This window comes from Psychrobacter sp. CX21 (assembly GCF_057396255.1).
The window spans coordinates 1-42,297 of sequence record NZ_JBXYJG010000020.1 but is presented as its reverse complement, the minus strand read 5'-3'; the positions used below and the strand labels follow the sequence as shown (position 1 = coordinate 42,297).

Here is a 42,297-nt window from a genome sequence, read left to right as displayed (position 1 = left end):
CCATACCTATTAATAGATACAAACAATCCCAACTTCATTTTTAGCATTCTTAATCAGCAAAAATCCACACAAGTTGTTCTTTAGTTCTAGCTTTTAAATAATGACTAGCTTGTCGTCCAAGACTAGTTGTGCTATAAAGTTATTAGCCTCTTCAATTTGAAGTGCTGTAAGCTTTAGTAGCGAGCCGTCTAGTATATAAATTATTATATATTCTGTCAAGCTTTATTTTATTCTTTATCAAAACATTTTTCTCTATGTCTATCTGACTTAGTTCATGTTGTCCTGATGAGGTGCGTATTATACGCGGTTTGTATCTGCTGTCAAGGGTATGAATTGATTTATTTTTGGTTTGTTGTATCTAACCTTGCTTAAAATACCTCGCACCCACTCTCAGCTAAACCTTTGTTTTAATACAAATTTTAGATGTACCAATTAGGTTTTTCTCTTAACAGGTGGCTAGTATATAGGGTTTATTTCTCTGGTCAATAGGTTAGGGTCAATAGGTTGATTGATGCTTAATTTTATTAGGCTTTTATTCATTGTGCATTATCCTATCGCCCTATACTTCTTACCTCTCACTTCTTCCTATTTGGCTTAGCTATTAAGCATCATGTAGTATTTAATGTGCTATTTCACATGCTATATATATTATAAGTATTAAATAGGATCTATATCAAAGGAGATATTAGCTAAGACTCGATAGTTGGCCTGTGATGGTTAACTACGATGACACTATATAAAAAACTCTGATGCCACCGCTAGCCCTGATTGCAGCGGATATACTACATGAGTGAACGAGGTACGATGGCTTAGTTTGGCTAGGCTCGCGAAGCAAGAGACTTGCCAAATGTTAGCCATCGCGTTATTCACTTATGTAGATAGTAGCGAAAAGCAGGAATAGCTATAAAAACGGACAAAAAATCGTTTATAATAGGATGAATGACGACTTATAAACTGGCTTTAAGGTCGGTTTTTTTGTTTAAATGGTTGTCTTTATTGTTTTCATCACAATTATATGTGTTTTATGATCATTTCTTTATTTGCATTATAGATTATTTGGATTCGAGATTATGGTTGCAATTACTTTACCTGATGGCAGTGTAAAAGAGTTCGACGGTGCGACAACAGTGATGCAGGTCGCTGAAAGTATTGGCCCAGGCCTTGCAAAAGCGACAATTGCAGGACGTGTGGATGGCAAACTCGTGGATGCCTGTGATCCTATCACGACTGACGCTAGGGTTGAGATTGTAACCGCACGTGAGCAAGATGGCTTGGATATTATCCGCCATTCGACTGCGCATTTATTAGGTCATGCGGTTAAACAGTTGTATCCAAACGTGAAAATGGTCATCGGTCCAGTTATTGATGATGGTTTTTATTACGATATATATAGTGAAAAGCCATTTACACCAGATGATATGGCCGCCATTGAAAAGCGTATGGCTGAGCTGATTAAACAAAATTATGATGTCATCAAAAAAATGACCCCACGTGATGAAGCGATTAAAATCTTTGAAGAACGTGGTGAAGATTATAAGTTAAAGCTTATTGAAGATATGCCTGAGGAAAAAGAGCTGGGCTTATATCACCATCAAGAATATGTTGATATGTGCCGTGGCCCACACGTACCCAATACCCGCTTTTTGAAAGTATTTAAATTGATGAAAATGAGCGGTGCTTACTGGCGCGGTGATGCTAAAAATGAGCAGCTTCAGCGTATCTATGGCACGGCGTGGGCAGATAAGAAAGAGCTTAAAGCCTATATCCAGCGTATTGAAGAAGCTGAAAAACGTGACCATCGTAAGATTGGTCGTGCTTTAGATTTGTTCCATTTACAAGAGCAAGCACCGGGCATGGTGTTCTGGCATCCAAATGGCTGGACTATGTATCAAGTGCTTGAGCAGTATATGCGTAAAATTCAGCAAGATAATGGTTATCTTGAGATTAAGACGCCACAAGTTGTTGATAGAGCACTTTGGGAGAAATCAGGTCACTGGGATAACTATGCTGAAAATATGTTTACTACCCACAGTGAAAACCGTGATTACGCCATTAAGCCTATGAACTGCCCTTGTCACGTGCAAGTGTTTAATCAGGGCCTAAAGTCTTACCGCGACTTGCCATTACGTTTGGCTGAGTTTGGCTCATGCCACCGTAATGAGCCTTCTGGCGCTTTACACGGCATCATGCGTGTTCGCGGCTTTACTCAAGATGATGCGCATATCTTTTGTACCAATGAACAAATTGGTAAAGAGGCATCTGACTTTATCAAACTAACACTTGATGTTTATAAAGACTTTGGTTTCGATAACATCGAGATGAAGCTATCTACTCGTCCTGAAAAGCGTGTTGGTGCCGATGAGCTTTGGGATGCCGCTGAAAAATCACTTGCTGAAGCCCTTGATGATGCAGGTCTTGAGTGGGAGCTTCAAGAGGGAGAAGGCGCTTTTTATGGTCCTAAAATTGAATTTAGTCTTCGTGACTCTATTGGCCGTGTTTGGCAGTGCGGTACGTTACAGCTTGACTTTAACTTACCAACGCGCCTAAAAGCTGAGTTCATTAACGAGCAAGGCGAGCGTGACACACCTGTCATGTTGCACCGCGCTATCTTAGGCTCGTTTGAGCGCTTCCTTGGTATGCTCATTGAGCATTATGCAGGTTGGATGCCTGTGTGGTTATCACCGCAGCAAGTTGTGGTCATGAACATCACTGATAAACAAGCGCCTACTTGCGAAAATGTGGTCAGTGAGCTAAAAAATGCAGGCATACGTGCTATTAGTGACTTGCGTAATGAAAAAATTGGATTTAAGATACGAGAAAGAACATTAGAACGTATCCCTTATATGCTAGTATTAGGGGATAAAGAAGTTGAGTCAGGACAAGTAAACGTACGTACTCGTGAAGGCGAGAACCTTGGCGTGATGTCTGTGACCGATTTTATTGATTTAGTCAAAAAAGCAGTTGACCAAAAGGGTCGACTAACAACAAAAACTGATGAGGAGTAATACCTATTAAACAGTCAAACCGTTTGAACATCAACGAAGAGATCCAGCAAAAAGAAGTTCGTCTAGTCAAAGAAGACGGCGAACAGATGGGTGTTGTTGATATTGAAACTGCCCGTAAAGCGGCTCGTGATGACAATCTAGATTTGGTTGAATTAGTACCAGACGCTAAACCGCCTGTTTGTAAAATCATGGACTACAAGCGTTACTTGTATGACCAGAAACAAAAGGCGAAAGAGGCTAAGAAAAACCAGAAGCAAACTCAGCTTAAAGAAATGAAGCTACGTCCAAGTACTGATGAAGCAGATTACCAAGTAAAACTGCGTAAAATTATCAGCTTCTTGGAAGATCAAGATAAGGTTAAGGTAACGATTCGTTTCCGTGGGCGTGAGATGGCTCACCAAGACCTTGGTCGTCAGCAGCTTGAGCGTATCATTGAAGATACCGCTGAGATATCAAATGTCGAACAGCATCCTAAAATGGAAGGCCGTCAGATGGGTATGCTACTTGGCCCAACACGTAAAAAGTAAACGTATTTGATTACTCAGCAATAGGCTTTGTCATAAGGTCTGCGCCACTGCTAAGGTATAACCGTTTGGTAGGCCCTACTGGTATGATAGTTAACAAAATAGCACCACCAATTTGCAGTAGCAGATTGGTGGTTTTTTGTTTAAGCAAAATATTGTGTGATATTTACAGTATTGCACGCTGTCTTAACCCTGTTAACAAGATAACTTAAATCTAAACTTAGGTTGCTTACGCTACCGTTAAGTCTGTTTACTTTTAATTAATACCATATATGCGCAGTTTCTTGTACCATCTAATTTACTAAGAAAACAAATCCCAATACCTATTAAGAGGTTTATCTCGATTATTAAAATACGACAGCTTCCATAGAAGAGGCTATTAATCCTATAATTTAGCAACAACTTTACTTTAATCATTGATAAGGATATTTTATGCAAGAACTGACACCACCAGAGAATGCCAGCAGCCCATCTATCAGCTTAACACCGCCTGAACCCGTTAAAGAAGTTCCTACTAGTGAAGCGGACCAGATGGTTAAGCTTGATACCAATCAGATACCTGAGCTTGACGCTAAGGTAGATGCCTTTGTTAATCATGTTCTCACTAACCCCGTTCAAAGTAGCGAGTTTAAAGAGAACGTACAGTCTATTCACAACTTGGGTAATAAAGAGATTCGTGAATCAGCTCAAGTATCGAATCGCATGCTGGAGTTACCTGCTAAAAGCTTGGATAAAGGTCTATTTGATAACTCCCCTATCGCAAAGTCATTAACTGAGCTTCGCGGTATCGTTGAGGACTTAGACCCAAGCAAAAAACAGTTGACCAGCTCGCGTAAACTGTTTGGACTGATTCCTATGGGCAACAAAGTACAAGACTACTTCCGCCAGTATGAGTCGTCACAGTCGCATATTAACGCTGTTGTAACCAGTCTTTATAATGGTAAAGATGAATTGCTCAAAGACAATGCGATGATTGAGCAAGAGAAGGTTAATATGTGGAACCTGATGCAGTCGTTGCGCCAATACATTTATGTAGGCAAAAATATTGATGAACAATTAGAGCAAAAGGTCTATGAGATTGAAGCGACTGACCCGGAAAAAGCCCGTATTATTAAAGAAGAAATGCTGTTTTATGTGCGTCAAAAAAATACTGACTTCTTAACCCAACTGGCGGTTAACGTACAAGGTTACCTGGCTTTAGATACCATTCGCAAAAACAATCTGGAGCTTATTAAAGGTGTCGATCGTGCCACCACCACCACAGTTTCTGCATTACGTACAGCTGTCGTCGTTGCTCAAGCCATGACCAATCAAAAACTGGTACTAGATCAAATCAGCGCGCTTAACAAAACGACCAGCAGCCTGATTGAATCAACCTCTGCGATGATGAAGCGTCAATCGACTGAAATTCATGAACAGGCTTCCAATAGCACTATCGAACTTGATAAGCTACAAAGCGCTTTTAACAATGTGTATGAAACCATGGATATGATAAGCGACTATAAGGTTAAAGCGCTAGATAGTATGAAAACCACTGTTGACTCACTCACTCATGAGGTTGATAAAGCTCAAAAATACTTAGATAAAACCAATCAGACTACAGTGCTTGAGGTATCTAAAGAAATCGATACTAAGAAGATCACTCATCAAAGCAGCACCAACTCTAATACCGTTGATGTTGATCTATAGCGGATATAAATCCAAAAAAAGTATAAGTTTAAACTCTTATGCTCTACTTCAAGTTAAAAAATGAGAAACAAAAAAAGCCCCGCTAACTTAATAGCGGGGCTTTTCAATCTAAAACGATTTATCTATTAAATTAGATAAAGCTCAATTAGATTTTACCTACTAGATCTAAGCTTGGCTTAAGAGTATCTTGACCTTGTTCCCAAGCAGCTGGACATACTTCACCGTCGTTTTCACGAACGTACTGAGCAGCTTTCACTTTACGAACTAAGTCTTTTGCACTACGGCCGATACCGCCAGCATGGATTTCAGCAACTTGGATCTTACCATCTGGATCTATAACAAACGTACCACGCTCTGCAAGACCAGATTCTTCGATCATGACGTTGAAGCCACGAGTGATACGGCCCGTTGGATCACCAATCATTGGGAACTGAACTTTACCGATCGCTTCTGAAGAATCATGCCATGCTTTGTGAGTGAAGTGAGTATCAGTTGATACTGAGTATACTTCTACACCTAGACCTTTAAGCTCTTCATACTGAGCTGCCATGTCTTCAAGTTCAGTTGGGCAAACAAACGTGAAGTCTGCTGGATAGAACATGAATATAGCCCAGTTACCTTTTACATCGTCAGAAGTAACAGTTTTGAACTCACCATTAACGTAAGCTTCAGCTGAAAACTCAGGGATTTCTTGATCAATAATAGATGCCATCTTTTCGGCTCCTTTTTAAGTGGGTTTAAGTGAATTTTATTATTACTTATTAAATCTAGTTTAACCTAATACGCCAATATGATAACTAATTAACATTAAACCTATCATAATTTTATAGTCAATAAATGCTACATATTTATTTTTCATAACCTGAACACTACCGACTATATTAAACATCTTAGTATTTATCTATTACCCGCTTGTAATCATCATTGATATCAGATTAAAACGTGCGTACTGGCTAACTACATTTATGATTGTAGCAAATGCAGATGTTTAGTATAGTTTAAACCTTTTAACTTGATGTTTTGTTTTATAAAACATAAAATCTAATGGGTACATACCGAATACAATACTAAAAATCACATAACCAACAAGCTGCTCTATAATTATAGATGGACACTACTATCTTGCTTTTCAAGACTTAGCCATTATATGTGCCGTGCTATGATTATGAACTACGGCTATAATCTGCTTAGCGTATTGAGATTTATATCCTTTAAGCAATTTCAGCTCTTTGAACAATAATAATAAACCAATAAGAGATTTTAAATGATTACACTAAGACAATTAGAGTTTGCACTCGCCGTTGCCAAGCACCGCCACTTTAAACGTGCCGCTGAAGAGTGCAATATTTCACAGTCAGCACTCAGCTTAGGTATCGCTGAGCTTGAAAAACAGCTTGATACACAAATATTTGAACGTAATAATAAGCAGGTATTGATTACCCCTATTGGTGAAGAGATTTTGACCCGTGCACAGCGTGTGTTCTCAGAAATACATGACTTAACAACGCGCGCGCACAGCCACCAAACGCCCTTAGCATACCCTATGAAAGTCGGTATGATTCCAACCATTGCCCCTTATATACTACCCAAAATACTGCCTGAATTAAAAGCGCAATATCCCAATTTTCGCTTAACTGTTATTGAGCAGCAAACTGAGCGTCTTTTGGAGCAGGTTCGCTATGGTCATATTGATACGGCTATTATTGCTCTTCCTTATGCTGTCGATGGGCTGCATACTTTTGAATTTTGGCAAGAGGATTTCTTTGCGATATTTCCAAAAGATAATCCTCTTGCTAAGCTTAAAAATATTAGTGCCGATCAGCTAGGCGATGCCAACCTGATGCTACTAGGAGAAGGACACTGTTTGACAGATCAAGCCTTGTCTGTCTGCTCATTCGACCGCGATGAATTCAAATCAAACTTCTCAGATGCAAGCTTAAACACATTGATTCAAATGGCATTGGCTGGTATGGGAACAACGTTAATCCCTGAAATGGCATTAAAACAAGTACATCGCCAAAATAATGAAGTAATCTCTGTTCCTTTGTCTGAGGCAGGCCCACATCGCCGTATCGCATTTGTGACTCGTTTAAATTATGCTCGTGTCGATGATGTGAACTTGTTAGGCCAGATATTCAAAAGTGCGCTAGAGGCAGATTATAAGCAGAATCATTAGTGCCAGCTTACTCTCCTTTCTTGTGCGCTTATAGCTTTAAAACACGACTATAGATATAAATATAAGGTGGCAAAAGCGATGATCAATTCAAGCGATATGACTCGTAATAAACTTGAGCATCGTTTTGCCACTTTAATATCACAAGTAGCTCAACTCAAGATGCTCGAAATACCGCTGTCGAGTGACCGCACCTTAATCTACGATAAGTCAAACACTTGGATACAAGCTCTGTGGCAAGAGATATCAAACCACTATACAGAGCAGCACCGTTATTATCATACGCTGACCCATATTGAGTCACTGCTAAATCACTTAAATATTCATAAAAGTAATATTAATAACATTGATGCGGTAGAACTGGCTATTTGGTATCACGACATCATCTACGACCCTACTCGTTCTGATAATGAACAAAAAAGTGCAGACTATTTCAAGCAGTCCTTACAATCTCGATTACCAATCAGCTTGATAGACCAAGTAGCATCGCTGATTATCATGACGGCTAAACATCGAGTGGGCACTCAGTTAGATAAAGATAATCATAAAGAGGTTTCTAAAAGAGACGCTAAGTATTTCTTAGATATGGACTTAGCAATTTTGGGCATAGATTGGTCTAACTACCATACTTACACAGAGTATGTTCGGCTTGAATATGCCCATGTGAATGATAATGATTTTAGTAAGGGTAGAAAGACAGTTCTTGAAAGCTTCTTAGAGAGAAAGCGGTTGTATTTTACTGATGATTTTTATTATAAGTATGAGCAACAAGCACGTGATAATATAAAGCACGAAATCGAAATGCTGTCTCATTAAGATGTAAGAGCAAAGCTAAGAAAGCTAATCAACATCTCCCGACTTACCCGCTAGCATATCATGCCAGCGTTTATATTCTGGCATAGACCGCTTCACATGCGCCCAAAAAGCAGGACTGTGATTGGCTTGATGCAGATGACACAGCTCATGCACAATCACATACTCAGTGCATTCAATAGGATAGGCAGGCAAATAGACAGACAACCAAACTCGCTTTGCTCGAGTATTACAGCTCCCCCAGCGTGTTTTCATCTTCTTAATGCGCATCTCATTGGCATAAGCACCGACGATAGGTTGCCACTTGTTAAACAAAGCGGGCATGACATTATCAAGCTCATGTCGATACCAGCGCAGCCGCTCCTCCTCACCCATAATCAGACCTTGAGTCTCGCCCCACAGTTTCACTGGCATTATCGGATTTGCATTATTGTTTGCTGGTGCCAATCCTTTTTCCTGCTTCATTTTCTGACGCTTGAGTAGCTTCGCATGCTGATTAATAGCCCAGTCCACACGCTGCGCTAATGAGTGAATAATGTCAACATTTTTGACATAGTGCGGTGCAGATACCGAAAGCTGATGCGGCTTTAACCTAAAGTTAATATTTTTAACTCGCTTTCTTGTGATAGTCAGCTCAATACCTGCTTCAGCAAATAGCTCAAGCAAAGAGCTGTATACAGCTTCTTCATGACTTGAAAGAGGACTTGTATGCTTCGGCTTTTGATTAAATATCATGACTTTCCGTTTTTTTTCGGCTAATAGCGCTCAAGCTTAGTACAGTATTGAGATGATTATCAAAAGCGTAAGGTTGATGAACTTTATCTGCTTGGATACTAGGGGCTTTTGCCGACATATCACAGCTTAACTGCGTTAAATACCCCTGCCCATCACTAACTAAAAAGCAAGGTGTATTTTTATCCACCGTCTCATCTTTATTCATATCAAAAACAGCAACCCCTGCACAATCTGCTAAGTCTGTTTCATCAACCAACTGTCGAGTGCTCAAGTCAAAAATAGCCGCACAGCCACCTATCGGACTGGTTACGCAAACAAGATTAGCAGTCGATTCTACTGCGACACTGGCGATATAGTGATGGAATCGATGCCAACCTTTGTTATCCGTAGTAGGTATCTGCAATGGATTTAGCTCAGCCTCGCCGCGTCGATGAGTCAATACCATAGGCACACTAAGATAGCGTTCACCTTGAAACTGTATGGCCACTATCACAGTGCCATCTTCATGCATTGCTAAATGACGCACACTCATCTGATTATGTTCTGGGTATATTTGTTCTAGCAACTCACCGTTATGGCGATTTAGATAAACCAGCGATGGCTGCATACTGTCCAAGTTTAGCTCTTCACGAGAAGCTCTTTCTGTTTTGATACCGCCATTAGCAATAACCAGAGTTTCGCCGTCTGTATGCATCAAAAGCTCATGTGACCCGATACCATGCGCTGCAAACTCATCAACCTTGCGGTAATATTCTTGCACATCATAGACACCAATAACACCACTAAAATCGGTGGTATTATTCTCAGTGACGTACAACAAGTCCCCTGCCATGGTATAACAGGCATGACCATAAAAATGTCGGTCTTTTTGTGCCAAGATACGATGAATAATATCTCCTGTTTGAACATCTAATATCCAAAAACACTCACTCGGTCGACGCCCCATCACTGCGACATGACGATTTTGATTCAATACGGATCCAGTCAGCTGTGGCTTTGACTTAGGTTTTGGCTGGATCAATATATCATGAACACGCTCGGGCATCGTGGTTTGCCAAATAATTTGACGTGCATCATTAATTGCAACCACAGCAAAGTCATTGGTCTCTATATCAGCAACCCCACTTATCCAGTCAGGTAATTTAATAGAAGGTGGATTAGAGGAGACTGACTGGTGGTATGGATGTTTATTAGCGTGATCAAACACCTGAAACTCAGACGCTTCATTCATACCCAGCTTATGCTTAACGCCCTGTAGGTAATCAAGTAGACTGACATCGGGATTATACTGCTTTCGTCCCAAGTGATGCGCACCCACTAAAGCAATTGTGCCTAGACTAGATAGCACCAATGTTTTAGCGCTGGCTTTAATCACATTAGTATCAATACGCATCATTAATCGCCATCCGTACTGTTGAACCCTACTTGTACCCCAAGCGCTGGCATTAATTGGTGTTTTATAACTTGAGTAAGCTTAGTTAGCTTATCATATAAAGTTTTTTGATTATCTGGTGTGTCAGTAGCAATATCTTCTGGCATTTGCGCTAATAAAGCAGACGTTTCTGCTAAGACGGTAGATAACTCATCAGCCACGGTGTCTTGTCCGCCTTCATTTAAAATAGTAACAAGCTTAACGTCAGTCAGTGCTTTATTCAACGCCGCTACCTTAGCGGTAATAATCTCTCGACTTTGACCTGCAGCTTGGGCGGGAAGATGTCCTTTTTTATTACCTGTTAAGCCAAGCGGTTGATCCAGCGATCTACTTTTGGTGGTTTCTACCAATGATAAGATAGAATTAATCCAATAATTCATCCCCTTTTTATGACTACCTTCTTGTATGCCTAATAACAGTTCAGGTTGCTCTTCCCAAGCTTGTAATACGCTTTCTAAACGGATGGTAAGTGCTTCACTAGCGCTCTGCACGTACTGACACTGTGCTTCATTTAATGTATCATTACTATAAAGCACCTCTTCTAACCCTGGAATACCTTGTACAATAGCACTTTCAGATGCCAACTGCTTAGCTGTTAGACCTGGGTTAGCCTCTATTAAATCGATCACCCCTTGATGGACAAGCCCACGCTCATCAGGGTAATAATTAATATAAAGATTGCTCATGCTATCCATTGCAGGGCCAAAGTTTACAATCTCAGCACGCGCCCAAGCTTTTGCAAGATATAGCCATTGCTCTCTAAGCTGTTGCAACGACTGTTGCTCCACTGTACTGCTAGTTGCACACTGTTTGATAGCCAGCTCATTAAGCTTACGGCTTTGAGCGACCACATCTTTATAAACGTTTACTATTTGAGTATCTGTAACATGTTTGGCGTACTGCTCGGCAGTATCTGGCGCTATATCAATCGCCTGAACCTGATTACTCTTGTCTGACGCTTCAGATACAAGCTTCTCCTTAGACTCAGAATCAGTCGCTGTATTTTGTACGTCATCGTTTGGTTTGCTACAGCTGATTAGCACGCCTGCACTTACAGCAGATAGAAGCATCGCAGCCAGTTGATGTTTTTTCATAATATTTCCAAAGTTATCGATATTGTTTAGTCATTAAGCTCAATAAGTTGTCTGATATTTGAATGTTCAACAGACCCTAATATTAAAGTCAGCACATATTTTTTGATTAGCGAATAATGATATTAGCAGCGATTACTGTTCTTAATTTATATGGATTTAAAAACTATAATGACTGTAAGAACGCTTCTAATTCACTGCGGCCTTGTTCATCTAGGCTTAATACTTGTTGCTTATGAGGCTCAGCCTCACCGCCATGCCATAATACCGCTTCCATAAGCGTCCGTGCACGTCCATCGTGCAAAAAAGTTGCTTGAGAGTCGACGGTTTTAGCCAAACCAATGCCCCACAAAGCAGGCGTGCGCCACTCATGAGACGTTGCCAAAAACTCCACTTGCATATCTTTTGGTGCAACTTTTCCTGAAATAGTACGATCCGCTAAGTCCTCACCCATATCATGTAGCAGTAAATCGGTATAAGGATAAATGACCTGACCATGCTGCTCTAAATTATCATCTTGACCTGTAGGTAACTGATAACGCGGTGTATGACACTCCTGACACCCCATGTCATAAAAGTGTTTTTTACCCGCTAAAACGGTTTTATCATCTGCATTGCGCCGGTTCGGGACTGCTAAATTTTTGGTATAAAATTCGACAAATCTTGCGACTTCATCACTAACTTCAACCGGTGACTTTCCATCACCTTGATCATCTGCACCGGTAGGCGCAGCTAAGCATTCAGGTTGGTTTTTGGTGCAAGACTCTATGGGCCGGATACGTGATGTCAGCCCCATATCCTCATTAAAAGCACTCATATTCTGGGTCAGCAGACGGGTTTGACCCGCTTTCCAGCCAAATCGTCCCAATGCTTTTTGACCTGTCTGAGGGTCAATAACCACATTATATTTACCACTTATGCCGTCTTTATTTCCGTCAATTTCATCCGCCTGACCTTTAATTGCCTCACCAGGTATGTACTCAAGTAGTCCTAGGCCAATCATAGGCAGTGCAACTCTTGGCGACACCATAAGCGCATCATCAAAGGCGCCATAGCCAGAATTTTTTAATTGAAGATCTGGTCGACGTAGCGTCACCACATGACCATCGTCGAATGTAACTGATTCATCATGCCAGGTTACAGCTATTTTAGCTTCAGCTGGCACGCCTTGGATACCTCGATCTTGTAGTTGTCCACCATATACGGGGTGGGGTACTTTTTCAATTTCAGAGTTTTGCAGCGCTTGTTGAAGCTCAGAGGTGGTAGCTGGCATAGCTAAGCGTATCAGCAAACTGTCTGCGCTATCTTCTGCATTGATAGGCGCATGCCCGCGACCGTCTTTAATATGACACGATTGACAAGCGGCTACATTAAATAAAGCACCAAGGCCATCGCGACTATCTGTGCTTGAAGGTGCGACTACCCAAGGCTGTTTAAAAAATGCATTCCCAATGAAGAAGTCACCTTTACGTGACGGAGTAATATTTGAAGATGGCTTGGAGTAGCTTTCAGTTGAGGTTATATTGATTCCGGTATCGCCGCCTTGTTTGATCTCTTGTGGATCAAAATCCACAAGCTGATCATAAGGGACACCTGCAAGTGACTCAATCTGCTGCTGCATATCGCTCATGCTATTTTCAGTCTTATTAATTTCTTGCTTAGCAATATTTGTGTCTTCACTGGGCTGACAGCCAATTAAGACCATCACTGACAATGCTAATAACGTTTTGTTTGAACATCGCTTTACAGACACTTTTGATGCGTCACTATCACTTGCTTGGTGCTCATTTCGATGATGCTCGCTATGAGGATATGTCATTTTGTTGCCCTTTATACAGCGTAACTAATTAGTGGGTTATGAGCATTAGTCAGTTATGCACAGTTTACTAAACAAAAAAACGTTACCAGCTATACACTGGTAACGTGTCTTATATTCACTTAAACTCAATGTGTATCCTAGAACCATTACTCCTAGGATAACTATAAAATCTATCCATTCTTTTCTTCAAACTTTAGTTAATAAACGATTATCAACGCTGTTGTTTCATTTATTATCTATTTATAAATACTTAAATTTTAAAATACTATTAAAACTATACGATTAAAACTGTGACCCTGTATCAGCATCTAGATTATCAATACCAATTGATTTAGCAGCTTCCTCGAGCGCTCCTGTTAATGATTTGAGATCATTAATAGCGGATTCAATCCATGCACGGCGAGTGGCTTGCTCATCTGCTGAGACATTCATTGTCGCTGCTTGACTACCTGTCGCAATCATTTGATCCACTTTAATGCCATTGTTTTCTGCTTGATCAACAATAGTACTAAAGCTTGACTCTACTTTATCAAACTCAGCTTCTAGGTTCTGTGCAGACTCAGATTCACCTGCATCTATCAAGAATTGTTTAATGCCATAGCCGCCAACATTATCACCAGAAACAGTTTGGTATTGACCATGGAATATATTATCAATACCACGAGCATTATTGGCATAGCTTAAATGCGTTAAATCACTAAAGCATTCGTGCTCATCTTCTGTTGACCCTGTGACAAAAGCTACCTGCATACGCTCTGACGCAAGTTCACCTAAAGCGAGGCTACCCATTTGATAAAATAGTTGACGAACTGCATTATCGCCGCCACGTGCCATTAAATCACTACGTAAGGTATTTTCAGAATTTGGCTGCCATTCAGCCACCATGTCTTCTAAGTCATTTACTAAAAGCTGTGCGGCGGCTTGTAAATACGCGCCACGCTTTTGACAAATAGCAGGATCAACAGAATTGCCTTCGCCACTTGTACAGTTCTCATCTGTCATATAGTCAGTAACTGGTCTATTACCTGCCCCTTCACCAACACCATTTGTATCTTGGCCCCAAAGCAGAAACTCTATAGCATGATAACCAGTGGTGACATTAGCTTCACTACCGCCAATCTCATTCATTTCAGCTAACATTTCAGGGGTTAAATTGGTGGTGTCTTGCTCAATACTACCGACAGTGAGAACATCTGAATTAATGATATTATCTTTGCTATTATACTCGCCAGCATAGTCATCAGACACATAATCAATTAGCGCTTCATCGAGTGGCCAGGCATTAACTTGACCTTCCCAGCCATCAACGCTACCTATAACACGGTTATCGTTTTCACTAACAAACCCTTCATCAAAACGAAAAACTTCGGTCTGAGAATATGGCTGACGAGCAGCTTTGTATGCAGCTTTAGCAGCAGACAAATTAGCTTCTGTCGGTGCTGCTACAAAGGCATCAATCGCAGCTTGTAACTCTTTGGCTTCACTCAATGAATCTTCATAACCTGCTTGAGCCATATCAGCATAACTGATCAACAACTTTTCTACTGAGGCTTTATCATAATCATTAGCAGTAGTCGCTGTAGTTTCGGTATAAGAGGTGACATCAGCCGTTTCAGTGACTGTCGTGGCTTCTTTCTCATCCGATTTAGTACAGCTTGATAAAGCGAATGGTCCAAGCAATGCTAATAGTATTGCTGTTGCTAATTTTGATCTGATCATAGGTTTTGAAATTGTTGATGCCATATACTATTCTCTTTTGTGTACTATTCTCGGTTGTAGGAAAAAGCTATTTATAAGCCCATAATGTTTTAATGGTTATGAGAAGTATAATCTTATTGATAACCATTATCAATAAAAATTTAACATAAAAAAAGACCAGCAGAAAGCTGGTCTTTTTATTGACTCATATTTACTATAACAATTTTGTTTAAAACCAGTACATTTCAAAATATAACTAAAATATATCTGTTAACTATGGCTCAACAGCTCAATATGAACTAAGCCTAATCTTAAGCTAAACTAAACATAGCTTTTAGAATGGGTATTGAAATATACTGAAATTATAAGTATTAACCAATGTTAAAATTATCTTAAGTTTTGTGGCGCATTTAATTTAATTTCAACACGGCGATTCTGCATTCTACCGTCCGCAGTACTGTTAGAAGCGATTGGTTGATTTTGACCAAAGCCCATAGTTTGGATGCGGCTACGTGACACACCTTGATTCATCAAGTAGTTAGCCACAGATTGTGCACGGCGCTGTGATAAATCTTGGTTATAAGATGGGTTACCAGTACTATCTGTATGACCCATTACGGTAACGGTAGTTTGGTTATACTCGTTTAATGTATTAGAAAGTTTGTTAAGGGTATTATAAAATGAACCGTTAATATTCGTGCTATCGTGAGCAAAGGTAATATTACCTGGCATAATTAAGTCAATATTACCTTGACCATCATGCTCTACTTCGACACCAGTACCCGCCATATCCTGCTCAAGTTGTCTTTGCTGTCTTTCCATGTATGTACCAACAGCGCCACCAAGTACAGCGCCAATAGCAGCATCACGACCTGTTTTTTCGCCACCAGTTGCTTTAGAAATACCTGCACCAGCAGCTGCGCCGCCCAATGCACCCAATACACCTTTATTTATACGTTGTTCGCCTGTATTTGGATCAGTTGTACAACCTGCTAGTGCAAGACCAGAAGCTAAAGTAGCAATCATTAATTTATTTTTCATAATTATGAGTCCTTAATAATAGTTAATTTACTTAACTTTCTAAATCTAACTAAATCTAACTTTATAAAAAGTTATGCAAGCTCGTTTATTGTAAATCATCACTTATTTCTAAATTTGACAAATCAAACTAAACGTAGTGTTGTTCAATGTTGTTGTCTAAAATAATGATGTTATTGTAAAAGTCTTGATAACTAGATCGTATATACTTAATCATAGATATAGAAAGTATTTATATAAAATCTTACAAATAATTCATTAATTATTATGCCTATTGATATTTGTCTATGTGTAATAATTTGTGGGTTTGCTGTATTAGCTATATTTAGACTGGGTCAACCTAAATTTAAGAATAAAGAGTTATCAATAGTGTTTATCGCAATGTTTTTAATGAGTTAAAAACAGTTTAAAAGAAATTATAATTAAAAGATGACTAATATAAATGATTGTTATTTTATCAACCCTTGGTTTACAATTGTAAACTAATAACAATCGTTATTTATATCATTTAATAGCTTATAACTTATTTGCTAAACTTAACCCCACGTGAATTGATAGTTTTAACAATAAGAATCAAACCTTAAAAATAGTAATTTATAATAACTTTTAATCATTATTCAACCCTCTATCCCATTTATTCTCCATCTTCAAACTGACTACTGCGGTGACCTATGAAAATTAAAAAAATCTATCAACGTCTACATAACAAAGCACCCTTATTAGGTAAAGCGACATCTTTTGCTACGGCAGCAGGTGTGATTGGTGCTAACACCCTAGTTGTTGGTTTACCGTTATGGCTAATGGGAATGACCAAAGTTGCGACGGGGGTTAGCGTTGCTGACAAAACGGTCATAAAAATAGCTAAGCATTGGATCCAAACTAACAACAAGCTCATCGATAACGTTTTGCCTGAAAAAGATTGGCGTATTGAGATGCCTGATGATTTATCCGAAGACAAACAATATTTGTTAATCAGTAATCATTTAACGTGGGTAGATACCAGTATTATTCAGTACATTAGTCAAGACCGTCTGCCTCTAACCCGCTTTTTTACCAAATATAATCTGATTTATATTCCATTTATTGGACAAGCATTTTATTTTTTAGACTTTCCCATGATGAAGCGGCATACTAAAAAAGAAATCGCTGAAAATCCAAGCTTAAAAGATCGGGACATCTTAGAAGCAAAACGTGCTTGCGAGTTGTTAAAAGACAAACCCTTTGCTCTATTAAACTACCTCGAAGGAACTCGCTATACGCCTGCTAAAAGCAAAGCGCAAAACTCCCCTTTTAAGCACTTATTAAAACCAAGAGCAGGTGGCATATCTCTTGCTATCCAAGCCCTAGGTCCTCAGATAGATGGTATTTTAGACATGACCATTGTCTATCCAGATGGCAATCCTTCTTACACCGATTTGTGGAAAGGTAATATAAAACGGCTAGGCATTAATTTAAGACGCATTGAAATCCCACAAGAGCTATTTAAAGCGATTGAGGATGGTGATTATAATAACGATGACTCTATTAAACAAATGATGTATAGCTGGCTTGATGAGCTATGGACAGAAAAAGATAAGTTAATTGCACAAATGAAAGCAGATTTTGAGAATTCGGCAATATTGTAAGCCAGCTAGTATCGTAATCTTGCTAGTACCATAAGTCTGCTAGTATTCACACTGAGCTTGCTAAGGGTCAATGGGCATTCTAAAATAGATTTCGTTTTATCATTAGACTGTTATTAAATTAAGAATGAACTTTAAATTACAAGGTTAAGTAACCGTATGGGCGATCCGAACACCCCTATTAATGACCCACACCTAACAACTAGCTTATCTGAGGGCAATCATAATGAGCAACCGCCTTTAAGAAGTAAAACAGCGGTTAAGCTGTCACTACTGTATGACATCATCATGCTCATCGTGATTGTCATTGATTTATTTATCATAAGTCTTGATTTGCTCTTGATGAGTAAGTTTATGGCGCAGGTTGCTGAGTGGCTCAACCTGACCTCTTATTTAACTTATTATGTTGATCATTTGCATAATCCGCTACGGGTGTTAGGCGGCTTTTTTACTATATTTTTGATTGTCGAGCTGACATTGCGCTGGCTACTGTCTATCATTCGTAAAGATTATTCCCGTTGGTTCTTCTTTCCATTCGCACACTGGTATGAAGTGCTAGGCTGCTTTCCACAGCTTAGAGCTTTACGGCTATTGCGTGCCTTTTTTATCGGCCGAAAACTCTATCAGCTAGGCTATAAGGTATTGCCGCAGAAATGGATTGAAAAAGGCATGTTTTATTATGATGTTGTTTTTGAAGAATTATCTGATCGGGTGATTTTGACTGCAACAGGTAACCTTCGTCAGCAATTTGCGGATGAACAGGCCAATCAGCGTTTTATTGAGGAGACATTTAATAAAAATCGTCCCAAGATTCAAGCCATGATTTCCTCCATGTTAAAGCAAGAAGTGTCCCAGCATATTCAGCAATTAGGCAATGGCAAAGCTGCAGATGAATTGTCGTCAAAAATGGGTGAAGCGATTGAAGAGGCACTCGATAATACTCCAGAATTAAGACGTTATTTGCGCCTTATTCCAATCGCTGGCAGCATGATAGAAAATCAATTGCATACCATCAGTCATAATATTGCTGAGCAAACCACCAAGGCGGCATTAGGTCACTTGACTCAACCTGAGATAACTGAGCTCATCATGGATGAAATAGCGAGTACTATTGCTAATATCAATCTTGAAAATCCAGAGCTAGACTCACTGGTATCGAGCATTATTGACGATGGTCTGACTGCGTTTGAAGAACAAGTTAAGGTTCAGCAGTGGAAACATCATGAACATCTGAGGTTTTGAGTGGTTGTAAGTTTTTGAAAAAATAGTAATTTTGTGACTAGACCTATGATACGTATATTGATACTCTTGTCTTTATAAACCAAAGCGAACCGTAGTTTGATATCAAATTTAAAGGATTATTAATGACAGCTGTCAATGATGCTACCCCTGCAATCAAAATGTTTGGCAAGATGCTGACTTTTTCGCGTATATTCCTTCAGACTAATGACTTAGACGATATTGAAAACAGTCTACAATCCATGCTGAGTAATAAAAACAGTCAGATACCTGTCATTATCGAAAGTGATATCGAACAAAACCTACCCGAGCTGGTTGAGCTATTCTGGTCATGGGGTTTACAGCCAATTGGGGTAGTTACAGGCATATTAGATGATGACGCAAAAGCAATACGTTTGGCCATCTTCCCTGGTGATGGCAAACGTATTGAACGTATCCGCCCCACCAAAAAGATTACACAAAACGATCAAACCTCACAAACCCAAAGCGAGTCTCAGGATACTTCAACTAAGCAGCCAAAGAATTTAGAGCCTGACAACACTGATAACATTGCTACTGAAGTTGTTGATTTATCCCACTGCGATGAGCTGGTTAGCATGATCTATGATCAGATGCTGCGCTCAGGACAAAGCATCAATCATGTTGGCGGTGATTTAATCCTAACCAATAGTGTGAATAGCGGTGCTGAAGTTATCACTGACAACAACCTGCATATTTATGGCCGTGCCAGTGGTCGTTTAGTAGCGGGTGCAACAGGCGATAAAGATGCGCGAATTTTTTGTCAACGCTTTAATCCCTCTTTAGTCTCTGTTGCAGGTACTTACTGTTTACGCGACAGCATTCCTGAAGAAATGCTAGATAAGTCCGTTCAGGTCAAATATGTCGAAGGCCAAGGTCTCGTTTTTCAAATTATGAATGACGCCTAGGCGACCTTACTCATCACAAACAGTGGTTTGGAACATAATTACATTATCTCTTATAGACTCAGATTTGACTATAATAGTGTCGCAATTGTGAGGCGTTGGTTGAGAGTTATTCCGATACTGTTACTTTAAAATCATATGTGATACCCTTACAACATATAATTTTGGTTACTATATGTATGGGCAAGGTGTATACACGTTTAGTAAATAAGTACTAATAGTTATATTTAAGCTTAAATCTATGCCGTGTACTTTAACGAAGATAGTAGTGAAGTAATAGTAATTAATCGGTTTAATTTTGCTTAATACATATTGTATGTCATCTGTTGGCCGTTATATATTATTGGCATCGCCGAGAATTATTAATTGATAATGAAGGGTGTCATTATATATCATCGTTAAAATTTTAAACAATATAATTTAGACTTATAGGAGTATGCCGTAGTGGCAAAGATCGTTGTAATTACCTCTGGTAAAGGTGGTGTTGGTAAAACAACAACCAGTGCATCATTTGCTGCAGGACTGGCTTTACGTGGTTATAAAACAGTTGTCATTGATTTTGATGTGGGCTTACGTAACCTTGATCTATTGATGGGTTGTGAAAACCGCATTGTTTATGACTTCGTTGATGTTATTTCTGGTAACGCGCGTCTTTCTCAAGCACTGGTTAAAGATAAACGACTGGATAACTTATTTATTTTACCTGCGAGCCAAACTCGAGATAAAGATGCTTTGACAGACGAAGGTGTCGCAGAAGTTATGGAGGAGTTATCCAAGCAATTTGATTATATTATTTGCGACTCACCTGCTGGTATTGAACGTGGTGCGCAGCTTGCAATGTATCATGCGGATGAAGCGCTCATTGTTACCAACCCAGAAATCTCATCAGTACGTGACTCTGATCGTATCATTGGTGTCTTACAAAGTCGCACTAAAAAGGTCGAAGAAGGTACAGGAACCGTGCGTGAGCATCTAGTTATCAATCGCTATAATCCTGAACGTGCTGCTGCTAACGAGATGATGGACATTGATACTATATCAAACGATATTTTGAAAGTGCCCTTATTAGGCGTTATTCCTGAGAGTAATAGTGTGCTTGAAGCATCAAACCATGGTGAACCCGTTATTCATTTAAGCGACTCCCCTGCTGGACAATGTTATGATGATATCGTGGCACGTTTTTTAGGGGAAGATAGACCTTTACGTCACATAGATGTTAAGAAGAAAAGCTTCTTACAACGCTGGTTCGGAGGTTAGACATGTCTAGAAAAAAAGGATTTTGGAGTAACTGGTTTAATGGTGATACCAAACAGACTGGCAGTGCTAACATGGCCACGGAACGTCTTAAAGTTATTGTCGCCAGTGAGAATCGGCTAAATTCGCGTTTAACTAACGATCGAATTGAAACGATGAAACGTGAGATTTTAGAAGTGGTTAATAAATATGTGAATGGTGTACAGATTGATGATGTAAATATTAATCATCGTCATGAAGATCATTTGGATGTATTAGAGATGAATATTAACCTGCCTGACAAAAAATAAACGTTTGACTCTATCGTTATAATAAGATGTCAAATATAGTCAATAAAATCTAAAATGGTTATAAGGCAACTGAGTGCAAGTACTACTATAGTAGGCTTAACGAGGTTAACACCGTAACCGTTCAGTATTTCGCTGACTATACTTTATTTATTAAAAAAAGGAGCATTATGCTCCTTTTTTGTGTATTAAAAAAACAATTTTAAGGGCTGTTGTGTATCGCTATCTTCCTACTCTACTTCATCCTAGAAAGAATATTGTCTTTTTTAATGAACTGATGCTGTAGTGCGGCTAATATGTGAAGTACAGTAAACGCAACGATAGCCGGCCAAATAACATCTGTATGAATGTCATTGAAAAAACGTGCTTGTGTTCTATCAGTAGCAAGCATTGAGGGTAAATCAAACAGACCAAACATATCGATGCTACGACCGCCATACCAAGTCATTAATATGCCAGTAATAGGCATTGCAAACAATAATGCATAGAGTATTAGGTGCGATATTTGTGCTATGAGTCTTTGCCATCCCGGCATGGGTACGGGGGTTGGAGACTGGCTAATTACTCTAACGATGACACGCGCTATCATCCATAATAACAAACTCACCCCAAACGCTTTGTGCAGCGCTATAAAAGTGGAGCCATCGGAGTTTTTATGTATCATTATCATCGCCCAAACGATGACTAACAATATGGCGCTCCCCCAGTGGAATACACGTACTGCAGCTGACCATCTATCAGGTCTAAATAGAAGTGATTCACGGGTTATGTTGTTGCGAGAGAAATTGGACATAATCTACTCATTATTATTAATAATTTACTAAGCATCTAATAAATAACTGGTTATTGACTCTATATCAGGCACGGCATAGATGGTACTGTCTATTTGTACGGCCTGTGACACATAAGGATAATCAATATTATAGCTATCTTCTTCAATATCGTTAATGTCAGCGATTCTCAATTGGCGTTGTTCAGGCTCACCATATATTAATAGCCCAAATGGCGTTTGATCTTTTGTACTTGAAATGACGACCAATGTGTTGGTTTCACCGTGATCAGGTACTAGCGAATAGATGGGTAATGTATGATTGTTCCATTTTACATAGCGCTTTATTTCAGAACCTTTTTGATCAACTTCTTTACCGGTCTGATTGTTAGATACTTGGTTTTTAGATACCTGATTGTTAGATATAAGGTCTTTAGCTATAGATTTATCAGTCACATAGCTTTGTGTGACAGTACTGCGCTGTATCCCATTTTCTTTTATAGGGTCCGACTGTACATCAACGATCATACTTGAGGGAAGTACCCAGTCCGGCGAATCTATCGCAGGTAGGATAGTGATGTTTAATGCACCTGCATGGACAGTTAATAAGCGCTTAGACTCATTTTTGGTTTGGTCATTTGTACTCACGACAGCCTCGCTTAATTAGCCTGATAATAAGGTATTAAAGTATTGCAGCTGACTTATTATGAAACTACTATGAATAGAGCTTCTTAATAAATATAGCTACTAAATATAGCTACTAAATATAGCTACTAACTAAATATAACTACCTATATTAATCTCATTTAATTTTGAATAAACGTTTGTAGATGATGCGCTAAATCAGCAGGTGCTTCAAACCACCTCACCCTGTTCAACGCCGTTATGTTCGACTTAGTATCTTGATAATTAAAGATATCGTATTCATGCTTCGTGTTATCAGCATTGCTATGGCTATTTTGCACCCACAACTGACTATTATTTTCTTCAATCTTAGCTTTATTTAAGTCTACTGTGCTAACAACGTTTTGGAAAACTACGCTTATAAACTGCTCACCAAAAGCGTCGCTACAGTTATCAATCAGTTGTGCCATATTTAAAAGTTGCAAGGTGTCTTCGTTGGCGTCATCTTCTATAGGTAGCGTTGTTTCAGATGTCTCTGCTTCAACGGTAAAGATCTCAGTGATACTTTCCTCTTTAGCCTTTGCAGGTGTGTTTACAATAGCACGTCCTGTTGAATCAAAAACTACTTTTTGATTGGGCGGCAAGACATAGCAATAGCCAGCCTGAATATTCAGTGATAATGATATAACTTGGCTCTGCCACTCATTATTTTGGCTAATATGCTGAGGCAAGCTATATACCTCATGACTCTGTATATCTTGTACCAAAAGCACTGCTATGGGTAATGTGCTTGGTAAGGCATCCATAAACGCTTTAATGGCACCACTATCATCTTGTGTGCCACTAAGTAATATGACATATTCCCAGGGTCTAAACTTTTTAGATGCTATGGACTTTTGTTCAGTCGCCGGTAGATCGATCATACTACCTATTTTACGTTTGAGCTTGCGTTGCCATTTTGCATACAAATTAATTTCATTTAACTTAGGCGCCTGATCAAATCCAACCAGCATTAGTGACTGTGGTATGCCTTCTAATACTTGATAGAGGGTGTCATCGTAATGGCTATCGACCAACCATATATCTGCCGCAATATAGGTAAATTGTTCCTGATTAGCGATCAAATTTTCTGGTTCAAGACATGCTATCAACTGTAAACCAAGCTTTTCAATAGTATCGCTAAAGGCTTGCCTTTGATGCTCACTTTCAGCAATTACCATGACTCGTAGCCCGATCTTATCTTGAGCAGCTGGGTTTTGAACCGTCTGTATGCGTGCCATTTGTTTGTATGCCACTTGATTATGAACAGCATTAGCGTCCTCAAAGGGCGTAGCATTAGACGACTCATCATGCGAATGATTGGGTTGCTTAACCACTCTACACCCCGGATCTCTGCTTTATTAAGCCTTGAATGGCATTGATCAGCTGCGCTTCTTGGAAAGGTTTACCCATATATTGATTCACTCCAATATCAAGTGCTCTTTGGCGATGTTTATCTCCAGTACGTGACGTTATCATAATAATAGGCAAATTTTTCAAAGCGTCATTGTCATTACTTCTAATTTGACAGGCTACCTCAAATCCATCCATGCGAGGCATCTCTATATCTAATAACATCAGATCAGGCATTAACCCTTGTAATAGCTCTAGCGCTTCTACGCCATCTCGAGCCGTAATGGTTTTGTATCCTTGACGTTCTAATAATCGAGACGTCACTTTGCGTACCGTGACCGAATCATCCACAATCATAATCTGCGGTACAATCCGTTTGCCACTATGCTGCTGTCGAATATTTTGCTGGTTTTTTATGTTGTTTTGTACTGTCTTTTTACTCGGCACATGACGCATCAAATCTAACACGTCAAGAATCAACATAACTGTACCATCTGCCGTTATCGTCGCAGCTGAAAACCCTTTAACGTTCAGAAGTGGACGATCTAATGGCTTCACCACAAGCTCAATATTAGAGCCAATAATTTCATCAACTTGTATTGCTATATTTTGTCCCGTCTGGTTCTTAATAATGACGACAGGTACGCTGGTATTTTTATGGTTAGACAGCTCATTGGGAAGCACACCAGACAACATCTCATTTAGATAACGCAAACGGTATTCGGTACCTAAAATCGCAAACATTTTTTGGTTTGACTGATAAAAACGTAGCAAACTCTTAACACTGACACGTTCAACACGGGATACTTGAATAAGCGGTATTGCATAATTCTCATTTCCAACACGAACCACAAGGGCATCTGTTACCGCCATGGTCAATGGCAATCTAATAACAAAACGTGATCCCTCCCCTGATATAGATTGAGCTGAAACTGTACCTCCTAACTGACGGACTTCGCTTAAAACAACATCCATCCCTACACCGCGTCCAGATATTTGCGTCAAGCTATCTGCAGTACTCAGTCCTGCATGGAAGATGTATTGAATAATTTCTGAATCACTATTTATACTCTCGTCACTACCTATTAGACCTTGGCTAACGGCTTTACGGCGCACCGATTCAACATCAATTCCTTGTCCGTCATCATCCAAGGTTATGATGATTTCATTGCCCTCTCGCTCGACAACCAGTTCAATCCTACCCTTACTAGGCTTGCCCAGTTGTTCGCGTACCTCTGGTGTTTCGATACCATGATCGACTGAGTTACGTAACATATGCTCAATAGGTGCCGTAATACGATCTAAAAGGGTTCTATCAATCTCATCATGTTCATTGATGAACACCAGTTCTACCGATTTATTAAGCTCATTTGCAGTTTGACGTACGGTACGCTGTAAACGTGGAGCGATATGAGTAAAGGGCATCATTCGCGAGGTCATTAGCTCTTCTTGCAACGCCGTTTGCGATTGCGAGAGTTGTAAAAGCAGGTTTACGGTGTCTCGTGTTTTATCACTGAGGGTGGTTTTAATATCCAATAAATCAGAAGCTGACTCAGACAAAGATTTAGAGAGCTGATTGAATATAGAATACTGGTCCATCTCAAGCGGATCAAAGCCATCTGGCGCTTGTAAGTATTTATCATTGATTTGTGAGCGCACCTGAGACTCAAGCTCCACCTCCATATGGCGTAACTGATCTGATAAACGCTGTACGGTTGATTCCATTTCATCAATAGTTTTAGTTACGCTGCCCATACCCAGTTCGATACGTGAACGATGCACAACAGACTCGCCCGACAAACTGATCATATTCTCCATGACATCTGACGGAACTCTGATGACTTCATTGCTAACCATGGCCGACTTATCAGCTTTGGATGCCGCAATAATATGGGGTGGCATCTCATTGATGTCACGCAGACCTAAACGGGCTTCACGCCACTGCTCATGACGCTCAATAGCATCAATATAGGCTCTCAACGAATAGTCAGTAGTTGTTTGAGCATCTACTGTTAGAGCGTCTACGTGGTAATCTTTGGTTAATGCAGATAATTCGTTATCTAATGTATCTGCTACTGGTGGATTGATACCATGTTTGATTAGGTACAATGCTTGGATTAACCAGTGATGCGCTTGATCTAAAGTAGGAAGCGCTTGCGATAAACCTTCCGGCTGTTTGATAAAATGCTTATAGGCCGCTTCTAAGGCAGTGATAATATCAGCGGTTGCATCAGCAAATATCATGCGTGCTCCGCCTTTGAAATTATGCAGCTCTCGGGTTAGCTGTATAAGCGGTTCGCTCGCTTCTAATGAGTCATCTTCCTCAATGTCTATATTGAGTACCGTATTTTGAAGCGCATCAAACTGGGTTTTGATACGTTCAAGAATTTCATCCGCCTCTTCAATAAATATTGCAACAATATCTGGATCAGGCATCACACCTTTCCAAGATTCTGTTTTTAATCTATCAAACTCTAGCTCAGAGGAGTCCATTAAGTCAGTATTTTCACTGTCACTGCTATAACTGTTATAGCTACTGTCAGTATGTCGGTCGTTACCATTTGGGACTTTGACAAGCTCATTAACTGACTGTGGCTCAGTACTTTCAACAGTAGGCTTTAAGCGTTCGTTGTCATTATCTACACAAGCATTTGTGTCATCAACCGTGGCATTAGTGTCAACAGGAGAGCTAACACTTGTATGGGTTGGTTTAACATTTGCATCCGATACATCCGACTGGACTGGCGCCGATTTAGCCATCTGAGTAAAGTGTTTGACTTGCTTAGCAGAGAGCGTTCTTGTCGTTGAAAGCTTATGCAGCTCGGTCATCAAATCTGGTACGAAGAAGGACTGACCATCATTTATTAAGGTTTCAATTTGAGCGGCCACCGTGTCTTGTACTGTTTGCAATACTTGTACCCAATTGGTATCGGGTTTTATGGCATCTTTTTGAATGAGCTCATAAATAGTTTCGGCTTCATGAGTAAGCTCAGCCATACTATCGATACCCGCCATACGGGCGCCGCCTTTAATAGTATGTAGATTACGTTGTAAGCTATTGATAAGCGTTGTGTCTGTAGGGTCCGTTTGCCAAGTTGCCAGCTGCTGACTAACTTCGTTATCGATTTCTTGAGCTTCTTCCAAAAATATTTGTAAAAGCTCCGGGTCTGCCTCTATAAGCTCAATATTAACTGGGTTTGAAAAGTCTAAATTCTCATCTTTGTCAATTGAATCTACATCCTGTGATGGATCGTTTTTGGCTTCTTGGTCTTTTTTGGCAATCAGTTCAGTTTCGACGAGTTGTTCAGATTCTTCAGTAGGCCTTGTCTTATTAATTGAGTCGGCTTCGTCTATCTTGTTTGTTTCGTCTGTATTGTCAGTATTGTCAGTACTGTCAGCATTTGACACATTGGCATCATTGTCACTATCTGGCTCTAATTCTGACATCAAGTTTGCATCTATGGCATTGACTTTTTCTTCAACCTTTGTTGTCGGAGTTATCGCACTACCGCTTATAGTGTTTGATGTTTCTGTTTCTGTTTCTGTTTCTGTTTCTGCAATAAGAATATCATCACTATCTATCGCATTCAGACGCTCAATAACATTATCATTAACTCTAAGAGTCATGCTGCCAGCTAGTGCATCAAGCAGTCCAGTTAACTGATCATGTCCTTCAATAAGTGCATCAAGCACGACAGGGTTTTGTGATAGTTTAGGTGTATCAGTAATGAGCTTATAAATACGATCAAGCGCCTCTAAGACAGTAACAAATTTTTGTCCACCTTCAACACGGGATAGCAAAATCTGGCATTGATCATGTAATTTAGCTGCATAATGAATAACTTCATCGTCGTCGTTACCCAAAAATGCAGCTTGTAGATTCCATTGGGCATCAAGAAGTTCATCGACTTCGTTGTCAATCAAGTCGTTAGCATTAAAGGGAACTTCTTGCAATGCGCCCCTATCATCGGTGGTGTCGAATGCCTGACTCAATTCATCCACATCTTCTTTGATTTGAAGTGAAGAATCAGACTCAAGATGATGATTGATATAATGCTTAATAAGCTCTACAGAATGGTGTACAGCTTGAATATGGCCCGCCTGCATAGGCGCATCGTTTCTCTGTAACTTATCTAGCGCATTTTCGACAGTTGCGCTGATTTCACTAATAGCTGTTAGGGATTGGCTACTTGCTGCACCGCGTAATGTATGAAAAGCACGTACCATAGTATCATCTATAAATGCCGTATCTTGCGATGATATCTTCGACAAACTCTTGTCGATATCTTCAAGTAGCTCATGCGCTTCTTCAATAAATAGCTGTTTTAGCTCCTCTTCTATATCGTGGTGAGCGCTTTCAGTATAAATATGTGTGGCTGCTTTTAGACGCTCATTGGCATCTGTCATATCTATAAGAACGCTTTCATACTCATCATCATAGTCTACAAGCGTATAACTCTCGTTTACATCGCTTTCACTGGCAGCGCTTTCAATAGCAGCATTTTCAATAATATCATTGTTATAGCCGCGTTTACGTTCATTGTATTCATCGCTATAGTCAATGTTATCGTCAATCTTTTCGTCAATGCTATCGCTATCAAATATATTATGTTCATAATTTATATTATTCTGAGAGTCAGCAGGTGTTTGATAATCTGACGGCTCATAAATACTAGCCTCGTTATCTATTTGATCTATTTGTTGTGCGTTATTGCCGGCCTGATCGCTCACCTCGTAATCAGTGCGCTTATCTGTGCCTAAAGTCGAATCTAAGGTAGGTCTTGATACAGTCGCAGTTTCTGATTCTATAGACGCTTGATCTGAAATGTCTTCTTCAACGATTAAGCTATGTTCATCCGAGGTCTCAACGTCGGCTAACGCCTCACCTTCGATGTTAATTTCGTTAATGCCTTCTGCATCAGCGATCATATCTGCGATAACATTGTAATCAAAATCAGCGCCATTATTCTCATCATAATAAGGATGCTTTTTGGCATAAATATTGGCACAAGCTATCCATATGGCGACTTCTGGTGGATATTGGTTCTGAAGCTCGTAGATTTCAATAAGTGTAGGATAGGCGGCAATGACATCGTCTAAGAGCTGTTCAATACCAGAGGTCAAACCAATACTTTGATCTAAAACGCGATTCAACATATTCTCAACTGCCCAAGCCAGCTCACCTGAACTATTGGCACCCACCATACGCCCAGAGCCTTTGAGAGTATGGAAATTACGTCGTATCTCTTTTAAATAATGAAGCGTATCCTCTGAGTCCGTATTAGCGTCTTCTCGGTATTGATCGTACAGCGAGTTAATGGCTTCTAAGACCTCTTGCGCCTCTTCAGTAAAGATCTCTTTAATTTCGTCATCCGTATCATGATTGTCCTCTGGTACGATCACCTCATTTAACGAATTTTTAAAAAGCTCATACTGAGTTTTAACCCATTGTGTTGGCTTAGAGGTGAGCGTCATATCTTCATCTAAACGAGCACTTATAAGTTTGTCATCACTTGCACTGTCACTATCTGTATAAGCCGTATCATGGGATGAACTCGATAGTGATTTATTCTTATGCTCATTGTTTATAAAATTATTATCTATAAAATTATTGTTTATCAAACTAGGGTCTATAAAACTAGTGTCGCTGGCATCGTCTTGATTATCATTAGAAGCAACGTTATTAACAGTATGATCATAGGTATCAGTATCAGTATCGAATATATAAGTGATATTCTCTGATTTTAAAATATGTTGCAGATTAACTGTATGCTGCTCAATGTCTTCGACTTGATAGTTGCCTTCTTCATAATACTGAGTAAGCTGGTATAGAAGATGCTCGCTCGACTCTTGGATAGTCTTTGTATAAGACAACGCCAACGTACCACTTGCCATATTCTGTGCCATCACTTCAAGTAATTTGGCAAAGCGTGCAAGATCGTCTTCTTTGGCACTAAATAATAGCCCAGAGATATGCTCATACTCTTCTGTAACATCAGTAAATTCAATGCTAGCAGGTGAGTCTTGCAGCACTGGTCGCAGCTCTAATAGCTGCTCTTGTATCATTGGGAACATCCAATCGGATGTCAGCAATAAACTTGAAGAGGGGCTCATTATTGATCCTTTAACGACGGCGTAGCATCCTGACCTATTTTAAAACCAGCAACTGACTGTTGGAGTGAAGCTGCCATATCATTCAACTGACCCACCGAGCGCGCTGTTTCCATTGTACCAGCCGTAGTTTTTGAGGTGATGCTTTGAATGATGTCCATAGCATTAGAGATTTGATTTGCTGAACTGGCTTGATGTTTAGACTCACTTGAAATATCTTGAACAAGTTCGGCTAAGTTATTAGAGACCAGTTGAACCTCTTTTAGAGCCTCGCCTGCATCTTTTGCTAATTTTGCACCCTGTACTACCTCAGAAGTGGTGGCTTCCATAGACATGACAGCTTCATTGGTGTCTGCTTGAATGGTTTTGACCAAAGTTTCTATTTGTTTGGTGGCACTGGCAGAACGTTCGGCCAAGCGCTGTACTTCATCTGCAACAACAGCAAACCCTCTACCAGCATCGCCTGCCGTGGATGCCTGAATCGCGGCATTCAACGCCAATACGTTGGTTTGGTCCGCCAGATCATTAATAAGGCCAACAATATCTCCAATCTCTTGTGATGACTCGCCTAAGCGTTTAATGCGTTTAGAAGTTTCTTGAATTTGATTGCGTATGCTGTGCATGCCCTGAATAGAGCGCTGGACCACGTCAGCCCCATTATGTGCAATCTTTACAGAACGCTGCGCTACTGATTCTGATTTTTCGGCATTTGAAGATACTTGTTGAATGGAGGATGCCATATTACTAATAGCTGTAGATACTTCTGTAATCTCTTGCGACTGCTGTTTGGAGGAATCTGCTAAATTGGTGGCCGTTAATTGAGTCTTTTGAGAAGAGTCAGCAACATTTGACGCCGTATGATTAATCGCTGAGACCAGAGTACGTAATTGATCAATAGCATAGTTCACTGAGTCTGCTATCGCACCCGTGATATCTTCTGTAACCGTAGCATTTACAGTCAGATCACCATCTGCCAAATGCTCAAGCTCATCAAGCAGTTTTAAAATCGCTTTTTGGTTACGCTCATTTTCTGCCTGAACCGTACGTGCTCTTTGAAACTCAATTTCCATCTCATCACGCTGGCGTAGCGTGTCTTTTTCTATTAACAACCGCTGTGCAACACGGCTCGCTTTGTACAGACGGTATAACACATAGCCTGCGGCTATTAAACTTAGCAAAAATAGTATTGAGGGGATGATAATACCAGGGCGCAGCAAGATATTTCGGTTTACAGGGCGCAGGCTGTCTTGAGTGGTCTTGGAGAAGTTACTGATGGTATTTGCCCTTTGACGTAACCCCAAGGCAGGGATACTGGACTCTTCCATTTGCACTATGGCAGGCTTTATTTCATTCTCAAATAAGCTTTCAATGCTGGTAAGTGCTGGCAGGCGATCACGATAGACTGTGCGCTGATCGGCTAATGAACGCTCAAAAGCGGACACATTGCGCAATAGCTCAGCGGTCGATGTTTTTGCGCCTGAATTTAACAAACTGACTTCGTTGCCAATTTTTTCTGAGCGCACCAGCTGTTTTTGTAAGGTGGCAATTTGGCTAGCTGACAAGTTGGCTGCTACTGCTTGACGGGTCGCCGTACCATATAGCTCTTGTACAGAATCAATCGCAGAGATTACCTGCTGATTCATGGTGTTTAACGCCTCGATTTTGGAGCCGTTTTCGACTATATAATCTAAGTCTGCTTTGACATCTACCCACTGTCCACTTAATTCCTTATAAGCCGTTTTGTTGTCCAGGGCGTTGTTTTGAACTGATTTTAGCGCTTCATCGTAGTTGCGAATATCATCTTGTAACAGCTGCTGTGCTCGTTTGGTTTTCTCATTGTCCGTTGAAAATACAGCTTCATTAGCATGCCGAACAAAGTTATTGGAATACACTTCCAACTGATTGACGTTACTTACGTACCCTGTGACCTTAGTTAAGGTATAAACCAAATAGAGGAAGCTAAGAAAACTTAATAAGCCCAAACCAATGAGTATATAAATCCATTTTTTTTGCTCTCTATCAGTAGCCGCCAGCTGATTTCTATTTGAAGCTTGGTTAGCATTTTCTACCGGTAGCATGGTTCCATCTTTCATCCAGTCAATCCTTAAGTTTGGTTCGGTTCTACAAGGCCTTGAACAACAGTTTGATAATATTTTTATTTATAATGCAAAACATAAATTGTTTAATATAAATTTAATAAAATACGTTTAGCTAATGAGCAATTACTACTGGTCTATGTTCTATCGTTTAGATATAGGCAACAATGAGATAAAGGTACCAATTAGATAGAAGCATCAATAAAACGGGGGTCTTGCGTCAGTAAACTTGGCATAAATACAGGCCACACCTCACCATCTTGAACAAACTGACCATGATTGTAAGGCAATGCCGGGGAATCCTTCGGTACACTTTTGGCAACGTAATCATCTTTTGAGAAGTTTTTTATACTCATGACGTTATCAACGACCAGACCAAAAGCGCTTTCATCACGCTTTATAACCAAAAGCTTTCGATTTGATAACTGAGCAGTATGACTATTTAAATTCAAATATTTTGCCAAATCGGTTAGGGGAACTAACTCTCCACGAATATTAGCCACCCCCGTGAGCCAAGACTTGGTTAACGGGACTTTGGTAAATGTTGTTGGTATTTGCCTAACTTCTGTTATCTCACCGATGGGCGCCACAAAATTCTCACCGCCGACCTCAAAAGCAACGCCTTTCCAATCTGGCTCTTCTGTCTGCTGATGGTTACTGGTGCGCGATTTAGCGATACTATCTAAACGCAGCAGCTCCATAAATCCTTTTAAAGCCACGGCCAATTATCCTATAACTGAGTAAATGGTAGTTAATAATTCATTTTTTTGAACCGGTTTAGTTAGATAAGCGCGTGCGCCTTGTCTTTTACCCCACACCTTATCAGTTTCTTGACTTTTAGTACTGATCATAACAATGGGGATATGGCTGGTTTCGTCGGTTCGTGTTAATTTACGCGTCGCTTGAAAGCCATTCATTTCGGGCATGACAATATCCATCAAAATAATATCTGGCTGAATCTCTAACGCTTTTTCAATGCCAAGCTGGCCATTAACCGCCTCAAACACCTCAAAGTTATGTGCTTTTAGTAGCTCACGAACTCTTGCCATCTCAGATTGTGAGTCTTCAACTACTAAAACCTTAAACATTTTATCTCTCTCAAATTTAAGTGCCCACTATTTAAGTGCTTATTCTTTTAAGTGTCTATTTTTTTAAGTGCTTATTTTTAAAGTGTCTATTTATTTAAGTGCTTATTTTTAAGTGCTTAAAATTTTAAATGCCTACTATAATTTTTATCTCATCATTCCTCTAATAAATAATTATGCGTCATGCCTGCTTATGATATTGCCTAATAGCACCATACAGCTCATCTTTACTAAATGGTTTGGTCAGGTACTCATCTGCACCAACTATACGGCCACGCGCCTTATCAAATAGCCCATCTTTTGAAGACAACATAATCACAGGTGTATCGACAAAATCTGGATTGTTTTTGACGATTGCACAGGTTTGGTAACCATCAAGACGTGGCATCATAATGTCGATAAAAATGATATCTGGGTTGTGATCTGCAATTCTCGCCAAAGCTTCAAAACCGTCTACGGCGGTGATAACATCACATCCCACACGTTGTAACAACATTTCAGCTGTTCGGCGTATGGTTTTTGAGTCATCAATCACCATGACTTTTAAGCCATCAAAACTTATATCCATTACGGTTATCCTGTATTATAAATCTTTCAAATTATGCAAATTAAATTATATCCTGCTTAGATGCGTATCGCCTATTACTTAATAAACGTATCACTAAATTAACGCTTCACTTAATCAACTTTTCACTTAACTCATTTTTCACTTAAACTCATTTTTCACTTAATTAACTTTTCCCTAAACTTACTTATAATTTTAATAGTAATCCGTTAATTAGCGTTACTATTAATTCAGCTAAAAAAACGAATAGTTTAAGCTGATAAGATAGCACATTACCGCCCTCCCTCGTGCAACATAGTGATAAGTTTGGTCATTAATCTAGCTATAAACAGTGTTTAGATTCTTAAATTCAAAACCAACTCGCATTCTTTTAAATATTTAGCTCACTTTATTAGCTCATCTTAAAAGATACACAACAGCAACAATGATGCTATTTTTAGCATAAATTTGATAGGTTTACTACCTATTTCAAAGCTTTCGCTCGATATAAGACTCTAATGTTAGAATTTAAATTTTGTATATTGAGTATTTAATAAGAGTCTATAAAATTCTAATAGGGCGTAAATCTTATAACTTAATCATAACCTATTGAAGTTATAATTGGCTTATTTAATTGGCTTAATAATTCATTTAATTTATTGTTTATTAAATAGCTATTTATTGATTATAGATGGTATTCGTTATTGTTGCGAATTATAACAAGTCATATAATCTATTGATTAACTATTACTTCAAATACGAAGTGCACGTAAATTAAATACGAAGTGCGCGTCTTAACAGCAATTAAATAGTTGGACAACTTAGACATCGTGTAACAATAGCGATGAATAGTAACAATATGTGTATTGTCGAGAGGGTCTATAATTAGGCATTATAAGTGTTATATGATAAACCTCGTTAAAAACAGCGCTTTTTAGGCTGATAAGTATAGTGCTATAAATAATGTGAATGTATATAAAATAATTAAAATGAATAAATATAGTTGGGCGAATTAAATACGAATAGTCACTATTCTAAAAAATTTAGTCTAATCTAAAACAAGTAGTCTATTCTAAAACAAATAGTCTAAGTACAAGCGCCTTAGCATAACAATTAACGTTATAGAAATTAACGAGTTTTATTTTTGAAAATTAACAATTTATAAGGAATAACATGAGTAAAAGTATATTATTAATCGAAGATGATCCAGATTTGGCAGAGCTGATTAGTGATTACCTCACAATGAATTATTATGAGGTACATCATGCGCCAACAGGTCAAGAAGGTTTGGATATCTTGGAAGCCAAAGAGCGTGGTATCGATTTAATCATTCTAGATTTGATGTTACCTGATATTGACGGTATGCAAGTCTGTCAGAAAATTCGTGGTAGTAAAAACACTCAAACTAATAAAGTACCTATTGTCATGCTGACTGCCAAAGGTGATACGACTGATCGTGTGCTTGGTTTAGAGATGGGTGCAGATGATTACATCGCCAAACCCTTTGAACCTCGTGAGTTGTTGGCTCGTATTAGAGCAGTCTTACGCCGCCATGAGCAGCCTAATCAAACCGATGGGCAAACTGACAGCTTGACCTTTGGCCGCTTGAGTGTATTCCCTGATAGCCATGAAGTTACCATTGATGATAAGCCCGTACGCTTAACCACGCATCAGTTTCAGCTATTACACTATTTTGCCACTCACGCTGGTAAAGTGCTTAATCGTGAACAACTGTGGCAAGCCATGCCAAATGATGACAGCTCAGACAACATTGATCGCGCAATTGATGTTCATATTTCAAGGTTACGTGCCTTGATTGAAGACAATCCGCGCCAGCCTAAACGTATTATTACCGTTCGTGGGGTGGGTTATCAGTTTGCTACTGATCAGGTCTAAATAAATTGAACATAAAACGTACGGTATTTATCAAATGCCATTTTTAATCATAGTCCATTTTTTAATAGTTCAATTGGCGCTATCTAAAGTTTAAACATGTATGGCTAGATTTGGCTTTAAATCCGTCTTTAGTAAATTGTTTACTAGTGTTGTTTTGACACTGGTACTTTTTGCTGTGGCTATGATTACTTTAATGAACGTTGTGCATAATAATTCTTCTGATGCCCGCTGGGAGGTGTTAGCCAATCAGATAGTGAGTCAAGTTGATCCTTTTATTGATGAGTTAGATAATGCCACGACCATGCAAGAGCTTTTAGAAGCTCGGTTTATGCTGGCTGTCATAAAAAAAAGCTTTGATGTATTCGACGATTCGCTTCAAGCCAAGATGGGCCTATACGACCGTAACGGATCACTGCTTATTCAGACAGACGATAGTGACTTACCTGATACCTTGCCCGAAGATCCCTCCTTAATGACTCGAATACTTCCCGCCTTTTTTTCCTCAGATAGAGTTAATGTAAAGGCCATGAGTGACCGGGGTTATACGTTATTATATGAACCGCGTAATCCCCCTCAGCGCTCAGAATTATGGGCGGTATTAAACTTATTTACCGGTACGCTTACCTTATTAGCTTTGATGTCTGGCGTTTTGTGGTGGATTGCACGTTCGATGACGTGGCGTATTAATCAGATGAGTCGTCAAATGGAGCAATTGGGTGATGGGGACTTTAGTGTGCGCGTTCCTGCCAAAGGTACAGATGAGATTGCAAGCTTAGCCAAAGGGTTTAACCATGCTGCACAGAAAATCGAGCAGCTCATTAATGCAAACAACTTACTACTGGCGCATGCATCACACGAACTGCGCACCCCAATTACTCGCATTCGCTTGCAGATCGAAATGATGGACATGCTTACAGATGAGTTGTCCAATACCGCAAAAGCAAAATTTCAAAAGCGGGCTCAAGCGGTTAATCGTGATTTAACGGGGCTCAATGATTTAGTGGAAAGTATATTATTAGTGAGTCGTTTAGATGCAGGACACGCTGTACAATCTGTTGAACGGGTTGATCTCTATGAGCTTGTCTGTCAGGAGTGTCAACACTATTCGGATGCGACCTTATATGGCAAGTCACTCGTTATGAATGGTCAACCAAAACTGTTGATACATTTGATTCGCAACTTATTGAATAATGCCCTTATACATGGGCAGCCACCTATTGAGGTTCATGTATATGGCGTGGTCAATGCGAATGAAGCGCCTTACCCACCGCCACATCTTGAAACGCTGACCACAAAACCTCTAGAGCAGGATGCCAACCCAGCCCATACTGAGGCGCTTAGCGTTACTAATGATTATGTTAGTACTAGTTCCAGTTTCAGTTCAAATGTCAGTACGGGCAATAATGAACGCGCTACAATAACGGATGGTAGTGCTATGATGGCGAATGGTAATGAGGATAGTGAGCTCAAGACCAAATCAAATCAACCTGAGAATACTACAAAACATGCATCCTCTATAGATGATTTAGAAACTGCAATAGACTCTAATAACGCCGATGCAGTCTCCCATACGGCTCATAGTAAAGATTCTCACGAAAACACAAGCACTACTAATTCGAGCGCTACTAATTCGAGCATTGCTAACACGCGCGTTACTAAAGAAATAAAAGGTGCTAACAACATAAAAAGTGATGATCAGCCCTCTGGTAAAACGACGGGTACCGAATCTACCCCGCAACAAACAAATAAAGAGTCTCAGAAACAGGCTAAAAAAGGTAAATCAGAGGCTGGCATGCTAAACGATATCGGCTTTGCTAAACGTCTGCGTCGACCCAAAAGCGATCCAGTTATTCAGCCAAATTATGCTGTCTTATCAGTTATAGATGAGGGTAGTGGTATTCCTCATGATAAGCGGGAAGAAATTTTTAGCCCCTTTGTACGTCTACAGCAGCAGAAAAAGGGCTCTGGATTGGGGCTATCTTTGGTGGCACAAATTGCAGAAGCCCATAATGGTCAAATTCGAACCGATACATATAATGGACGCACACGCTTTATGGTCGTACTGCCAATCAATCAGATGCCGATTAGTGAGAAAAATGTTGACTAGCGAAAATTCTGATTATTGCAATATAAACCACCTAACAAACAGTGTCGCTATTTCAAACTAATGTAAAATATCAACATTACTTACTATTAAGTGGTTAATTAAAATAAAGTTTCTGTGCTACTCTAAATGTATTGCAGTGGGCTTCAACAATATCATCTATATCTTCAGAATATCCGCCACCCATTACAATAGCTATTGGAACATTATTAGTTTTGGCTTGTGTTAGCACAAATTTATCCCTTAATTTGCAGCCCTCTAGTGTCAGCGAGAGCTTACCTAGTTTATCAGTGGCCAGCACATCGACTGCCGATTGATAAAAAATTAAATCAGGGTTATGGTTTGCAATCAGTCTTGGTAGTATTTGTTCCAAGGTCAATAGATATTCGTCATTTTCTGTACCATTATCAAGCTCAATATCTAAATCAGAAGGCGGCTTTCGAAAGGGATAGTTCTTTGCTCCATGCATACTAAATACAAATACTCTAGGCTCATGCGCCATTATGCTTGCATTACCATTGCCTTGATGTACGTCTAAATCAACAATTAATATTCGACTAGCTTCTCCCCTATTTAACAGCAGATTACTTGCGATACAGACATCGTTAAAAACACAAAACCCTTCACCATGATCTGCAAATGAATGATGTGTGCCTCCTGCAACATTTAAAGAAATACCATATTGTTTAGCGTATAACGCACATTCATATGTGGCGTGAGCTATATATCGACCTCGTTCCACAAGCTCAGGAGTCATTTCAAAGCCAATAGTTCGCGCTTCTTTTCGCGTTAGGGTTTGTGTTTTAAGCTTGTGCCAGTATTCATTAGTATGGGTAGTCAGAATCTCTTCTTCAGTTAATTTGTTTGGCGCAAAAAAATTATCTTTACTTAAAGTCTCTTCTTGCATCAAACGCTCAGGTATAAGCTGATACTTTTGCATAGGAAAGCGGTGCTTTTGTGGCACTTCGTATAGATAGATTGGGGAGAAGGCAACTTTTAACATAGCGTATTTTTAAAACGAGCTTGTGGATGATTGATTTAAAACGTTGATTTAAAACTATTGAATTTATTGTTATACATTAAGAAAGGGACCAACTAAATGTTGATCCCTTTTTAATGTATAGGATGAATTAGCTATTAATCGACTATATTAGTCTTGTACCACGGTCACATCGAGCGTCACTCTACGGTTAGGCTGCAAACATTCGATCTCTTGCTGGCGAGATAGATTGCTTGGACATTGATTTACAGGTTGTGACTCTCCAGCGCCAACAGCTATCATGGAAGCTGGATTTATACCGCGTTCCACTAAATAACTACGGACGGTTTGCGCGCGTAATTGAGATAAATTCATATTATACATATTGTCTCCTTTACGGTCTGTATGACCTGTAATAACAATACGAGTATCCCCACTTTCTTGGTACTCTCTTAACTTATTTGCTAAATCATCTAGTTCACGACGGCCTTGGGGCAGCATATTATCTGGTTGCCATTTATCGAATTTAAATAAAGCATCTGCACCTAGATTTATACGCTCTTTAATTGGCTCTTCAGCAATTTTCGGTCTACTAGGAGGACAATCAGCAGGCTTCCAATAAAACTCTTGAGCTCTATAATTGGCATCAAAGATAACTTTATATTGACAAATTTTGACAGACTCATCTGGTCTATAAAACTTCATAATATAGTCCCATTCACGAGCGTATTGAGCTTCGTTAAAATGCGGACGACCAATAAGCTGATAGAGCTCATCCTTTACAATACCAGGTTTTATTTTTTGAAGGTTTTCACTATTTGGAAACTGCCCTTCAAGCTGCCATGCCTCTTCCAAATCTGGAAAGACAATATTATTACCTTCAATATGTCCCTCATCTGTAATCCCTTCACTAAGATACTTAGTACCCATACAGCCTGTCATAGCTATCATAGTCAGGCTAATGGCACCTAGACTAGATAATTTGGTTAGGTGATTCTTTTTCATAAAACTTCCTTAAGAATTTATAATAATAATGGCGAATGTTAATATCGACAGGTATGTCACACTCGAACACTGTGGGGTGTGACACTGTTCATATTTCATAAATAGCGGTTTAGAAGTGGAAGCCTGCACCCACTGCACCACCTGCATTACCTTCAGTATCTGCACTACCACTAATTTTCATTACCCAGCGACCATTATCAGATAACTTAGACAAACCGACCGCTACTGCGCCTTCACCATTATACGTCGACATACCACCTGTCACCATACTCTTTCCGGGCAGATAAGCTTGTGGTAACGCCGCCATCGCCATTGCAGATGAGATGCCAGCATTGGCTTCATCACCTACTTTATTAATCTTATTATTGATGTTATACCCAAGGTCTTTGAGCTGATTAAGATTGACAGCGTCAGTACCATTGACTCCTGGTGCAACATTAGTAATGGTATTTCCGCCGTTATTCAGACCCTGGTTGGTAAGCGTAACTGTGTTATCAGGTAGATCTGGATTAGTTATTGTAATACCATTATTATCTACTACCGTATTACCCGTTTGGACAGTACCCGCATCACCCAAATCAATATTCTGAGCTAACTTAACATCAATGCTGCCATTGGTGTTTGCCACGGTTTGAATATTGTTTTCTGTAGATGTGGTCGCGCCGCCCTGAATCGCCAATACTTGATTTGGGTTCCGGGTTACGACTTGACCATTATCCCCAGTGTACTGCTGTTCTGTCGACTCAATAGTACTGGTTATGGCTTCATAAACATCGCCACCATTGACGACGGATTGATTCCCTTCGGTAATATAATCAACATCACCACCTTGAGCGATACTGTCATCATTTTTGACTGTCATACTATCTGACGTAACAGTGGTAAAGGTAACATCGTCTTTAGTTGCAACCGTAAGGTTCGTACCGTCTCGCATAACCTCAATATTGTTACCATCAATAAAGTCAACGATATCACCTGAGTTCACCATCTCGCCATCATCACTATTGGCTTTCACGGTAAATCCAGCGTTGTTAATAGCATCTGCAACACTTTGAGTCGTTGCAATAGAATCTGGATTGTCCGCTGAAGCTATGCCATTTGGCGCTGTGGTAATAGAGCCAGTATTCACGCTAAGCTGACCATTATCCGTACTGATGGTATCGTCAGTGTCAACAGAGACAACATAGTTATCACCACCATTGTCGTTAGGTGAGTCAGACTTAGTAACTGCGATTGGTCCGTCACCTGACACCGAAGTATGCTTAGCGGCTTCAGCTTCGATGGCAGAAGTGTCGATTGATAAATCATAATTAAAGCCGTCATTACCATTATCTGTCTGTACAACAGTTACCGTACCATCTTCTGAACCTACCTTAGTTCTACCCGAGTCAACATAATCCTTATTGGTAACTGCATTAGGATTGTCGTCAACATTTTGTACTGTCATGGTGTCTGCAATAACCTCATTTGCGTTAACATCTCCTGCATTTACAGTGTTAAAGGTGACTTCTTCGGCAGTCGATACCTTAATACCACCATTACCATCATCTTCAAGTTTGATATTATTGCCAGTCACGAAGTTAGCAGTATTGTTGCTTTGATCAACCGTCTTAACATCCTGACCGTCAATTTGCGTAACGACAGTCTGCAACGCACTGTCTGCTTTATCTAAGCTTCCTTTAGTTTCGTCATTCAAACTTACTTGATAATCAGTGACGTTATTTTCTGACTCTACTGGCGTAACTAATAATCCTGAATCAGCATTTGCAGTTACTGTAGATCCTTCTGCATTCACTTTATAGATAGTTTGACCATTAGCACCAGTTGACGTCTCAACAGAGGTAATATTAGTACCTGCTTCAACTTCCGTTCTTGATGCAGCGACAGACTGCTCTAACTGACTGACATTCACCGCATCGTTGTCATCAGTACCCGCAGCAACACCCGTGATTGCGGTGTCGCCGGCATCAATACCATCTGTATTATCGATGGTGACAGGACCCACTGTGACACTGTCAAAGACAACATCTTTAGCAGTAGCGACTGTGAATTCAGTACCATCACGAGTAATCTCTATATTGTCGCCATTAACGAAGTTAACGTCATCACCTGGATTAACTACCTCGCCTGCATCACCGTTAGCTTGTACGGTAAATCCTGAACTATTAATAGCGTCAGCAATGTCTCCGGCTGTGGCTAGGGCATCTACATTCTCTGGCGTAATTACTGTGCCACCCGTGTCTGTTGTCAGTGCAGTCGTGTTTGCAGTAATGTTCCCATCAGCGTCTTTAGTGATGGTGGTGCCATCAGTATTGACGGATACATCGAAGATAGTTGCACCATCTGCGTT

Annotated in this window: 30 protein-coding genes; 12 read left to right on the top strand and 18 right to left on the bottom strand. The window is 39.7% G+C overall.

Annotated elements, in window-relative coordinates; translation table 11 throughout:
- Positions 1 to 1,070 precede the first annotated feature (1,070 nt).
- From thrS to AC2SLP_RS10625, 3 genes are all read left to right on the top strand, one after another.
- On the top strand, positions 1,071 to 3,005 hold the full coding sequence (thrS, locus tag AC2SLP_RS10635) for a threonine--tRNA ligase (RefSeq protein WP_486536646.1): 1,935 nt from the start codon (positions 1,071 to 1,073) through the stop codon (positions 3,003 to 3,005).
- 23 nt (positions 3,006 to 3,028) lie between these two features.
- Positions 3,029 to 3,532 (top strand): translation initiation factor IF-3, encoded by a 504-nt coding sequence (infC, locus tag AC2SLP_RS10630; protein WP_007395847.1) that lies wholly within the window; start codon positions 3,029 to 3,031, stop codon positions 3,530 to 3,532.
- Between the two features lie 429 nt (positions 3,533 to 3,961).
- The gene (locus tag AC2SLP_RS10625; RefSeq protein ID WP_486536645.1) at positions 3,962 to 5,218 is read left to right on the top strand and encodes a toxic anion resistance protein; all 1,257 of its coding nucleotides are present in this window, start codon (positions 3,962 to 3,964) and stop codon (positions 5,216 to 5,218) included.
- A 145-nt stretch (positions 5,219 to 5,363) separates the two neighbouring features.
- Here the strand turns inward: AC2SLP_RS10625 and ahpC are convergent, their stop codons facing one another.
- Positions 5,364 to 5,930 (bottom strand): alkyl hydroperoxide reductase subunit C, encoded by a 567-nt coding sequence (gene ahpC, locus AC2SLP_RS10620; RefSeq protein ID WP_486536644.1) that lies wholly within the window; start codon positions 5,928 to 5,930, stop codon positions 5,364 to 5,366.
- A 552-nt stretch (positions 5,931 to 6,482) separates the two neighbouring features.
- Here ahpC and AC2SLP_RS10615 point away from each other — a divergent pair.
- Positions 6,483 to 7,394, top strand: coding sequence for a hydrogen peroxide-inducible genes activator (locus tag AC2SLP_RS10615; RefSeq protein ID WP_486536643.1), 912 nt, complete (start codon positions 6,483 to 6,485; stop codon positions 7,392 to 7,394).
- A 78-nt stretch (positions 7,395 to 7,472) separates the two neighbouring features.
- Positions 7,473 to 8,207, top strand: coding sequence for an HD domain-containing protein (locus AC2SLP_RS10610; RefSeq protein WP_486536642.1), 735 nt, complete (start codon positions 7,473 to 7,475; stop codon positions 8,205 to 8,207).
- A 24-nt stretch (positions 8,208 to 8,231) separates the two neighbouring features.
- Here AC2SLP_RS10610 and AC2SLP_RS10605 read toward each other — a convergent pair whose 3' ends face one another.
- The 6 genes from AC2SLP_RS10605 to AC2SLP_RS10580 form a co-directional block, all read right to left on the bottom strand.
- Positions 8,232 to 8,939 (bottom strand): M48 family metallopeptidase, encoded by a 708-nt coding sequence (locus AC2SLP_RS10605; RefSeq protein ID WP_486536641.1) that lies wholly within the window; start codon positions 8,937 to 8,939, stop codon positions 8,232 to 8,234.
- Positions 8,929 to 10,335, bottom strand: coding sequence for a DUF1513 domain-containing protein (locus AC2SLP_RS10600; RefSeq protein WP_486536640.1), 1,407 nt, complete (start codon positions 10,333 to 10,335; stop codon positions 8,929 to 8,931). Before AC2SLP_RS10600 ends, AC2SLP_RS10605 begins: the two co-directional genes overlap by 11 nt.
- Positions 10,335 to 11,465, bottom strand: a complete 1,131-nt coding sequence (locus AC2SLP_RS10595) for an imelysin family protein (protein ID WP_486536639.1) — start codon at positions 11,463 to 11,465, stop codon at positions 10,335 to 10,337. The genes AC2SLP_RS10600 and AC2SLP_RS10595 overlap by 1 nt, the downstream gene beginning before the upstream one ends.
- Before the next feature lie 163 nt (positions 11,466 to 11,628).
- Positions 11,629 to 13,281, bottom strand: coding sequence for a di-heme oxidoreductase family protein (locus AC2SLP_RS10590; protein ID WP_486536638.1), 1,653 nt, complete (start codon positions 13,279 to 13,281; stop codon positions 11,629 to 11,631).
- A 282-nt stretch (positions 13,282 to 13,563) separates the two neighbouring features.
- Entirely contained in the window at positions 13,564 to 15,024 is a 1,461-nt protein-coding gene (locus tag AC2SLP_RS10585) for an imelysin family protein (RefSeq protein ID WP_486536637.1), read from the bottom strand.
- Between the two features lie 342 nt (positions 15,025 to 15,366).
- Positions 15,367 to 16,020, bottom strand: a complete 654-nt coding sequence (locus tag AC2SLP_RS10580; RefSeq protein WP_486536636.1) for a YiaD family glycine zipper/OmpA-like lipoprotein — start codon at positions 16,018 to 16,020, stop codon at positions 15,367 to 15,369.
- Between the two features lie 668 nt (positions 16,021 to 16,688).
- Between AC2SLP_RS10580 and AC2SLP_RS10575 the strand changes: the two genes are divergently transcribed.
- From AC2SLP_RS10575 to minE, 5 genes are all read left to right on the top strand, one after another.
- Complete coding sequence (locus AC2SLP_RS10575) at positions 16,689 to 17,642, top strand: acyltransferase (RefSeq protein ID WP_486536635.1); 954 nt, start codon at positions 16,689 to 16,691, stop codon at positions 17,640 to 17,642.
- 156 nt (positions 17,643 to 17,798) lie between these two features.
- Positions 17,799 to 18,881 carry a hypothetical protein gene (locus AC2SLP_RS10570; RefSeq protein WP_486536634.1) on the top strand — a complete coding sequence of 361 codons (1,083 nt, stop codon included), beginning with the start codon at positions 17,799 to 17,801 and terminating at the stop codon, positions 18,879 to 18,881.
- 122 nt (positions 18,882 to 19,003) lie between these two features.
- Positions 19,004 to 19,804 (top strand): septum site-determining protein MinC, encoded by an 801-nt coding sequence (gene minC, locus AC2SLP_RS10565; RefSeq protein WP_486536633.1) that lies wholly within the window; start codon positions 19,004 to 19,006, stop codon positions 19,802 to 19,804.
- 441 nt (positions 19,805 to 20,245) lie between these two features.
- Positions 20,246 to 21,058 (top strand): septum site-determining protein MinD, encoded by an 813-nt coding sequence (minD, locus tag AC2SLP_RS10560; RefSeq protein ID WP_486536632.1) that lies wholly within the window; start codon positions 20,246 to 20,248, stop codon positions 21,056 to 21,058.
- Between the two features lie 2 nt (positions 21,059 to 21,060).
- Complete coding sequence (gene minE / locus AC2SLP_RS10555) at positions 21,061 to 21,345, top strand: cell division topological specificity factor MinE (RefSeq protein WP_486536631.1); 285 nt, start codon at positions 21,061 to 21,063, stop codon at positions 21,343 to 21,345.
- Positions 21,346 to 21,577: 232 nt separating this feature from the next.
- Here the strand turns inward: minE and AC2SLP_RS10550 are convergent, their stop codons facing one another.
- The 8 genes from AC2SLP_RS10550 to pilG all read right to left on the bottom strand — a co-directional run bounded on the left by AC2SLP_RS10550 (position 21,578) and on the right by pilG (position 33,987).
- Positions 21,578 to 22,135, bottom strand: coding sequence for a cytochrome b (locus AC2SLP_RS10550; protein ID WP_486536630.1), 558 nt, complete (start codon positions 22,133 to 22,135; stop codon positions 21,578 to 21,580).
- Between the two features lie 27 nt (positions 22,136 to 22,162).
- Positions 22,163 to 22,759, bottom strand: coding sequence for a hypothetical protein (locus tag AC2SLP_RS10545; protein WP_486536629.1), 597 nt, complete (start codon positions 22,757 to 22,759; stop codon positions 22,163 to 22,165).
- 158 nt (positions 22,760 to 22,917) lie between these two features.
- The gene (locus AC2SLP_RS10540) at positions 22,918 to 24,111 is read right to left on the bottom strand and encodes a chemotaxis protein CheB (protein WP_486536628.1); all 1,194 of its coding nucleotides are present in this window, start codon (positions 24,109 to 24,111) and stop codon (positions 22,918 to 22,920) included.
- Position 24,112: 1 nt separating this feature from the next.
- A complete protein-coding gene (locus AC2SLP_RS10535; RefSeq protein WP_486536627.1) occupies positions 24,113 to 30,241 on the bottom strand; it encodes a hybrid sensor histidine kinase/response regulator in 6,129 nt (2,042 codons plus the stop codon).
- Positions 30,241 to 32,331 carry a methyl-accepting chemotaxis protein gene (locus tag AC2SLP_RS10530; protein WP_486536626.1) on the bottom strand — a complete coding sequence of 697 codons (2,091 nt, stop codon included), beginning with the start codon at positions 32,329 to 32,331 and terminating at the stop codon, positions 30,241 to 30,243. Before AC2SLP_RS10530 ends, AC2SLP_RS10535 begins: the two co-directional genes overlap by 1 nt.
- 188 nt (positions 32,332 to 32,519) lie before the next feature.
- The gene (locus AC2SLP_RS10525; RefSeq protein WP_486536625.1) at positions 32,520 to 33,053 is read right to left on the bottom strand and encodes a chemotaxis protein CheW; all 534 of its coding nucleotides are present in this window, start codon (positions 33,051 to 33,053) and stop codon (positions 32,520 to 32,522) included.
- Between the two features lie 6 nt (positions 33,054 to 33,059).
- Positions 33,060 to 33,422 (bottom strand): response regulator, encoded by a 363-nt coding sequence (locus AC2SLP_RS10520; protein ID WP_486536624.1) that lies wholly within the window; start codon positions 33,420 to 33,422, stop codon positions 33,060 to 33,062.
- A gap of 178 nt (positions 33,423 to 33,600) precedes the next feature.
- Complete coding sequence (gene pilG / locus AC2SLP_RS10515) at positions 33,601 to 33,987, bottom strand: twitching motility response regulator PilG (protein ID WP_486536623.1); 387 nt, start codon at positions 33,985 to 33,987, stop codon at positions 33,601 to 33,603.
- Positions 33,988 to 35,136: 1,149 nt separating this feature from the next.
- Here pilG and AC2SLP_RS10510 point away from each other — a divergent pair.
- Positions 35,137 to 35,859 carry a response regulator transcription factor gene (locus tag AC2SLP_RS10510; protein WP_486536622.1) on the top strand — a complete coding sequence of 241 codons (723 nt, stop codon included), beginning with the start codon at positions 35,137 to 35,139 and terminating at the stop codon, positions 35,857 to 35,859.
- Positions 35,860 to 35,959: 100 nt separating this feature from the next.
- Positions 35,960 to 37,966 carry an ATP-binding protein gene (locus AC2SLP_RS10505; protein WP_486536621.1) on the top strand — a complete coding sequence of 669 codons (2,007 nt, stop codon included), beginning with the start codon at positions 35,960 to 35,962 and terminating at the stop codon, positions 37,964 to 37,966.
- A gap of 94 nt (positions 37,967 to 38,060) precedes the next feature.
- Here the strand turns inward: AC2SLP_RS10505 and AC2SLP_RS10500 are convergent, their stop codons facing one another.
- The 3 genes from AC2SLP_RS10500 to AC2SLP_RS10490 all read right to left on the bottom strand — a co-directional run.
- A complete protein-coding gene (locus AC2SLP_RS10500) occupies positions 38,061 to 38,966 on the bottom strand; it encodes a histone deacetylase family protein (protein ID WP_486536620.1) in 906 nt (301 codons plus the stop codon).
- A gap of 147 nt (positions 38,967 to 39,113) precedes the next feature.
- The gene (locus tag AC2SLP_RS10495) at positions 39,114 to 39,947 is read right to left on the bottom strand and encodes an OmpA family protein (RefSeq protein ID WP_486536619.1); all 834 of its coding nucleotides are present in this window, start codon (positions 39,945 to 39,947) and stop codon (positions 39,114 to 39,116) included.
- Positions 39,948 to 40,056: 109 nt separating this feature from the next.
- Positions 40,057 to 42,297, bottom strand: a 2,241-nt coding sequence (locus tag AC2SLP_RS10490; RefSeq protein ID WP_486536618.1) for a YadA family autotransporter adhesin, incomplete at its 5' end; no start/stop codon positions are given.

What these genes read in the sequence shown, in the direction of transcription:
- thrS (WP_486536646.1), top strand. Translation starts at nt 1,071, where the DNA reads ATGGTTGCAATTACTTTACCTGATGGCAGTGTAAAAGAGTTCGACGGT.
- AC2SLP_RS10625 (WP_486536645.1), top strand. Translation starts at nt 3,962, where the DNA reads ATGCAAGAACTGACACCACCAGAGAATGCCAGCAGCCCATCTATCAGC.
- ahpC (WP_486536644.1), bottom strand. Translation starts at nt 5,930, where the DNA reads ATGGCATCTATTATTGATCAAGAAATCCCTGAGTTTTCAGCTGAAGCT.
- AC2SLP_RS10615 (WP_486536643.1), top strand. Translation starts at nt 6,483, where the DNA reads ATGATTACACTAAGACAATTAGAGTTTGCACTCGCCGTTGCCAAGCAC.
- AC2SLP_RS10610 (WP_486536642.1), top strand. Translation starts at nt 7,473, where the DNA reads ATGATCAATTCAAGCGATATGACTCGTAATAAACTTGAGCATCGTTTT.
- AC2SLP_RS10605 (WP_486536641.1), bottom strand. Translation starts at nt 8,939, where the DNA reads ATGATATTTAATCAAAAGCCGAAGCATACAAGTCCTCTTTCAAGTCAT.
- AC2SLP_RS10600 (WP_486536640.1), bottom strand. Translation starts at nt 10,335, where the DNA reads ATGATGCGTATTGATACTAATGTGATTAAAGCCAGCGCTAAAACATTG.
- AC2SLP_RS10595 (WP_486536639.1), bottom strand. Translation starts at nt 11,465, where the DNA reads ATGAAAAAACATCAACTGGCTGCGATGCTTCTATCTGCTGTAAGTGCA.
- AC2SLP_RS10590 (WP_486536638.1), bottom strand. Translation starts at nt 13,281, where the DNA reads ATGACATATCCTCATAGCGAGCATCATCGAAATGAGCACCAAGCAAGT.
- AC2SLP_RS10585 (WP_486536637.1), bottom strand. Translation starts at nt 15,024, where the DNA reads ATGGCATCAACAATTTCAAAACCTATGATCAGATCAAAATTAGCAACA.
- AC2SLP_RS10580 (WP_486536636.1), bottom strand. Translation starts at nt 16,020, where the DNA reads ATGAAAAATAAATTAATGATTGCTACTTTAGCTTCTGGTCTTGCACTA.
- AC2SLP_RS10575 (WP_486536635.1), top strand. Translation starts at nt 16,689, where the DNA reads ATGAAAATTAAAAAAATCTATCAACGTCTACATAACAAAGCACCCTTA.
- AC2SLP_RS10570 (WP_486536634.1), top strand. Translation starts at nt 17,799, where the DNA reads ATGGGCGATCCGAACACCCCTATTAATGACCCACACCTAACAACTAGC.
- minC (WP_486536633.1), top strand. Translation starts at nt 19,004, where the DNA reads ATGACAGCTGTCAATGATGCTACCCCTGCAATCAAAATGTTTGGCAAG.
- minE (WP_486536631.1), top strand. Translation starts at nt 21,061, where the DNA reads ATGTCTAGAAAAAAAGGATTTTGGAGTAACTGGTTTAATGGTGATACC.
- AC2SLP_RS10550 (WP_486536630.1), bottom strand. Translation starts at nt 22,135, where the DNA reads ATGTCCAATTTCTCTCGCAACAACATAACCCGTGAATCACTTCTATTT.
- AC2SLP_RS10535 (WP_486536627.1), bottom strand. Translation starts at nt 30,241, where the DNA reads ATGAGCCCCTCTTCAAGTTTATTGCTGACATCCGATTGGATGTTCCCA.
- AC2SLP_RS10530 (WP_486536626.1), bottom strand. Translation starts at nt 32,331, where the DNA reads ATGAAAGATGGAACCATGCTACCGGTAGAAAATGCTAACCAAGCTTCA.
- AC2SLP_RS10520 (WP_486536624.1), bottom strand. Translation starts at nt 33,422, where the DNA reads ATGTTTAAGGTTTTAGTAGTTGAAGACTCACAATCTGAGATGGCAAGA.
- pilG (WP_486536623.1), bottom strand. Translation starts at nt 33,987, where the DNA reads ATGGATATAAGTTTTGATGGCTTAAAAGTCATGGTGATTGATGACTCA.
- AC2SLP_RS10510 (WP_486536622.1), top strand. Translation starts at nt 35,137, where the DNA reads ATGAGTAAAAGTATATTATTAATCGAAGATGATCCAGATTTGGCAGAG.
- AC2SLP_RS10505 (WP_486536621.1), top strand. Translation starts at nt 35,960, where the DNA reads ATGGCTAGATTTGGCTTTAAATCCGTCTTTAGTAAATTGTTTACTAGT.
- AC2SLP_RS10500 (WP_486536620.1), bottom strand. Translation starts at nt 38,966, where the DNA reads ATGTTAAAAGTTGCCTTCTCCCCAATCTATCTATACGAAGTGCCACAA.
- AC2SLP_RS10495 (WP_486536619.1), bottom strand. Translation starts at nt 39,947, where the DNA reads ATGAAAAAGAATCACCTAACCAAATTATCTAGTCTAGGTGCCATTAGC.